Consider the following 57,400-nt stretch of genomic DNA (forward strand, 5'->3'; position numbering starts at 1 on the left):
TTCAGAAAGTTTCAGAAAGAAAATTAGAGAAAGTAATACGAAAGCAAACATTCCTCGAAGATCAAATGCCAAATCTAGCAATGATGATATGGACTGGTATATGTATAAAATCAGACATTTAGTTGAACATGCATTTTGTAGATTAAAACAATTTAGAGGAATTGCCACAAGATACGATAAGCTAAAACGTAACTATCAAAGCGCTGTTGCTTTAGCTTGTATATTTATATGGTTGCCTCTTTAGCTCAATTTATCGGCTGTAAATGTCAACACACCCTAGTTAAGTCATAAAAAAAGCCTCTTATCGAGGCTTTTTTTATTGTCTTACTTGCTCAACCGACGCTGACGATACACACCCAAACCTATCAATGCCAACAGTCCAAATACTCCCATAGAGCCACCACCGCTAGAAGAAGCGTTGGTATTCTTCGCAGTATTCTTAAGGGTCAGAGTTGCATTGCTTGATGCAATGCCATCACTATCGACAACGCTATATTCAACAGGATAGTCGAATTGACTAAAGCCATTTTTTACAGAGAAGGTGATTTTGCCACCGTAGCAAGTTTCCTTTAAATAACTTGCGGGACAACTACCACTATACTCGGCTTCAAAGTTCAAACCTGCTGGGATTTTTGTAAAACGAATTGGAATAATTTGGCCTTCTTCATTTTGATGCCACACCGATTTACCCGCTGGCATTGATGCAACTGGACCATCACCATCATCATTAGCATTTTCTAATAAATTATTGACGGTAACTGACAAATTATTTGAAGGACTAATCGTATATTGCGCAGCTTTGGCCACTGGGGTCATATTTTTAAATGCCACACGTACTACACCAGAGGATTCCGCCTGACTCCCTGTCTTTTGTTTTAGCGTATATTTACAAAAACCGTATTCGGTAGGCGCTGTTGTTGCCCCACTGGTGCGATATATAACGATTTGTTTTATTCCAGCATCCCAATCACAGTGCAGGTCATGTGGTGGATTACCCACAATACTTGCTTCGCCTGTACTAGACACCGTAATTTCACTACCAATGCCGATTGGTGAAGTCGTCACGGTATAGTTGTCAGCATTTAAGGCAATTTGTCGTGTTTCAGCACTTCCGTTCACAGACTCTTCTTGAGGTAATGATGCTGGGAATGGATCAAAATAAACCGCACGATATTTGAGGTTATTTTTTAATGCACTGAATGCCGCTTCGTATTTTGTTAAATCATCCTGATTGGCAACTTTGTATTCTGCATAATCTGGATCGTCGATATCCTTTTTCAAAGCATCAATTGTATTTTGATACTTATCTTGCAGAGCTGTTAAAGACTCATTGGTAATATCTGCCATATCTGCTGCGGTTAAATTCATTAACTCAACCGAACCAATATCACATGTGTTTCTTTGCGTAGGTGATAACTGTAAAGTACCATCTGTGATCCGCAAAATGCCCCGTTGATCCGCATCACTACAGCCGTCTAAGCCCAGATTGATCAAGTCAAAACCACTGCCGATTGCTTTCGGGTAATACAAAGGTAAATACAAATTATAAGCAGATTTTGTTTGTAGGGCGCTTAATAAAGTCCCCATAGCATAACTACTTACATCATGGTTTTGCAGAAAGCTTTCCGTACTATTCAGCACACTTTCTGGTAAATCACACTGTGCGGCTGCCAGTTCAAATGCATTATTACTTGCCACAAATTTTTGACCATTATCAGGTACTGCATTATTCAGATAACGACAAGATTTTCCACCAGTATTGTAGGCCAATACATTGAAATACCAAGCCTTTGTACCATTATTATCATAATAATAGGTACTAGCCGCATTGTTCTCGACTATTGTATTACTGGTTAAAACGAAGCTAGAAAAAGCACTTAAACGATCCGTTCCCTGAGAAATGGCACGGATAATACTACCCGTACTTGGATTTGCTTGGTTTTTTGCAATCGTATTTGCTGTCAGTTCAACCTTGGCATTTCCACAGAAGTCCATCACACTATTGCTCGTCGATGAACCATTTTGAATAATACTGCTTTGCTGGAACACAATTTCAGGCTGGGTATCCCCCAAGTTCCCGATACAATCCATAGCGACAACACTACCTTTAGGTGCGATGTTGCCCTGAACTAAACTGCTCACCAATAATGTTTTTTTCGACATATTATGCGCAACGGAGTAGATCGCACCGCCAGCAACTTTGGCCTGAGAGTTTTCTATTGCACCATTATTTAAGGTAAATGCTCCCCCTAAATACAAGGCACCACCACGGTCTTCTGCCATCCCGCCAGTAAGGCGTACATTATTGACGATAAAGTTGGCTTCTGAGCGTGAAGTATTAAAAATACGCGATTTGCCTTGGGCATTAATCGTCGTTCTAATATCCTCATAGGCAGGAAATTTCTGCGTCAGTAAATTTTTTGAATCATAGTTAAAGCGAATTTTCCCCTCAATCACGATCTGATTGAGCGGAACTAACTCACCTTTAGTCAGAAGATATTCACCTGCTTCAAGTTGAATATAATCGGTCTGCCCATTATTTGGATTACCGACATTACATCCACCAAAAGATTTGTTTTTACGTGCAGTTTCAATCGCTTCACGTAAAGAACATTGATTGAGATTTTCACCATTTTCATCATCAAAGGTCGTAACTTTGATGATGTTACTTGTCGCTGCCATAGATGACATAGCCGCAAGGACCATGACCGCCAGCAATCCTTTTTTATAATTTTTCATGTGCTGTCCTTAATTCTATCCAGACTATTTTTTAAAGCGACGAAATCCAACTAAGCCAAGCAGCGCAAAAATACTCGCCCAGCCTAGAGCACCACCCGAAGTTTTAACGGTTTTACTTTCCATTTCATTGTTTGGTTCTTGGAAAATACGCACTTCTGCAGCTAAATAATTTTTTGCCGAAGTATTAAAACGGGTTGACGACGTCACCACACGCAATTCAAAAATATCTGCGCCATGCCAATTTCCATTTGGCGTGTATTCAAAATCACCATTCAAATTCAGTGTAAATTTACCTTTAGATTCGGTGCTTTGTACAATTATTGGGCAACCATCTTGCCATGGCTCACCCGTTGGATTTGCCATACCCATCACTTTTGAACATTCTTCTTTTGGAATTAAATCACTGTCACCTAATGCATCTAAAATATTAAACTTGGCTACTTCACCTGTACGAATGTCTTTACCTAATCGAGGCATGCTCACAGGAACCACAATTTCTATAGCCCCACGATCACACCAAACATCATCCAAATTACGATTTTTTCCACGCTGATCAGAAGACTCGCAATACACATGATGCTCATTGCCATCTGCTGTGGTCTTCCCCTTATTTAATATCGGGCTTGAGAAAATCGTTTCGTAATCTAATAAAATACGAGGACGTAAATAACCAATAAATGCGTTATTTGCTGTGGTAAATGGACAGAAAAGTGCATTACGATCTTCTGTTAAGGTTTTACAGCTACCTTCATCTTCACCCGCAATTAAACTCGTCCCAGACCATACATCATTTAAATTTGCAGCAGGCCCAACAGGACAACTCGCAGCCACTAAGTTGTTATAAAAAACAGATTGGTCTGTTCCTGAGTTCACGACTTTACAATCTTGAGCGGTACCACTGAGCGCATTACCAATCACCACACTATTGGCTAAATAAGCATGCTCAGAGGTACTATTTAGTTCGATACCGCCACTGTTCTTCAGTACTGTAATATTATTGAGTGCTAAACCATCACGTAAGTTGACAGCAAAACCTTTGTTTTTGAAAAAGGTGCTATTGGCAATGATATTTTGAGGGTTACTGAACACCAACTTACTGATGTCTGCGAGCCCATTTTGATTGTAAACAATCGCTCGACCAGAAGTGCTTTCATTATTTTTGAACAAAGATGTATAGATTTCATAAGCCGGTGCTTCTGAGTAAATTGCACCCCCATCTACCGCTTTGTTGTTTTGAAAAATCGTGGTTCGTATATATAGACGGCTTGCTACAGCTGCGCCATCTTCTGAAAATCCTACATTGTAGATTGCACCACCAAGTCGTGCATAGCCATCTTCAAACTTTACATTTTCAAGTGTAAGTTTTTCATTATTAAAAATGATGCCGCCTTTATCAGCACATTGATCTTGCTTACATCCTTTAAATGAAATTTCTTTAAAATTGATAGCAAATAGTTCTTTTTCGCCATCATTAATATTAAAAATTTGATCCTTACCCGTCATTTCAATGACGGCATTATTAAGACCGAGTACGACATCTTCATTGACGTTACTGTCATACGCCGTTTTCAGATTCAGTTCTGCTTTAATATCAATTTTTTTAGTGAGTTTATAAACTTCATTTTTTTTCAGAGAAATTGAGGCATAGGCGTCTTTACCCCCGCAACCATTATATCCGGCTTCTGGCATACCATTATTGATATATTCTATGGCTTCACGAAGTGAACATTCCTTGTCATCCTTTACAACATCTTCAGTGGTTGTAACGATAATTTCTGCGCTAAATGCATGACCTGCCATGAGAAGCATGCCAATGCCTATGCTCTGTTTGAGCATATCCATCTCCTTAAATATTTTTTATCTTTTTATTCTTAAGTTGCACAATCCTTGCAACATTAAAATATTTTTATGTACTTTGTCACAGCTTGAGTAATTACTCAAGAATTTTTATTGCTTACCGATATTCATCAATTAGGGCAAAAATCTGTCTTAAATTGGCATGACTCAATTTGACTTTTTCACCTTTTAACATCTGAATCAGTTGTTCTAAAGAGCGAAGTAAAATAGACGCCTGATGCGGCCCATGTGCCAACAAATAATCCACAATTTGTTGATCCATATGGATGCCACGTCGCGCTAAAACAGAGTTCACGAGCGCTTGACGGTCTGCGTATAAGCTACCATTCGGCACTTTCACACTAACTGCTTGAGTTAATCGGGACTGTAAGTCTGGCAGTTCAAGTTTGAGTTCAATTGGTGCCAGTCGAGATGAAAAGACCAATTGACCACCTTCTTCGTTATTATAGTTAATCAGGTGAAAAACGGCTTTTTGCCAATGTGGAACTCCACTGATGGCTTCAATATCATCTAAAGCCACCAAGTCATAGCGATCTAGCGAAGTAATCGCTTCAGTGGGCGCATCGAGCAATTCAAGCAATGAAACTTGAATTGCTGATTTGCCGATTTCTAAATATGAATCACATATTGCAGAGAGTAAATGGCTTTTTCCTGTGCCAGCTCCGCCATAGATATAGAAACGATTCATTAATCCTGCATGTAATTGACGTACACCATCGATTACATGTCCCCAACTCGGCCCAGAAAAATCACTAATTCGGGCATCGAGCTGAGGTTCTATATCTAACTGCAATTGACGCATATCTATATTTTGGCCTTATCAATCTTTATGTTCTGATCGTTCAATGTTACTCGAAATTTCAGGATCTTGCAGCGAATTTGCAGACTGATTTTTGAGCTCGATATCGACAGCAATTTGATCGGTTTCTACGCTTAATGTGCCAATTTCAGCATCATTCACCACGAGTACATCATTTCGGTATAAATTACTTTTCTCATAATTTTCACGCGCATGACGTAATAACACCACAATAATCGCTGCGACTGGTAATGCAATGAGCATTCCGAGCAGTCCTGCCAATTGTGCGCCTGCAAGTACTGCAAAAACCACGGCTACTGGAGACAAACCAATTTTGTCACCCAGTAAGAACGGCTGTAGGATATAGCCTTCTATCGCCTGTCCCACCATGAAGACAACTAAAACTAAGGCTAAATGCACCCAATCCAAACCGAATTGGAACAAGCAAGCCACAATTGCCGAAATAATACCAACCGCAAAACCCAAATACGGAATAATACTGGCTAGACCCGCAATCATCCCAATGATGATACCAACCTCAATACCGACTAATTGAAGTCCAACCGCATATACAACGCCCAATAAGAACATCACCAAGAACTGGCCTTTTACAAATGCGCCAAGAACTTCATGACATTCGCCTACGATGGTTAATGTGCTTTTTTCGTATTTGCGTGGAATAAGACGACGCATGTTTTCTAACATACGTTCCCAGTCTAATAGGAAATAGAAAGCTATGATTGGAATTAAGACAATCGTGCCACCAATCTGTATGAAATTCAGACCCGATTGTGCCACTTTTAACAACATGGCTTGGATACTGTCTGCACTATAGTTGGTTTGAATATACTCCATGATCGCTGCTGACATTTGCTCTGTATCAATTTCCATCGGTACAAGATTAAATGTCTCTGATAACCACGGCAGGAATGTATAGTTGACCCAATGAATATTGCTTGGAATATTGTTTTTCGCATACATCAACTGTTCCCATACCAGTGGTACGAGGAACCACATTGCAAGGAATATAGCGACACCAATTCCAATAAAGACCAAACTGATAGATAACCAGCGCGGCAAGCCAATATTATGTAATTTATCGACTAAAGGGCTAAATAAATATGCAATTAGAAATGCGCCGATAAAAGGAACAACTACAGGCTTTAATAAGTATAAAACCCATATGATCAATGCTATCCCAGCAAGAATAAATATTCGGCGCAAGGTGCGATCACCCATATAAAGTCACCTTTTTTCAATGTAATCGTTATAGAAAGGAAAATATTTTAATAAAGATAACATTTTAGTGCGAAATAGCATAAGAGTTTTGCATATTCAGGTTATAATCCCCGCGCGAATGCGGAGACTTCATTATGAGCAACTCAACTTCTACCCCAAACACTGGTTTAAGCTACAAAGATGCAGGTGTCGACATTGAAGCGGGCGACGCGTTAGTCGATCGTATCAAATCTGTCGCGAAACGTACTGCACGTCCTGAAGTGATGGGCGGCCTAGGCGGCTTCGGCGCTCTTTGTAAAATTCCTAAAGGTTATGAAGAACCTGTTCTCGTATCTGGCACAGATGGTGTTGGTACAAAATTACGTTTAGCATTGAATTTGAACCGTCATGACACAATTGGTCAAGACTTGGTTGCAATGTGCGTAAACGATCTTCTTGTATGTGGTGCTGAACCACTGTTCTTCCTTGACTACTATGCAACTGGCCACCTCAACGTTGACGTTGCAGCAAATGTTGTGACTGGTATCGGTGCGGGTTGTGAACTTGCAGGTTGTGCATTGGTTGGCGGTGAAACTGCTGAAATGCCAGGTATGTATGAAGGCGAAGACTATGACCTTGCAGGTTTCTGCGTAGGTGTCGTTGAGCAAAGTAAAATTATTGATGGCTCTAAAGTTAAAGCGGGTGACGTTTTAGTTGGTGTTGCATCTTCTGGCGCACACTCAAACGGTTACTCACTTCTTCGTAAAATTTTAGATGTGAAAAACGTTGACCTTACTCAAATCGTTGATGGTCGTCCACTTGCAGATACAGCAATGGAACCAACTCGTATTTATGTAAAACCAATTCTTCAGTTATTGAAAGAAGTTGATGTACACGCAATGGCACACATCACTGGTGGTGGTTTACCGGGTAACTTACCTCGCGTACTGCCAAATGGTGCTCAAGCGGTAGTAAATGAAGCATCTTGGGAATGGCCAGAATTGTTCAAACTACTTCAAAAAGAAGGTGCTGTTGAACAATTTGAAATGTACCGCACATTTAACTGTGGGGTGGGTATGGTTCTCGTAGTTGATGCAGCAGATGCTGACAAAACTGTTGAATTACTCAACAGCCTTGGCGAAAAAGCATTCACAATGGGTCACATTGCAGACAATGCTGAATCTGTTGAAGGCGCTGACGAAAAAATCCGTGTAGTTTTCGCATAAGCAACGTTCATGATTAAAATTGCTGTACTTGTTTCAGGCAGCGGATCTAACCTGCAAGCCCTGATCGATGCCAATCTATCAGGTCAAATCGTTGGGGTAATTTCCAATAAACCTGATGCTTTTGCACTGCAACGTGCAGAAAAAGCAAAGATTGCAACTGCAGTCATTGAACACAAACAATATCCAAGTCGTGAAGCTTTTGATGATGTGATGCATCAACAACTGCTCGACTGGGATGTTGACTTGGTGATTTTGGCAGGCTTTATGCGCATTTTAAGCCCAAAATTTGTCAAAGCATGGGAAGGGAAAATGATTAACATCCACCCTTCTTTGTTACCAAATTATAAAGGCATGCATACTCATCAACGTGTGTTAAACACTGGTGATGTCTTCCATGGCTGTACAGTTCATTACGTGACTGCAGAGCTAGATGCCGGCCAAGCGCTTGCTCAAGGTGTGCTTAAAGTCAATGTGCATGATCATGCTGAAAGTCTGGCAGATCGGGTTCACGTGCTTGAGCATGTGATTTATCCTCAAGTCGCAGAATGGATCTGTAATGGTACGATCCAACATACTGCTGATGGGGTGTTATATCGCAATCAACCGATGCAAGCACCTGTTCAATTCTGCAAGTTTTAAAATCAGTTTTTATCTATTTTAAAAAGAAATAAAAAACGCATCCTCGGATGCGTTTTTTTATTTGAGTACATTCAATCATTCATGTTTGGCATGAACCGCTAACATTTGTTTGATTAACTCAACCGTTTCTACTGGTTTTTCTAAGGGAAACATATGACTGCCGCTAACCACTTTAAATGGAATCGCAAATTTTTTCTCGACCATTTGGGGAAAGTGACGTGCCAAAAATGGCCCCTGCTCTGCAATTAACTGCTGTACAGGTACTTGCGGTTGAGCATGAGGTAACCACCACAGTGAAGGATTGGTTCGAAAAATATGAACCTCATCATCACGTGAAATCGTCAACTCCACCCCACCACGCAGTTTATCGTCCATCAAGGCATAATCAATATAAGCTTGATAACAGTCTGGATCGAAATCTTTATAAAAACCTTTCGGCCTTAAAAGCTCTGCTGCTTGTTCACGACTGTCCCAATGATCACGACGACGCTTCGACAACCCAGCAGGCGACATTTTATCGACGACTTTGAGTTTGAGGAGTTTGGCGATGTGCAAAGCAAAAGACTCTTTCCCCATGATCATAGGCGGATCAATCATTAACACTTGTTCAAACAATTCTGGGCGTTGTAAAGCAGCCTGAAATGTTAAAACCGAACCTAATGAGTGACCTAATCCAATGACCTTACGACCATTGGCCTGACGTACAATACTGTCAATGACTTGCTGTGTTAAGCTTTTCCAATGGTTATCGATTGGGTAACGCTTATCTGGCCCAAGTAACGGCACATAGATCACATCATATTCATCACTCAATAAATCAAATAATTTTTGATAAACCTGTGATGGCACGCCATTGGCGTGCGCAAAATGAATTAACGGTTTCATTGTAACTTCGTGCTGTTTTCAGATTGAACCTGTTGTGACAATGCGCTTGCCAAACCGTGACCAAACGAACTTCCCATACGACCTAATACAGAATCAAATGGACTATTTTCAATGGTGTAGTTCACAGCTTTTTCAGTTTTCAACTCACGTTTCAGGCTATTTAAACTACCTGTACGGTCAGCAATACCCAGCTTCACAGCCTGATCACCTGTCCAAAATAAACCTGAGAAAATAGCCGGATCATTCGATTTTAATTTCTTACCGCGACCTTCTTTCACGGCATTAATAAAATGCGCATGAACGTTATCGAGTACACCTTGAACATGTGCTTTTTGTGCAGCATCGACAGGTTGAGTCATGGATAAAATCGCTTTGTTCTCACCCGAAGTCATGGTGCGATCTTCTACACCAAACTTTTGCATCAAACCACTAACGCCATAGTTCGGCATGATCACGCCAATTGAACCCACTAAACTTGAAGGATTGACAATAATTTCATCTGCGGCAGAAGCAATATAGTACGCACCTGAAGCGCCTGTATCACCAATAATGGCATACAGTTTTTTATCGGTATGGGCTTTTTTCAAGTACTGAATTTCTTGCCAGATTTCATCAGACTGAACAGGTGAACCACCCGGTGAATTAATATTTAAAACAACCGCTTTGCTTTGTTTATTTTCATAAGCTTTTTTCAAAGCTTTGATGGTATTTGCGCTGTTTACACTTTGCTTGTCCGCTGCAATGGTCCCAATGATATCAACCACGGCAATATGTGAACCCGCTGTTGCTGCAGGATCTGATGATGACATGCTGCAACTTTTCGCCATCGCAATGATAATAAATAGCAAATAAGCAAAGGTTAAAAATTTAAAAAATATACCCCATCTACGTGCTCTACGTTGTTCCTCAACGGAAGAAAGCACGGCTTTTTCTAATATTTTCCATTCATTTCCAGTTGGCTGCTGGATATTGTTTGAAGAACTTTGCTGTTTTTCTTCAGGTTTTGGTGGCCATTCGGACATAAAAAAACCCATTTGATCGTTAATTTGTAGTCATTATATACACGCTAATCGCTATAACTGTCTAATCAATTCATTTTCCCCTATAATTATTTTAAATTTTCTTTCATTTCTTTCAGACTTAAATAAGATGACCGACCAAAATTCACAGGACACCACATATCACCTGTTAAAATTTATCAGCCGTCAACCTATTCAAATTTCTAGATTAATTGCAAAAGGTTTGGCTGGGTTAGTCAATGTTTTAAAAATCTCTAAAACCTACTCTACGATTCAACGCAATCTTAAAATTGCATTGCCTGAATTATCAGAGTCAGCTCGCATTCAACTCACTAAACAAGCGATTCGAAACGAACTTTGTTCTTATTTTGAATTTTTTAACATTTGGGGTGCAAGTACAGAAAAAAATATTCAACGAATTCATCACGTACATGGCGCTGAATATTTACATGAAGCGCTCGCCCTACAAAAAGGCGTTGTACTCGTGGTACCACATTTTGGTACTTGGGAAATCATGAATGCATGGGTTGCGCAGTACACTCAAATGACCATCATGTACAAGCCGGTAAAAAGTGAATCTGCCAACAATTTTGTCCGTGCTGCTCGAAGCCGTGAGCAAGCAATATTGGTTCCTACGGATGAATCAGGTGTACGTCAAATTTTCAAAGCCTTAAAACAAGGTGGGACGACGGTGATTTTGCCAGACCATACCCCCAATGCCGGCGGTGAAATGATTCCATACTTTGGTATTCCACTAAAAACCAGCAACTTAAGTGCAAAACTAATTCAAAAAACCAAAGCACGTGCGCTCTTACTGTACGCCATTCGTAATGATAATCATGGTTTTGATATGCATATCGAACCTATCGATGACAATATTTATCAAGGCAATGCAGATGATGGCTCAATGGTTATTTTTAAAGCAGTGGAAGATTTAATTCATCGTTATCCAGAACATTATCACTGGAGCTATAAACGCTTTAAAGCCAATCCAAAATTGAGAAATCTATACAATATTAGTGATGAGGAAGCCGCTCAACGCATTCGTGATATTCGTGAGGAATATCAAAGACAGCAAAAAATTAAAAATGTGACAGAATGACATTTTCAAGCAATACACTTGAAGCAGTTTTCTATTCAGATTCTTTAGATAGCCTGCGATATAGATCGAGCCATTTATACTTTGTACGCTCTTCAATTAGTTCAATTTGTTGTTTATTTTGCTTGAAATGAATACTTCCACTTTGTGCAGTTTGCAAGAGTGGAATGTCTAATTGTTTGAGACGTGTTTGGGTCATCTTTGCAGGATGTCCATAACGATTAAAGCGACCTGCGGAAGCAATCGCCAACTTGGGCTTAAAATGGTTTAAAAACGCATAGGATGAACTGTGCCGACTACCATGGTGTCCAAGCACCAAGACATCGACTTTTAGGTCTGGATAATCACTTAACATTTGATATTCCGTCTCCCAACCCGCATCCCCCATCAATAGAAAATGTCGTGGGCCATTGACGCCTTTGACCGTGACATATAGAACACAAGAACGTTCATTGGCATTCCATTGAGCATTTGTCAGATCTTCAGGCTTTGGCGAGAGTATTTCAAAATATACTTGCTGATCCCAATTCCACTGCTGACCACGCTGACATAAGCGCTGTGGAGCTTGGTTTATGGTTTGTACCCGCTCATTACTTGAAAGCTGTCCAATATCAAGCTGTTGCTCCAATGAGAAAAAGCCACCACTATGGTCTTGATCTAAATGAGTCAATAACACCCGATCTAGTCGATGGACACCTTGCACACTCAAAAATGGCCGGATGATATTTTGCCCAACACTAAATTTATTTTCATCATAGTTTCCACCGAAGTCCACCATCATATGATGATCTACAGATCGGATGTAGATCGCCTGCCCTTGCCCCACATCTAAAATTGAAAGCTGAAAATTTGCTGAATTTCTCCATGGGATAAACAGAGCAAAAAAGGCAATGACCGCCCAATATTTTGGCAAGATTCCTTCAGGTAAAAATAAGATTACTATAACGAGTATCAACAGTACGATCTGAGTTGACGTCAATGCGACATCTTGCATTTGTGGTGCAAAGAGTCGATCTAAGCCATAGAGAAATACATGCAACACTTCTAAACACAGATCATTGAATAAAAAGACCAAATGCGCCAAAGGTGTAGAAATATAAGAAAGTGCCCCTCCGATGATATCTAAAGGAACCACCACAGCCCCTAACCACGGGATGGCGAATAAATTACTTAATGGGCTAATCCAAGTCACTTGCTTGAAAAAAATCACCATCAATGGAAATAAGGCGACAAAGATTTTCCATTGTGATTCCACCATCAACCACATTGAATGCTTTAACTTTTGCCAAAAACTGACTTCCGCTTGAGCCAGTAAATGCATCCTTAAGGTTTGATATATCCGCAGTAAAATAAAGCATGCGCCATAAGACAACCAAAATGCCGCGGATAAAATACTAAAGGGATCCACGAGCAATAAAATTGCGGCACTAAAAACCAGCAGTTGAAAAGGCTGAATGGTTTGCCGTAACAAAAGCATGCTACTTGCGACAAGGCAGATCGTCAGCGTTCTTAGTGCTGGTATTTCAAAACCGGTAAATGCACAATATAAAAGGACACAGAAGATAAAGGGCACGACCAATACATATTGTTTAGGCCATTTGAGATAAATTTTGGGACAATATTTACGGATACCCAACTGCATCGCCCAACAGAGCATGCTGGCAAAAACCAGTACATGCGGACCAGAGATCGCTAGTAAATGACTCATGCCAAAGCGTTGAAATAATTCACTGGTGCCTTCAGTGAGTAAACTTTTATCACCAGTAAGCAGTGCTAGCAGCAAGCCATGATTTCGTAGTGGTTGTTGATATATAAACGCTCTTAAATATAAACGCTGCTGTTCGACTTTTATTTTGAACTGATGCAACACACCTTGATGTCGTTGATACTGATGACCATAGCCCATTGCAGTCATATGTTGGGATGGTATCAATTCGACTGACTTCACCTTTAAACTGGCATGTATATTTTGCTGTATGCTCCACCGTTCTTGATCAAATGCACCTTCGGTCACATAACTCTGTGTAGGCCGTAACTCACCATACATGCGATAGTATTGCCCGGGAACTAGCTGGATCGTCTGGTCATTATTTTGCAAAATCGAATTGGGTAAATACGCCATAAAATATTGAATCTGCTGATTCACATTTAGCACTTCGACTTTTTGATGTATCGCTTGGTCTTTGAGTTGGCTAATTTGTGGGATATACACAATAAACTCGCCTTGTCTGCTCTGATGCTCAACCAATGCCAAACGCTGATCGAGTTGAGTATTGGCGAAACTAAAACCGAGAATTGAACCTATGCAAAGATTTGTACTGAGCTGTAAGATTTTCGAAAAGATACTTTTTAGTTTTGGTGAAATGTAGAGCTGTAGCACTAGCCAAATCAGGACAATAAAAAGCAACTGAGCTGTCGAGAGTTGTGGATTCCAAAACATGAAACCCATAAAAGAAATACCTAAAATCCAGCCAATACAAAAACTTTGTAACATGAGTCGTCATTATTTTTATTATGTGCTGGCAATAATAAAGCCCACCGAGGTGAGCTTCAATCAAACAATCTTAATCCACTAATTTTTTACAAAATCAATTTAGCGCTTAGTCATCTACCCATAAACCATCTTGCATATGCAAAATCGCATCAGCAGATTGAGCTAAATATTCATCATGGGTCACAATTAGCATTGCCATGTTAAATTCTTTACGTAACTCAGACAGCAACTCAAAAATCTTCACCGCGGTTTTGCGGTCTAAGTTCCCTGTTGGCTCATCAGCCATCATCAACTTAGGTTTTGCTACCAATGCACGAGCCAAAGCCACACGTTGACGTTCACCGCCTGAAAGCTCACCGGGTTTGTGCGTCATGCGGTGGGAAAGTCCAACGCGTTCCAAAAGATATTCAGCTTGCTGCTTCACTTCTTTGAAGTTACTCGACTTCCGTAACATTAATGGCATCGCCACATTTTCAAACGCGGTAAATTCAGGCAACAAGTGATGGAATTGATACACAAAACCTAAATGCTCATTGCGGATATAACCACGCTCTGCTTCACCTAAAGTGTCAAAGCGTTGACCATTAATCAACACTTGACCCGATGTTGGACGATCCAAGCCACCCAATACATGCAATAACGTACTTTTACCAGAGCCACTTGAACCAACAATAGAAACAAACTCACCTGCTTTGACTTGTAATGAAAGTCCGCGAATTACATCGACTGTAGACTTACCATCAGTAAAAGATTTGGTAATGTTTTGGGCATCTAAAACTAAATTACTCATAGCGTAGAGCCTCTGCAGGTTGAACTTTAGCTGCACGTAAAGCCGGATAAATGGTCGCGATAAAGCTCAGGCCCAATGATAAGGACACAATCACCACAACATCTTGCCATCTTAAATAAGACGGTAAATAGTTGATGAAGTAAGCATCAAACATATTTAAGCCTAATGTTGTATTCAACCAACCGACTAAATTACTAATACTAGATGCAGCGATAATCCCTAAAATCGCCCCTGACACCGTACCAATCACCCCAATCACTGTACCTTGCACCATGAAGATCCGTGTGATTGTAGCCGGTGAAGCGCCTAGTGTACGCAAAATGGCAATATCGGATTTTTTATCAGTGACCACCATCACCAATGAAGACACGATATTAAATGCTGCAACCAATACAATCAGGAACAGCAATAAACTTACCATTGCCTTTTCCATTTGAATCGCACTAAATAGGTTGCCGTGTGTATATGTCCAGTCAGAAGCATAGAAGTTTGCAGGTAAATCACGCACAATTTCTTGAGACACTTGTGGCGCTGCAAAAATATCATCCAACTTCATACGGATGCCTTGAGCACCATCTGGCAGTCTTAATAAAGTCGCTGCATCGTTCAGAGCCACATAGCCCATCATCGAATCAACTTCTGCACCAATACTGAAAATACCCACAATTTTAAATCGTTTAAAACGCGGAACGACCCCAGCCGGAGAAGGTGTTGCTTCAGGAAGCACCAAGGTCACACTGTCATTCAAACCTAAACCCAAGGCATCTGTCATTTGCTTGCCAAGGACAATACCAAATTCACCTTTTTTCAGGTTATCGATACTGCCTTCCACCATATGGTCTTGGATAATTGATACCTTTTTTTCATACTGCGGTTCAATCCCACTGACCATAATGCCAGACACTTGACCTTGTGCCGTCAACATTCCCTGTAATTGGGTGAATGGTGCGACCCCTTGAACATGCTCATGCTGCTCAATTTTTTTTGCAAGTTCAGGCCAATTTGTTAAAATTTGTGTTGAAGAAACAGTGGCTTGAGGTATCATTCCCAAGACACGAGTTTTCAGCTCACGATCGAAACCATTCATCACAGATAAAACTGTAATAAGGACTGCCACACCAAGCGTGAGGCCGATCATGGATACCAGAGCAATAAAAGAAATAAAGTGGTTACTGCGCCGAGCGCGAGTGTATCTCAACCCTATATACAGCGAGATTGGTTTAAACATAACCATCTAGTCCGAGGTAATATATATTATGGAAAACTTACAGCATCAAAGCGTTCAAACTGAACGCCGTGTAATGTCGCGTATCGATGCTGCTTTGCGCATCAACTATCAGATTATCTCTGATGATGTTGCACTGAATGATCCTTACGATCCTAATTTTGTATTGCCGCGCTATTTTCTACTACTTGCTGAATTAGATCAATTTGATCATGCACTCAACTACGAATTAGAACAATTAGCTGAGAAAGATCAACAAATTGCTCGAATCTTATCCTTATTTAACCAAAAGTTAAACCTTATTACGGGTTCTTTATACGACGCAATTGTACAAAGCATGTTACCAGTGCCTGAGCATGTGAATTTTTCAGAGACTGGTTTGAGCTTTTTTAGCGAACGCGCGATTAAAGAAGGTACTTATATCCATGTGACCTTAAGCCACCCTGAAAATTTCTTCCATATTGCGGCAACTGCGCAAGTGGTTTATAGCCGTGAAGAAGAAAGCAACTTATACCGTACGGGTGCCTATTTTATCACACTGCTCCCTCAAGACCGCGTCAAACTTGCAGAGTGTATCGCACTGACCCAAAACAAAGAGTGATTTTTAATCAATGTTTTAATTTGTGGGCGAGCTGTCTGTTCGCCCGAAAATCTTTATAAAAATAAACAAACAAGCCTGATAATAGAATCACAGCACCAAGTAAAACCATCAATGATAATTTTTCATCATTTAACAGTGCCCCGAATAACATCGCGAGCATCGGTGTGAGGACTGTTGTTAAAGATAAAGTTGTCGCCTTAATGTTTTGTACCAGTTTGAAATAACAAAACATCGCAATCAATGAAGCCATAATCACTGCATAAAATAAGCCAATGAGTGCTTTGGTCGAAGGCATCTGTGTAGGTGCATACTGCCAAATAAAAGGTAGCATTGCAGCAGAAAATAGTGCTGAGATAAGAATCGAACCCGTGGCTTGAGACATGGGCTGCAATGGCGCATTGACTTTTTTCACCCAAAAAATCGACATACAGTAGACGAATACGCTCATTAACATTAAGACGATGCCAACAGGCTGTACGTGCTGATCACTGCCGCCCAAGCAAATAATGGCTAAACCACAGACGGCAATCAACATCCCAATCCATTGCAAGCGATGCAGATAGGTATGAAAGAAGAAACGACCAATCAGACCCGTCATAATTGGCGCTAAACCAAACATCAGGGCAATAATACCTGAGCTGAGATAGGCCGTTGCCATATAGGTAAAAATTTGAGAACCAATAAAACTAAATGCCCCCGCCAAATAACTGTGCAGCGAGGTTTTATCCATCGGCAGTTTATGTTTAAAAATAAACAATAATGCGACAGCCAAGGGTAATGCGATAAAAAAGCGTAATGTCAGTGCCCAAAACGCATTGATATCACTGACACTCCAAACGATGGCAAGTGGTGTGGTCGACCAAATAAATACCAACAACGCATAGGTCGTCGCTAGATTTGTTTTAGATGGCATGGTTTTACTTCTGCGCCGTTTTACGTTTTTGCTTTTGAATGGTTTGATCTAAGCTACTAGAAAATTCGCGCTTATCTCGTTCTGAAATCGGTGCTGGACCACCAGTTTGCACACCTGCGCCCCGTAATGTATCCATAAAGTCGCGTAAATGTAGACGAGCTTTGACATTTGCTGTGGTATAAATCTCACCGCGTGGATGTATCGCTATACCGCCCCGCTCAATCACTTCAGCAGCAAGCGGAATATCCTGTGTCATCACGATGTCGTGCTCTTTCATGCGCTGAATAATTTCTTTATCCGCTGCATCTGCCCCGCTCATGACTTGAATTGAGTTAATCCGCACCGAAGGCGTTATCCCAACATTTTGATTGGCGACAAAAGTGACTTCTAACTGGTAACGATCAGAAGCACGAATAATTACATCACGTAAAATGCGTGGTAACGCATCTGCATCCACCCATAATTTAAATGGCAGCACTGATTTTCCATTCACTTTTAAACATGGCCCATAGTAACAAATCTACATGACAATTTGGGGATCTGCATCCGCTGAATGGATCTACATTTCTCTAATCATGAGAATCGAAAAGCTGCAAAATGAGCCAAAGTTGAGCCTATTTTCCAATGCTTTAACATTTAAATCCTACTGAAAACATTTTTTATGCATGATTTCATGATAAATATGACGTCGGTGACTTGAAAATTTCAAATAACCCTCGATTTATTAATTATGAAACCAACCCAATATCAATTGTGCATATGAAAAAACAAAATAGCCCTGAAATTATCACTATTGAAGATCAAACTTTTGGTAGTCATGTTGAACATTGGAATTTGCTCACCGGCAACCCGACAACGGATGTACCAGTTTGGCTGGGTCAGGCATTGGATGCACCCATTATGCCGATGGGCTTATGTGCACAAGAATCTGATATGGATCAAAGTACATGGCTGATTCAAGGTCCATCTCAAGCGTCGATACAACTTTGCCAAGTGATTGCGGTAGAAAATAATAAACCTAAAGCCGTTAAAACTGCATTTCCAAGTTTTGATAGCCCATATAAAACCAAAGCCACCATTGAACGTATTATTACCTGTAAATCCAATACGCAAGCTGTGCTTTGCCTCGACTTAGGCGCAAATACCAGTGTGTATGCTTTTGATAGTTTATATAGCGTCAATCACGACCAATATGAAAAAGATGTAACCTACAGTGTGCAACTCAATGCTTGGGCCTATGAACTCGAAGCTGTCGCAGAACATGAACAGCTCGTCGTTGACGATCCTGCATCGATTAAACATCATCGTGCTTTAAACGATATCTTGGCAGCAAACAACGGTGTTGCCCCTGCAGACTTACACGAACAAATTAAAGCATGGCAACCAAAGTCTAAAGATGACAAAGCACCAGTCACAGTCGATTTTTCTAAAATGGTTGCATACCTATATGGTGAAAATCTTGGCCAAGAAGACGAAGCTTGGTTCCAAGGGCATATTGTTGGCAAAACTGCCATGCAATTTAAAGAGCAAGACTATACGCTGTATGATGTGACCTTAATCCACGAAGAAAACCAAGAAGCGGTGATTGTTCGTGTTGCAACACGAAATCCGGCGCATAAAGATTTCAATGTTGGGCAATATATTCGTGGCAATCTGTGGATACAAGCCAATATTTACGCGAAATCTGCCTAATTGGAATTCAAATCTAAGAAGAAAAAAACCACCAAAATATGGTGGTTTTTTTATTACTTAAATTAGTATTTAACGTCAAACACTAAACTTCTTTCATAAATCAATACTTAATTCACAAAAATATTCCCTCTCCTTTTCAAGGATGAGCATAATTACGCGCAAGAAGGAGAGGATTTATATGAAAAATTTCCCTCATCTTAGAGGAAGAAGGGCTTTCAGTATTAATCTTGCTACGAATTAATGATCATTTTTTTGACTTATGAAAGCTATCTACTAGCGTGGACTAATTTCATCGAGTACACGCATGATTTCAGCTTTGGTTTTAAAGAAGCGACTAAATAAACTCGAAACTGAACCAATCATCGTGATGTGCCCAACACGTGGGATTTGAATCAACTGACTGTGGTTGCCTGAGGCTTTTAATCGACGATCTAAATCTTCACTATTGCTATAGCCAACGATATTGTCTTTATCCGCAGTAAATAGATAATGCTTCACTTGATTGTGCTCAACAAAATAATACGGCATCACTTGTTGATACGGTACATTTTGATCAAAGGCATCTGCACAAATCGGATCACCTTTATAATCAAAATGATATGGCCCTGCCAATCCCACAATTGCACGAATATTCTCTTTCACTTGTAGCTGATAAGGCGTCGGATGATACAGTGCAGACATGACATTAAATGCCCCTGCCGAATGTCCCATTAACACCACATTTTCCACTTCAATCTGCAACTTATGCTGAGACTGCGTCAAATAGTTTAATGCAAGGCTAAGATCATCAATTGAAGCCGGAAAAATATATTCAGGTGCGAGATGGTAATTAATGACAGCAACATCGAAGCCTTCTTTGGCAAAAGCTTCACCAATGAATCCATAGTCCTTTTTGTCACCATGCATCCACGCTCCACCATGTACAAACACGATGAGTGGACGTTGCTGACGAGGTGCTGACGTGCGATACAAATCTAGGCGATGGCGCACTTTTAGACCATAAGGGATATTGTTTTGAACATGATATCCTTGTTTGGGTGTCAGTCGATTTAATGCATAACTGCCAAAATCATATAACCGAAAATTTCGATATAAAGATTTAGCCAAATCCATTTTTTGCTGAAGCCGCAGAGACCATTGATTCATATTTTACAGCATCATTTCCGACATTTTATTGAGCATTTGGATCGACAGCATCCGGATCTATCGCTACAGGCGTTTGTACTTCAGGTTGCACATTACCTACAGCAGGTGTGGTGTAACTTGAGTTAATTGAACGTGCCTGTGGATTTGGGTTCTGATCAATATTATCGATTAAAGTGATAATTCGCGTTACATTACCCACTTGTTGCAAGATTTGATTTAAGTCTGTGATTTCCGCACTGTTTAAACGGCCCATCACATAAAGAACAGCATCTTCAGTATGAATGTGTACTTTGCTGTCAGATACCACAGGCGCTTTCATAATCAAACCACGGGTATTCGCAGTGACCGCAGTATCTTGCATGATGGTGCTATAGCTGATCTGATTACCCACTGTAATATAGTTATGTACAGTTTTGACATCACTCATTGAACGGACATTTTCTTCTGCCAATTCTTTTAAATGATTATCTGGCACTTGCCCAGTCAATAAGACATTGCCATGAAAACTTTCAATATTGACACGTGACTGTTTAAAACGAGTATCTAATTTATATAAGTTAATTTTTGCTGTTCGAACAATGGAAGAGTCAATAAAAACTTGTCCCAATGAGCGTGCGCCGCTTTCAGTTCCTACAGGTGCTGATCCTGTTCCATTCGAAATAAAACTCGCACAGCCAGATAAACTTGCGACACAAAGCATCGTTATTCCAATACGCTTAACCACTCAGCACGACTCCTCAAATTTCCACACGTATTTTTCTATGCGTTTACACAGTTTGTTTTATCAAAGATTAATCAACTCTTGATCAAAAGTAAAAGCATTTTCAATCCATTGCTGATGATACGGGTATTTAGAAAAGTCTTGCTGTAGTGTTTTTGCAAAGTGCTGATAAAAATCAAAACAAATTGCATCAAAGCGACAATAATAATTTTGAAAATGTGACTGTTCATTTAAAAAATGCAACGCAGTCGTCATCATCTTACGTTGTTTGTGAATAGAAATGCTTTCAACGGCTTGAGCATAACGGGTATTCGAACGGGCTTTAACTTCGATAAACACCAATTCTTGACCACGTGTGACGATCAAATCAATTTCACCATAACGACTATGATAATTCTGTTGCACCTGTACATAGCCTTGCTGCTCAACCAAACGCAGCGCTTGCCGTTCTGCCCACTGCCCCAGATTCATCTGTCCCAAATTCATCTGCTCTAAGTTTAGCTGCATCGTTTCATCCCTAAAGTGAGATCGCCACGATGCCTTTTTTACTTCGCTCATAGCAGTGAGGAACACGCTGAATATTATTTTGACTAATTTTGATTAGCCCTGTTCGCCCCTGAAACTCAATGCTTTTTAATTTCGGTTCTTGCAAATATTGTTTTGCGATATGCCATGTGTCTCCGCCAAAAGCTAAAAGACGTTGATATGGCATATCTACTGGGTTTTCCTCATAAGCTCGGATCAGGTCAGGCCAACGCGCGTCATGCAATGCAGGTGCATCACAAAATTTCAGCCCTACAGGAATGGGCTTTGTGGCTTCAATCGCATTGGCAACGGTATATAGTTTTGCTTTAGGTAGTTTTGTTTGACTGTTTATCCATTCATTATTGCCTAACAACAACACCCCTTGATTTTTGTCCAGCTTCGTTGGGAGTTGTTCAACCACTTGTATCGGCACTGAACTTTGACTAATTAAGGACATGAGCAATAATTCATGTTCTGCCTCAGTTGCAGGCTGACGTAACACTAACACTTGCGCTAGTTTGTCTTTTTCGAAGACTTTTTGGAGTGCTAAAGCATCATCACGTTTTGATAGACTGTACTGCCAGACGTTTGGAATTTGGCTCGTCGTTTCATTTAAAGCCAACACGCGGACTTTAGGCTTTGCTTTTACAAGTGCTTCTACATCTTGACGTGCTAAAGGACCAATCACCAATTGAGTTTTTTTATTGACCTGTTGCTTCAATATCGCTGCAATTTGCTTTTGATTTGAATCTACAAACTTAATGGGCACTTTGTAGTCTGACGATTGATATGCGCTATTGAAACCTTGCTTAATACTGGATGCGGCTCGCGCCATAGGGCCAGATTCAGGTAGAATGACCAAGACGTCTGCCTGTGCAGCAGTAAACAGACTGCTTAAAAGGCAAAGACCCAAAATTTTGTTCTTATTATCCAACATGGAGAAACCTATGAGTGCTCAGTTATTTGTTGTTGCAACTCCAATCGGGCACTTAGATGATATTAGTTATCGTGCAATTGAGGTATTGAAGTCGGTTAAAATTATTGCCGCCGAGGATACACGAACTTCCGCACAATTACTTAAACATTTTAGTATCAATACACCTTTAACCGCCTGCCACGACCATAACGAAAGTAACAAAATAGACCAGCTGATTGAACGCCTCGAAAAGGGTGAAAATATGGCGCTAATCAGTGATGCAGGCACGCCATTGATCAGTGATCCTGGCTTTAAATTGGTTCGAGCTGCACAAGAAAAAAATATTCGTGTCATTCCTGTGCCAGGTGCCTGTGCTGCCATTGCTGCTCTCAGTGCTGTCGGCCTACCCAGTGACCGTTTTAGTTTCGAAGGCTTTTTACCTTCTAAACAGTCACAACGTCTTTTAGCATTGGAAAAACTGAAAGACGAAACTCAAACCATGATTATTTATGAAGCGCCGCACCGTATTGTGGATTGCCTAAAAGATATGTCGAATGTCTTTGGTGCAGATCGTCCTGTGGGCTTTGCACGTGAAATTACCAAAACATTTGAAACTATTAAAAAAATGTCTTTGGGTGAATTGGTTCATTTTGTCGAATCTGATCACAATCAGCAAAAAGGCGAAATCGTTTTGGTGATTGGTGGTGCGACCGAAGAAAAAGACCTAGAGCAAGAAAAGTTAGACAAATTGCTAACACGTTTACTTCAAGATTTGTCCGTTAAAGCTGCCTCTCAATTGGCTGCAGATTTAACTGGGATTAAAAAGAAAGTGGCCTATCAACGTGCTTTAGAGTTAACCCAAGCGAACGATTAAGCTTAATTTTTTCTTTTAATTTAAACCGCTTATGGAACCTACGGGTTCCATAAGCTATTCCTTACAATAATTTAAATAGAATGAAAAAAGTTGCTTATAACATGTCCATAAATCTGTCTGTCAAAAAACCGCTGGTGTTCATTCTCTTTAATCTGGTTTGGCTCACGGCCCTTGTACATATTATTTTTACTGGCATTCAACCCTATCCGCACTATATTAGTGGCGAGCAAATGACGGCCGATCATAGCGCGATTGCGATGGTCTGTGGATATTGTTCCCTCTATTTTGTAGTCGGTAATTTACTGAAACTGAGCCAATTTTGGGATAGGCATCGCTATTGGGCTTATGTCGTTTTGAGTGCGGTATTACTTTTTCAATCTTTTGTCGCTGCTGTGGCGGCCATGCATGCACCGCCGTATATTGCTGCATTTATTATTAATTGTATGTTTTTGCTTTTACTGCATTTTGTGTTCTATCCTATTTACGCGATCAGTCGTAAATATATGAAGCCAAAGACGGCTTGAAGCGATTTCACATCTTATTAACGACTTAACTTCTTGAGCAAACATGCTACAGAGTTAAGAACTGAATGACATGCATCCTCGCACAAGCGAATGAAGCAAAAAAAAACACCACATGACGTGGTGTTTTTTCATTTTTAATCTTTTGCCGATTCGTCTGGAGGGACTTCGGTAATACGACCACCACGCGCTAAGAACGCAGCAACTTCATCTTCAAGCGCCTGACGTTGTTTTAGTTTTGCAGTCACTGTTAATGTTTCAGCTTCAGAGGTGTCACCATCAGAGGCAGAATCAGCTGCGTCACCTGCACCTTTTTCAGCTGCTTGTGCTTCATCTTCATCAACTACTGAATCTTCTGGATCATCATAATCGTTCATATCAGTCATTGTGTTCTCCCCGCGAATGACTTCTGTTTGCCAGCGAATGGCTGGTTTTAAATTAACAGAAATTTAGCAATCTCTGAGCATTTCGACTAGTACCCACAATCAAAAAATCGTATCTTTTTTAATCAAAATCGTAACCTTGTTTATACGACTGTCTAAAAAATATCTGACTTTGACCTAAGCTGCGTAGATTGTATCTTTTAAAATACTCAGACCATTGGCTTGAGCCATAAATGCATCTTTAAGAACAGTCTGATTTTCCACTTGTTTTAAACCAAAGTTTCGCGCCCACACCACAGGAGAAAAAGTTGTAGTTTCTAACCAACCAATTGCGGACATACTATGCATCATGGCATCGTTTTGCCCTTTACGGCGGTGCTCATAGCGCTTCAAACTTTGTTCATGTGCCCACACACCCCGTTTTTTATCGGTCAAAAGCACATCGCAAAGTACTGCTGCATCTAAACAGCCAATATTCACGCCTTGTCCTGCAAGCGGATGAATCACATGGGCCGCATCTCCAATCAGCGCCAGACCATCATGAACGTATTGCTGTGCAGCTCGTGCCTTCAATGGAAATTTAGCACGTGGCGTTGCTTCTAAGACCTCGCCGAGCATGTGATGGCTTTCTCGAGTGAGCAACGCAGTAAATTCCACATCGGATAAAGCGACATATTCATCGGCATAATCATCTGGTAAGGTCCACACAATGGATTGCCAATAACCGCTTTCTTCTTTTTTCAGACTCGCCATCGGCAAAAATGCCAAAGGCCCAGTTTCTAAGAAAATTTGACGCGCTACATGCTGATGCGGTTGGGCGGTTTTAATTGCACAGCTCACACCCGCCTGTTTATAGTCCAAGACATCTAGATCGATGAAAGCTTGTTCTCGGACAAATGAGTTTGCACCATCTGCTCCAACCACCAGTTTTGTTTTGAGCTGGGTACCATCTGCGAGGTGAATGATCCATACACCAACGCCACGCTCAACTCGACTTACCTTGACTTGGGTTCGGTAGTCTTCGAGTTGTTCTAGCATTTTTTCTTGAATAGCTAAATTCAAAACACTTGGTTCAACCATTGAACCTAAAGCTTGCTCAACTGATGGCGTTTGCTCTGTAGCATGGCCAAAATTGATTTCGCCATAGCCATTTTTATTCCACACCTGCATGCCTGTATAAGGCTGCTGACGAGCAAGCTTTTCCCAAACACCCACGGTCTTGAGTAAATGAATAGTGGCTTGACTGAGCGCCAAAACTCGAGGATTCGCAATACTTTTGGTTTTTTCTGCATCCAATATAGGTGCCGCATCCAATACCGTAGCCTGCACACCGCCCTGCGCCAATAACAATGCCGTTAAACCACCGACCAAGCCACCGCCGACAATCACAGCATCCAGTACATCTGTTTGATTGAAACTCATGCTTTTAGCCCCATTGCATAATTCGCGACCAAAGGCTTGATCCCCGGAATGGTGTCAAAGGCAACTAATCCTGTATTGCGAATGAGTTTTAAAATTGGATTCTGGTTGCTAAAACCACGTACAACTGAATCACAGAATTTAATCACCCGCTGCTGATCGGTCAGGCGCGATTTTTCATAATCCAGCAACATAGCTGCATCACCCAAATCTGCACCTTGGGTACTTTGCTCTGTTAAATAACGGTGCAGTACATAGGCATCACGCATACATAAGTTAAAACCCTGACCCGCCACTGGATGAATGGTATGTGCAGCATTGCCCATCAGCACTACACGGCCGACAGCTTGTTTTTCTGCAAGCACTTGGGATAATGGGAAGCTGAAACGTTTACCCGTTTTTTGGAATTTACCTGCACGGTCGCCATAGGTTTCTTGTAAGGCATCTAAGAAGTGCTGATCATTTTCATCACCCATCCACTCGCCTTCAGTTCCTTTAGGAACAGGCCAAACCACTGAGCGGCGGTATTCACCCGGAAGTGGCAATAGCGCTAACGGGCCAAGTGGACTAAAGCGCTCGAAACCGACATGAGCATGCGGTTTAGAGGTTTGCACCGTAGTGACAATCGCCACTTGGTCATAGTCATGTTCTGATGCGCCAACGCCTAGGGCTTTGCGGCAGAATGAATCACGGCCATCTGCGGCAATCACGATTTTAGATTGTAGTTTGAGCTGTTCTTCAGCACGCTGTGCTTCTATATATGCAAAGTCTGCATCTTGCGTCAGTGAAGTCACTTGTACGCCATCAATTAATTCGATTAATGGTTGTTTTTTGACTTCTGTGAGCAACACACGACCGAGCCATGCATTTTCAATGACTTGTCCAAAGCTTTCGACTTTTTCTTGTTCTGCTTTTAGTCGTGCCTTACCAAAACTGCCTTGCTCTGTAATATTCACCTCTAAAATAGGCGTGGCATGTTCTTGCAAAGCATCCCACAGACCAAGTTCTTGATAAATCTGCACCGTACGGCGTGACAAGGCGCTGTTTCGCGCATCAAAACTAGAGTGATAAGGCGCAAGGTTTGCATCATCATAATTTGGGTATTTAATGGCTTCTAAAAGTTTTACGCCAATTTTGGCTTTGGCCAACATGAGTGCCAGACTTAAACCGACCATACCACCACCGACAATGATGACTTCTTGCTGCATGCTTACTTCCTTTTTTATCAAGTATTCGAATTTAGGAAATTCACTCGAAATACATATAATCTGTAATGGATTTTATCTTACATCAAGGGCATGATTTTTTATAATGAAATACAAATTTGTTGCGGGTATTTGCACTGAATAAATACAAAATAAATCATCTCTCGCCGTAAATATTCATCTCAAAAAATAGCGAATCACTTAAAATCACAATAAAAATGACTGAGCCGATTAAATTTCCGGCTCAACCACAGATCATTTTAATTTCAAGCATCAGCTTCCTCATTCAAATGATTCACATCGCCCTTCATAAAAAGTGCCTTGTTATTCTGCCTAACTGATGTTACGCAGTAACATCAGTAATTTAAATAAGGTGCTTAGGAAGTTAAGCATTAAAATACTGGATTAATTTCTGTAATCGAATTTCTGCATCTTGATTAAAAGCATTCGCCGCTTGGTGATACCAGCGCTTTGCTATCTTTAAGTCTAGATTTACACCATTACCCAGCTCATACATTAAACCAATTTTATAGGGGGCAATTGCACAGCCTTGTTTTGCCGATTGCTTGTACAAGTTCATAGCTAGATTATAATCTTGATCAAGAATTTCGCCCTTTTCATATATTTCAGCAAGGGCCGTTCTTGCGTTTATATTTCCCTTTTCCACTGACTGATTCAGTAGATCTAAAGCAATATGAACCTCTGTTTTACATGGTTTTTTGAACAACAGCGCTGCTAACTTCAGCATCGCCGCATCATCCCCTTGATCAACCGCTTTTTGATACCATCCTTGTGCTGTTAAATCATTTTTTTCGACGCCGCATTCCATTTCATACATTTCACCCAATTTAATTTGGGCTGCAATATCCCCTCTTGATGCTAAACTTAAATAATCATCATAAGTACGCTGATTGTTATACTTAAACTTTATTTTCTTTACTGGATTATAATCACTATCAAAGATTTCAAAACCGACATAGATTTTAAAGAGTTCAATCAATAACAGCCGAACCAATTGAGTATGATAAATTAAATGATCCTTTTCGCTAAAATAATAATATTGATAATAGCTTTCCAAATCTTCATTGATCTCTTCTTTTAAACTGTTTAAATCAGTCATCCATTTTTTTTGAATTTTGCCATTTTCAACATATTCGTATAAATATCTTGTTGAAAAGTTTAACCATTCTTTTTCAAAATCTTGTATTTGCCTATCCATGTAAAGTTCATCTTCTTCCGCTTGAATGACACATCTAATTTCTGCACCCTCTTTATAAAACGCATAGCTATAGCTTGAATTTGTGTCTGCAAAATCAAAGAATATCATCCATTTAATCGGTAACCCACTGCTCAGCAAGCTGCTCCATTTTTCAGGTTCAGTAAAAGCAAAATGCGCTAATCCGGCACTATTGATACAAACAACATGATCCGTCAGCCACTCTATATCTAATGCAGATTTTGAGTTTTCTTCAAAATAAACCAGCCAATCATTTACCAGTCTTTCTATATCCTGTTGATTGCCATTAAAGGGAATAACCACCCCAGCTTTTCTAACGCCCATAATTATGATTAAAATAAAAAATTTATACGATTAATTTTAAAAGACTTATATCTAATTTTTGTAAAAACTTAACATCAGAAAATCAACTACATTGCTAATTAACATTGTCTGTATGATTCGTATTTATATGACTGCTTATAGATAAAAAAAAGCCGATCATCTGACCGGCTTTTTTAAATACTGTATAAACTTAAGCGGCTTTCGCTTTCGCCATCAGCGCTTCAATCTCTTCTACAGATTTCACCACTGCAGCGGTTAAAACACGTGGACCATTTTGAGTTGCTACAACATCATCTTCAATACGGATACCAATACCACGCCATTTTTCATCAACAGTTTCATCATCTGGCGCAATATAAAGCCCCGGCTCAACAGTCACGACCATACCTTCTTCATAGGCACGCCATTCACCGTCTTGTTTATATGAACCAACGTCATGCACGTCCATACCGAGCCAGTGGCCTGTGCCATGCATATAGAACTGACGATAACCTTCTTTTGCGATGATTTCGTCAATATCTCCCTGCATGATGCCCAAATCAAGCAAACCTTGAACTAAAATACGCACTGCAACGTTATGCGGTTCTTTATACGAGTTGCCGATACGCACAGCATCAATCGCCGCAATTTGCGAATCGAGCACGACATTATAAAGTGCTTTTTGTTCAGGGCTGAATTTACCGTTAACAGGGAAAGTACGGGTAATGTCTGAGGCATACAGTTGATATTCACACGCTGCATCAATCAGTACCAAATCACCATCTTTCAATTCTTTGTCATTTTCCACATAGTGCAAAATACAGCCATTTTCACCACCACCAACGATGCTGTTATAGGACGGTACACAGCCATTTATACCAAAGACATAATTCAGTTCTGCTTCTAGTGCATATTCCATCATGCCCGGTTTGACTGTTTGCATGGCGCGGGTATGCGCTTTTGCTGAAATATCCGAAGCAATCTGCATCAATTCGAGTTCATTATCAGACTTATGCAAACGCATTTCATCGATAATGCGGTCCAGTTGAATGACTTGTGCAGGCGCACTTGCACCCTTACGTGATTCACCGCTTGCAGCTGCAATCCACTGCGCCACACGAGCATCAAAATTTGCTTGCTGCCCGATACGGTAAAATAATTTATCTTTATTTTGTAATTTTTCTAAAATTTCTTCGTCTAATAAATCGATAGCAAAGGCTTCATCCGCGTCATAGTCATCAATCGCGCCATCAATACCCGCACGGTAACCATTCCAAATTTCCATTTCACGGTCACGTTCACGGCAGAACAAACTATAGCTATAACCTTCTTCTTCGCTATCAAAGGTTTCAATCACTGCAACCGCTTCAGGTTCAGCAAAACCTGTTAAATAAAAGAAACTACTATCAGCACGGAATTTATAGTCGGCATCACGGTTTCGCATGGCTTCTTTGCTCGTGGCAATAATTGCGATGCTGCGTAAGCCCATTTCACCTGCAAGGATGTCACGACGTTCCTGAAAATCTGCTTGAGTTAATTTCTTCATTGATATGCTTCTTATACGCTTGGACTATGATTGATTTAATAGGATGATGAACTCCAAATATAGAGCCCATCATCTATTAATTATTGATGCAAAAAGAATGCCTTAACTTGGACGGTGTGGTGTGAACATTTCAACCACATTGCCCGCTTGAGCCGATGAATTTTTAGCACTCAGCTGTAACAACGGTGTTTCTGAAACATCTACTTTGGTACGTCCCATAGATAGGCTTACTGGGATTAAACGAACAAATTCGTATAATTCCTGATAGCTTTCTTCACCTTCTTCATCATCATCTGAATCTTCAAATTCTACTGAAGCGACATCCTGTAAATGCTCAATCAATTCTTGTTCATTGGTACGCAGATGTCCTGCCGCCAAACCAAAACCAAGAACCACACCTGCACACCAGTCTGCCAAGGCTTGCACACGCTCACCAAGTAAGTGATCATCATCTGGTAATAAAGGAAGATAGTCGAGTTCATCATCTGAAAGAGAATGAGCTACATCTTCTGCTTCTTCAGTTAACAATGCCAATGCATCTTCATCTAATTCAGCAACATCAAGCGTTGCTAAAATTTGTTGCCACTCTTCACGACTCGGGGGTTGTGACACACAAACTATACCAGTGAGTAAACCATGTAACTCACTTGGGCTTGAAATTTCTTCAATTTTAGAAAAATTGTGGGACCAATCTGACCAACCTGAAATATCGTCTTGCATTCGCTTATCCAATCTCTATACTTCGTATATATTACCTTTGTTTGCAAGACTGTGCGACTACGTTATGTTAGAAGAATTACAGCGTCTCCAAGCGCATATTAGCGTTTTAAAAACGCGACTGGCGCAATTTGAAAGCGAAAATGGTGCCTTACATGATGAGAAAAACTCATCAAATGAGCAGCATCATGCTCAAATTGTACATAAGAACGGCATTATCACCTCGAAACAAGAAGAAATTGAAACACTGAATGAGCAATTAACTGATTCACGTGCTCAACTTCAACAGCTCAATACTGATGCAACTGCTTTGGCTGACCGATACAGCCGCCTCGAAAAAAGCTGTACTGATCTAAAAAATCGTTTTCAGGAAATTTTGGCAGAGCGTAATGAGTTACGTATCGTCAAAGAAAAAATGCAAAATGAACAACGTCATGCTCAGCAAGAAATTCAAGGTTTAAAGCAAGAACGTGAACGTCTGCTACAAAAAAATGAACATGCCAAGGCCAAAGTTGAAGCGATTATTCAACGTTTAGCAATTTTAGGTACTGCTCAAGATCAACATGCACAAGAAATTCAACAATTGGCACATCCGACTGAAAGTAATGAGGAAGTTTGATCATGAGTGAACAAATTGCAGTTGATTTAAAAGTTCTAGGTCATAGTTTCCGTTTAGCAACGACTTCTGACCAACAAGCAGATTTAGAACGTGCAGCGCAGCTGCTGAATGACAAATACGATGAATTTCGTCGTAAAGCGCCACGTATGGAACCAAGCAAGTTGATCATTATGGTCGCACTTGAGTTAATGCAAGAAGTCCTGTCGATGAATAAGAGTTTGCAAGAATATGCAAACTGCGAACTTTTGTTGCAAAATATTTTGGAACAAGTGGAAGAATTGACTGATTAATCGGTGGTTTAGTGATTATACTTTGCCCGATTGCTTCATTTTAAACACTTTGTCAGCGTTTGGTGATTTGCCAATAACGCTGAATTCGTTATACTGAGTACATCTCTGAGGTGTTCGCCAGCTAGGTCTAATCCCCTGCCGATACTTAAACTTATGGATGTATTCTGTATATTCTGAGCGTATGCCCTCCTCGTGTGGGAAACCCAGCGAGTGTACGTCGCGTCCACCTTGAACTCATCGGGTTCAGGGTCACGACATTTGCAGCGGCATCTTCGGAGTGTTTATCTTCCAAGTCATTAAATGAATTTTCAGCATTCAACTCAATTCAAAAATATTCTAAAAAATTCACTATTCTATTTCTGCGCTATTCGACTCCTGTTCTTTTCTTAAAAACTGATGTTACGCACATAAAAGTAATTTCGTATTTTTAAAATAATTTTAAGCCTATTCGACGGAGTCTTACATCTAAGGATTAAATAAAGAGATTAGCCTTCGGCTGGAGATACTTTTGTTTCGGCAAAAGTACCCAAAACCATTGTCATCCGCAAAACTCGTTCACTACCGTCAAATTATTCAAAGCATCACAAAAACATTTTTGATTAGAAGTAGTCCTGTCTTAAACACTTGCGGATGACGTTACCGCGTATCGTTGTTTTATTTGAAGCAAATTGCGCTTTGATGTTACTGCGTAACATCAGTTAAAAATTTTTATTCAAGTTTGTTCACCTTCAAAAGCTGATTTAATCCGCCTTATTCAATTTTTGAGTTGTTCCAATTTAGCTTGCTGCCCATCTAAAAATCGATCCATTTCGGGAAGTATTTGGCGTAAATATTGAATAGATGAAATAGCTTCATCCACGTTCACGACGCCTTTTTCAACCAATCTGTATTGCTGCTCGAGTAAAGCGAGTACTTGATTTTGATTCGGCTGCTGCCCCTGACTCATCTGTGTGTTTATTTGCTGAAATTGTTGAAATACCTGTTCACGTTGCTGTAATAACTGGGTGTGCGTTTCATTATCTTGTCTTTCTTGTTTGGGTTTGGAACTTGAATGCTGTAAAACATTTTCCGTGGTTTGATCTGAATGTGTTTCGGACACTTTTTGTTGATCTAAAGGTAGCTGTTCATGAACCTCCTGCTGCCGTGGTTTTAAAAACTGAATCATCAACCATAAAATTAAACTAAACGTCAAACCTAAAACAATCCATTTTTTATTCATGATGCAGTCTCTAGACACCTTCTGATATTTAAAAAATTCAGAGCCGATTTGACTCTGAATTTACCTTTTTATTTAATTTTATCTAAATTATTAGTTGCCCCATCCTGCTGGCGCATAACCCAAACGAACACGCTGTGGGTGATTGCCAACTGGAACTGTGATGACTTTTTCACCTGTCGCGAAATCAATCACTGTTACTGCATCTGTCGCACTTTCAGAAATTACACAGCGTTTTCCATCTGGGCTTTGCGTTGCCCAATACGGTTTACCTGCAGCAATCAATTTCGCCGCGGTCAAAGTTTTACGATCTACTATAGTGGCATAATCATCCATGGTTCCTGCGACACACAGTTTTTCACCATCACCACTGATTGAAAGCCCATGATGGCGTGAGTCATTCACCCATTTGGTGCGATCTGAGGGAATCGTTGTACTTCCCGGAAGCTGTGCAATGCGCGTGACTTTGTCTTGATTGAGATCATATTCGACCAGACCATTAAAAAATGAGACCTGAGCATAGATTTTGGATTCATCTTTACTAAATACAATCGGTCGAACTGAGTTAGACAGATCTTTTCGTCCCACGGCATCTAAAGCAGGTCTAAAATCGATTTTTTTAAGGACTTTATAATTTTGAGCATCTGCGATCGTGATATAGCGTTTGCCTTTAGTAAAATCTTGCCAAGATGCATCCATGGCTGTTTCGACATTTCCAATGGCTGAATTTAGAATTTTAGTACCGTTGGCAAAATAGATATTTTCATGTGGTTTATCGCCCGTCGCAAAACGTCCTAATTCTTTGCCCGTGTTGATATCGAGTACATGTACAACATTCCCTGAAGATGCTGAAACAGCAACTTGTTGCCCATCGGGTGAAACCGCCATATGGTCTGCTCGAAATCCTTCAACGGGTGTGCGCCAATTGATTTTCCCCGTTGCAATGTTAATCGAGACTACATCTGCATAACTTGGGCGTGATGCAACCACCGATTTGCCATCTGGTGTGGAATACATGTCATCGACCAATTGATCATTTCCCTCTCCTGCCGTATTACGAATATAGCTATAAGCGATTAATTTTACTGGGTTGATGTAAATTTCAGTGAGGCGTTGTTTTTTGTCGGGCACCATATTGATGACACCAACTTTCTGATAGTTTTTTGCAGGATTGATCACTGTAACCGTACCATCCCAATTATTGCCGACAAAAAAGACTTGCTGGCTATTGGGTGGAACGGGTGCAGTGGTTGTCGCTGCGAAAATAAGTGGCGACACCGTAACTGTCATACAAAGAAGTGTCCTGATCCAGAGATTTTTTTCCATTTTTATTGTCCATTCATTTGTTTTTATGCATACCTTTTGACCAAAGCCATCAGATAAGTGTCGCTTTTTTAGCGCAAAGAAAGCTTATTAAATATACAAGTGTAGATATAGCGTATTTGTTTTAATTCCGATGAGTTGTTGATTAAAGGCGCACAAACCTGCCACTAAAGGCTTCTTCAATAATGTAATACTCTATCTCTGCTCCATTCCACCACTTTTCTTTGCTTCAAATATTTCATTCAAATCTTTTCAATTTCAAAAGCTTATTTAAGAGTTGTCCCAGTTTGGCTTGCTATCTATCCAAAAAAACAATCCAGAATACATTTGCAAGACTCAAGCAGAACTATGAAAAATCAGTTGCCTTAGCTTACATATTTATTTGGCTGTCATTATGAAATATCAACAGAACCTAAATTCAACACGATTTTAAGGCCATAAAAAAACCCAGCTTTCGCTGGGCTTTTTTTCGAATCAGTTCAATGCTTAGTGAGCAGCGAATTGGTTCATTGTGTTTTTCGCATCGTCACCCGCTTTAAGCGCGTTGTCACCAGCGAAGATTTCTTTGTGGTCGTCACCGATGTCAGAACCAGCCATTGCTTGGTGTTTAACACAAGAAATCGTACCGCGGATTTCTTTACGTTGAACGCCAGCTACATAAGCAAGCATACCTTGGTCGCCGAAGTAACCTTGAGCAAGCTCGTGAGTAGAAAGAGCAGCTGTATGGTAAGTCGGAAGTGTGATCAAGTGATGGAACACGCCCGCTTCACGAGAAGCATCAGCTTGGAACGTACGAACTTTTTCGTCAGCTTCAGCAGCTAATTCAGAGTTATCGTATTCAGCGCTCATTAGTTTAGCACGGTCGTAAGCAGAAACGTCTTTACCTTCAGCAACCCAACGGTCGTAAGCTTGTTGACGGAAGTTTAGAGTCCAGTTGAATGAAGGCGAGTTGTTATAAACAAGTTTCGCATTTGGAACTGTTTCTTTAACACGGTTAACCATGTGAGCGATTTCTTCAACGTTTGGAGTCGCAGTTTCGATCCAAAGAAGGTCAGCACCATTTTGAAGGCTAGATACACAGTCAAGTACAACGCGGTCAATTTGCGTGTCTGGACGGAACTGGTACAAGCCAGAAGCAAGACGTTTTGGACGGTGAAGTTTACCGTTACGCTTGATTAGGATTTCGTCTTCTTGAGCTTCTGAAATGTCAATTTCAGTTGTGTCTAAGTAGCTGATGTATTGAGAAGCGATGTCGCCTGGCTCTTTAACCACTGGGATTTTTTGAGTCAAGTCAGCGCCTTCAGAGTCAGTACGAGCAACGATGATACCGTCATCAAGACCCATTTCTAAGAATGCATAGCGAAGAGCGTGGATTTTCGCGATGAAGTCTTCGTGTGGAACTGTAACTTTACCAGCTTGGTGACCACATTGTTTAGCGTCAGATACTTGGTTTTCGATTTGAAGTGCACAAGCACCCGCTTCGATCATTTTCTTAGCTAGTAAGTAAGTCGCTTCTTCGTTACCGAAACCAGCGTCGATGTCAGCAATAATTGGCACAACGTGAGTTTGGAAACCGTCGATTTGAGCAGTGATTTCAGCAGCTTTAGCAGTATCACCAGCTTCGTTTGCTTTTTTAAGCGCACGGAACAAGTCGTTTAATTCTTTCGCGTCAGCTTGACGTAGGAAAGTGTAGATTTCTTCGATCAATGCAGGTACTGAAGTTTTTTCGTGCATAGATTGGTCAGGAAGTGGACCGAATTCTGAACGAAGAGCTGCAACCATCCAACCTGAAAGGTAGATATAGCGACGTTCAGTTGTACCGAAGTATTTTTTGTTCGCAATCATTTTTTGTTGTGCGATGAAACCGTGCCAGCAACCTAATGATTGAGTGTATTTGCTAGAATCAGCATCATAAGCAGCCATATCACGACGCATAATAGCAGCTGTATATTTCGCAATGTCTAAACCAGTTTTGAAACGGTTTTGCATTTGCATACGTGCAGCATCTTCTGGGCTAATATCGCGCCAAGTGCTTCCGAATTTTGCTTTTAATTCACGGATTGCATCAATCGCTGTTAAGTATGTAGACATGATATGTTCCTGTAATAATATTAGGATTTTTCTGCAACGTAAGGCTAAAATCATACCCTCGAATGATTGTTCAGATTTAGAACATTTCGTTGCGATAGACACAGAGTAGATTGACTAAAAAAATTAATCCAATATTCTGCATTAATTTTCAGTATTTATTTAAAAAATATGTAGATTAAAGTCGTATTATAATAATTAACCAATATTTTTAAGTATTTGTATTTAAATTATTTTATTAATAAATTTGGCTGATTTTTTTGTCTATTTTACAAACACTCTGATGAATTATTCTTCATTAGACTTAAGTCGACTGAGCATTCACTTTTAAAAAAAACAGCATTTTTTACGCCTTTTTTGCCCAAACTTACCAAACTAAATGCATGATTATTCCGTCCTCAAATGATCATGTAAATGAGATATTTCATCTTACTTTTGAGTTTTATGAACATCACTTCGCATAATCAAAATTGCTCCGTATTTTTATTATATTTATTTAAAAATATCATTCTAAACAGGTAATAAGTGTTTAAGAAATATGTGCTGTCGCTTCAGCAAATTTGTCTTAAAACTGCCGAATTTTAGTACAATAGTACACGTCATTTTTTCATCCATTTTTTACACAAGCCTTAGTAGTTATGGCATAATCAGATAAATTTCATGATTTTATTGTCGGTATTTATTTTATGAATCTGGAGCGGGTCGATCTCAATCTATTAATTTATCTTGATGTACTACTTCGTGAAAAAAATGTGACTCGTGCTGCCGAGCAACTGGGTGTAACTCAGCCTGCGATGAGTAATATTTTACGTCGTTTACGCAACTTATTTAATGATCCACTTCTTATTCGTTCTTCAGAAGGTATGACACCTACAGAACGTGCGCTTGAATTACAGCCACGTATCCGTGATGCTCTCTCTGACCTTTCGATGATTTTGGAACCCCGTACCGAGTTCCGACCTTACACTTCAAATCGTGTCTTCCGCATCATGACGTCAGATTATGCTGAAGCAACACTAGTGCCGCGCCTAGTAAAAGCTTTGCGCTCAGAAGCACCCAATGTGGTTCTGGATTTTTTAACGCCTAGTGATGTGTCTTATCGAGATATGGAACAAGGTAAAGTCGACTTGGCGATTAACCGCTTTAATGAAATTCCGCAAAGTTTCCACCAAGTTTTGGTCTGGCGTGACAGTTTTTCATGCCTTTTAAATGCCAAGCACCCTGCTGCAAATAATTTAAACCTGAAAAGCTATCTAGATGCACAACACATTTGGGTATCTAAAACAGGTATGGGTGTCGGTTTTGGTGTCAATCCTGAAAAACAAGCGGGTCTAGGTTGGATTGATCAAGCCTTAGAACGTATTGGCCAAAAACGTAAAATTTCAGTTTTCACCCGTCATTATCAAATGCCAGGCTTATTGGCCTCGAATGTTGACTTGGTTGCGACTCTGCCAAGCCGTATTGCTCGCCTTCAAGCCAAAAGTCAAAACCTGTTACTTCGCGATCCACCATTCTATATTCCTGAATTTGAATTAAAAATGGCGTGGTGTCCTTTACTTCATCATCACCCTGCTCATCGCTGGTTGCGTCAACTTATTTTGTATGTTGCACGTCAAATGATTGAAGAAGAAAACCGCGAATACTTAATGAATAACTCTCAGTTTTCACAGTATCAGTAATTAGTTCTTTAATTCCTTATTAATTCAAACGTATACTGTCACTATATAGGTAGTAGTTAAGACTACTACCTTGCCCATTTTTGTGTTAGAAATACAGAAAAATAGAATGAATCACAAACAGGTGTATTCGTGAGCCTTTTCCAAAATATTGTCATTATTATTCTCCTGATCGTCGGTGCGGGTTTTCTATCCTTAACAGAAATTGCCCTTGCGGGTGCACGAAAAGTAAAGCTTAAAATTTTGGCTGAATCTGGAGATTCACGTGCACAACGTGTGCTTGACTTACAAGCCAACTCAGCAGACTTTTTCGCCGCATCACAAATTGGCTTAAATGCCGTGGCAATTCTTGGCGGTATTTTGGGTGAAGGTGCATTTCGTCCTTATTTCATAACCTTAGTGACCCGTTTTTATCAGGGCCCGTGGACTGAAACCATAGGATTCACCCTGTCGTTTACTTTAGTCACCTCCTTATTCATTCTATTTGCTGATTTGATGCCAAAACGTTTGGCGATGATCGCACCTGAAAAAATCGCCGTTGCTGTTGTAGACCCGATTCAAATCTTCATTAAAGTGTGTAAACCAATGGCATGGGTGATTAATGCCATTGCCAATTTGTTGTTTCGTTTATTCAAAGTGAATACAACACGTGATGACAATATTACCTTTGACGATATTTCAGCCGTGATGGATGCCGGTGCTCAAGCTGGTGTACTACAAAAGCAAGAACACCACTTTATTGAAAACGTATTTGAACTGGAAGAACGTAATGTCCCTTCAAGTATGACTACACGTGAAAATGTGGTGTACTTTACCCTAAAAGAATCAGAAGCCAGTATTCGTCAAAAACTCGCAGAATTTCCGTATTCGAAGTTTTTGGTCTGTAGTGAAAATATTGATGACGTGATTGGTTATGTAGATGCCAAAGATATTTTGGTTCGTATCTTGAACAATCAGTCACTTTTACAACTCAACGAAAATACCATTCGTAATGTCCTCACGATTCCAGATACTTTAACACTGTCCGAATTACTCGATCGTTTCCGTTCAACCAAAGAAAAATTTGCCGTAGTAATTAACGAATATGCGTTGGTTGTCGGCGTTATTACCCTCTCCGACATTATGATTACCGTGATGGGCGACTGGGTAACACCGATTGAAGCAGAACAACAAATTATTAAACGTGATGCGGATTCTTGGCTTATCGATGGCAGTACACCAATCGAAGATTTAAAGCATGCCCTCGCTTTAGATGAAATGCCCGATGAAGAAAACTATGAAACCCTTGCGGGCTTTATGATGTTTAAACTGCGTAAAATTCCACGTCCAGCGGACTTTGTCACCTATCATGGCTACAAATTTGAAGTTGTGGATGTAGACCACTTTAAAATTGACCAATTATTAGTGACCCGCTTACAACAGGCTGAAACTGAACTAGATACACCAGAAGAATCGGATTAATTCGATTCTTTTTTTTCTAAAACAATAAAATATAAATACGATGGAATACGAAGATGTCTTTTTCACTTAAAGCGATTTTGACTTGCTTTAGTTTTTATACTGGGGCTTATCTGATCTATTATTTTTTTAAAGCTCATCCACAACCTTTATTTCTATTGCTCGGTGTTACACTGATCGCCACTGCGTGGTTTTTAACGCCTTATCCTTATGAACGTGGCAGACAACAATATGACGAAACCATGCGTTTTGGTCTGTTTTTTTATAATCCCTTAATATTTTGGTTCCGATTTTTTAGTTGGCCGATTCGGACGCTACTGTCTATTTTTGCATAAGCGTACTTGTTGTGATCAAACTGTATCTGCACAGCACTTACAGTTCTCTACTGATGTTGAATATATGTAAACAGACCACATTTTTTGAATAAAAATTAAAATAAATCGAAAAATCTCCCTTCCTTAATACCTTCATTATTAATGACTATTTTTCATTAAAATAGTGATGTATTTCACATTTTCTCACCTTTGTTTTGACTGATGAAATTTATCTTTATGCTCTGCCCTTGGATTTAAAAACAGCTTTATATTTCAAAGGAATGAACCATGTTAACCGTACTCGGTTTGGGCATGATCTTGTGCTTTATGTATTTGATCATGTCGAAACGCTTAAGCCCACTTGTTGCACTGACTTTAATTCCCCTACTTTTTGCCTTGATTGCGTGGTTACTTGGTTTTTATTTTGACAGCTTGTCACACATACAAATAAATGAAATTGGCGACATGATGATTGAAGGTGTAAAAAACTTGCACCGACTGGCATCATGCTGCTTTTTGCGATTCTGTATTTTGCCATCATGATTGATACAGGTTTGTTCGACCCTTAGGTGAAATTTATTTTAAAAATGGTCAAAGGTGATCCCTTAAAAGTTGTCCTTGGAACCATTACCCTGACGTTAATTGTCTCTTTGGATGGAGATGGTTCTACAACATATATGATCTGTGTTGCTGCCATGCTGCCACTCTATAAGCGCTTAGGTATGAGCCCATTGATTATGGCATGTTTGATTATGCTCTCTAGCGGCATTATGAACCTTACGCCATGGGGTGGGCCTACAGCCCGCGCCGCCAGCGCACTTCATGTCGACCCAAGTGATGTATTTGTCCCGATGGTTTTACCGATGTTATTTGCCATCGGCTGGTTGTACTTCTTAGGAACGATGTATGGTCGCATGGAAAGAAAGCGTCTAGGAATTGTCCAATTGGATATCAGCCATGGTGAAAACATTCAAATCTCAGATAATCCAGAAGCCAACCGCGCAGATCTACGTTGGTTTAATGCACTGTTAACCGTCGTTCTGATGATTTGTCTGGTTTTTAGTATTTTACCTATGCCTATTTTATTCATGGTGGCTTTATGTATTGCGCTAGTCGTCAACTACAAAAATGTCGACTTGCAGAAAAAGTTAATCGCACATCATGCAGGTAGTGCTTTAAACGTGGTCGGCATCATTTTTGCTGCAGGTATTTTTACCGGAATTTTAGCTGGAACAGGCATGGTAGAAGCCATGTCCAAACAACTTGTGGCAATTATCCCTGAAAGTATGGGTCCCTATTTAGCACCGATTACCGCTGTCATCAGTATGCCGATGACTTTCTTTATGTCGAATGATGCTTTCTATTTTGGGGTTTTGCCAATTCTTTCAGATGCAGCAGCTCATTATGGAATTGCACCTGTAGAAATGGCACGTGCCTCCATCGTAGGGCAACCTGTACACCTACTCTCTCCACTTGTCCCTTCGACCTATTTACTCTGTGGACTTGCGGGTATCGAGTTTGGACAACATCAGAAATTTACCATTATCTGGGCTGTAATCACGTGTTTTGTCATGTTAGCAGCAGGTCTGATCTTTGGAATGTTTCCGTTTTATTCGAGTTTAACTTAAAAAGTTAAAGATAAAAAAAGCACCATCAGGTGCTTTTTTTATGCTTAACAATAATGAACTAGCCAGTGTTTTACACTCACAGGTTCATTTGTAATAATTAATGCTTTGAAATTAATGCTTCTAGAACTGCTTCATAATGAATGCGAATATCATCTTCTAAAATTTTATAAACATTGTCGAATTGCACCATTGGCCAGCCTTCTTTCCAAAATGGAAAAATGTTATGGAGGTCATGAGTCACCGTTGCGTCTTCACGTACAATTGCTTGTGCAACTTGCGACAATACTTGTGCAGTTTCAGCACCATCAATCGCTAAATAATCGATACCACGAACTTTCAAAATACGGATACGGTCTTTTTTGTAGCGGATTTTTTTACTTTGGCCTTCATTTAAGCCTAAAGCTAAAGTCACAGCTTCAACAAATTTATCTTCAAATGCTTGATTTAATTTCACCAAAGCTTGTTTGTGTGCTTCTTGACGACCAGCTTTTCCCCCACTACGAATCACTTCATTTGCTTCAGTATTTAAAACATCTGATTTCATCGACTGAAGAATGTCTAGAATTTCGATATCGCTTAATGTTTCAGGAGAATGATCAGTCATAAACTGCCTATAAAAACTTAATATTCAATAAGTATGTATTTTCGCATAAAAGCAGCGTGAAAACTGCGACCTTCGCTATAGAAATTGCGTTTTCTCTTATAATGTTCAGATATACAACATGATTTAGAAAAAAAATTCTGTCAAAAATATCGAAATCAACTATATTACTTTCACGCTTTAATATTAACGTCACAATATGGCTCAAAAAAAACCGGCTGCACTTTACCTTCAACAACTGAAACAGCAATATCCAGCAGCCTTTAAACATAATTATTTATTTTATAGCCAACTGAAAACTCAAGGCATTTTAGACGAACTCAAAGAGCTTATTCCTTGGGTTTTGGCGGCGATGATTTTTATTTCTTTGAGCATGAGTATTGGTCATGCAGTGCAACTGTATTTTCCTGATATGAGTGAGTTTCGAGCTCATGGTATTGCTGTACTGAGTATTATGCTGTTTTTCATGCTGGTTGTGCCCTTAGTCATCAAGCAAATCAAACACAGTTCAATGTCCCTGTATCAAAGTTTGAAGAATACGCCGTTCAGACTTGCGATCGTGATTTTATTACAATTACTCAATATCGCCTTTTTACAAAGCACCTTCGTTCAATCTGTATTGTTCTTTTTCGCCATGAGTTTCGGCTTTGTGCGTTTTTATAAAGAAAATCTATTCAAAGGTGGAAGTAACACGCAAGAATACTATTTTCTACAAGAGACACGTCGTATTGCTTATTGGTCGTATAAACAAATGCTTAAAGCAAAATTACGTTTGACACTCAGTAATCCAAATCAAGCAAACTACAAGTGGTTATCTGAGCGCTTTACCCAGTTCCAAAATTTGCACATACAAATGCTACATCAGGAAAATCAGCTGTGTAAAAAGCTAAAGCACCAAAATGTTGAACATTATCTTGATGAGTTAATGAAATAAGTCGACTTTGGTGTAGTGAAAAAAACTTTAATTCACTGCTCAAAAAGTCATTCAATACATCGCTATTTTTGAATATTTTCAACTTATATGCATGAATTGATTGATTTTAAAACAAACACCATCAAATACACTTGCCAAGCTTCATTTCGTCCTCTATTATTGCGCACATGCCCGAGTGGTGAAATCGGTAGACACAGGGGATTTAAAATCCCCCGCCCACAAAGCGTGCCAGTTCGAGTCTGGCCTCGGGCACCATTCTTATACTTCTAAGATTGGTGCAATAAAAGATCCAGCAATTTGCTGGTTTTTTTATGCCTAAAATTTATAAATCTATTATTATTCAATGCCAATACCTTCAGATTTTGATCTCCCTGCACTACAGCTCAAACATCCCGATGCCTTTTATCAACGGTTGCTGTTTGCGCATTTTAAAATCATCAATCTCACGCCCACTGCACCCGTTTTAATCTTTAGCTTTTGCCTGATACTTTTAATCTCTCTTGGCAGCGCAGCACTTGGGCATATACTTTCAACGGCACATTCAATTCACGACCCCAAAATGGCGTTCAATCTTGGTGTATTGATTATTCTTCCTTTAATCTATTGCTATGTCTGGTATGCACATTATCAAGCACGTTTTAGCAGCAAGTCCGCAGTTCAACGCCTGCAAACACAACTGTATCTCCTTGGCGGATTAACACTTATCCTCGCTATAAACTTTAAGTATCTACAAACAGATGCATTAAACCTCATCAGTCTCTGCGGACTTTTTTTTAGTCTGTTTTTATGTGTATTTACTGAATTATTTTATAAACCTGAAAGCAGCGCCATTGAACGGGTAAAACTACAAAAGCTTCGCCAACTGGCATTTTGGTCTTATCAACAATCCTTAAAACAAAAAGTGCATCAAACGTATTTCTACACACTACACATACAAGCCATGCAAGAAGAACAGAAACTTTCAGCATCGATCAAATCATCCTTTAAAGATTTTTTAGACAATGCTCAATGACTTTTTAAAACTCTAGTCACAAAAAAGCCCTGTCACTACAGGGCTTTTTTTAAAGTTCAATTACCATTCTCGGTTAGCAACCAACTCTTCCATTTCAATATCCATATAGCCTTCATCTTGCAGCACCATCATCATGGCTTCTGCAATATAATCTGCAGCCGTATCATCCAAAGACGAATCTAAATCTTCAAATTGAGGTTTCATCTTATTGAGCTGTGCAACCGTTTCATTGGCAAAATGGTAGATATCAGTTGAACTTAAATCTGCTTTTGCAATTTTCTTCGCAAATTGAACAACCAATAACTTCACCTCTGCAACCAACACATCTGGGTAATATTCATCATCAAACATGGGTAGCAGTAAATCTGCAAACATACGAAACTCTATCACAAAACATTCAGGGCGCTTATATAACACAAATACTACAATTCACCAAATTTATTGGGATTCAGTATTTTCAAATCAGTCTGCATTCTGCATGGCTTGCCAAACACGTATCGCATCTACCGTCGCTTTGACGTCATGTGCGCGAACCATACATGCACCTTGTTGAATGCTGAGTAGATGCGCTGCAACCGAGCCTACAGCGCGATTTTGTGCATCTGCACCGCCAAGTGCTTCACCGATAAAACGCTTACGTGATAATGCAGACAGGATCGGATAGCCCATGTCATTCAATTGATAGAATTGCTGTAAAAGCTTTAAGTTTTGCTGCGCATTTTTAGCAAAACCAAAACCCGGATCAATCATAATATTTTCTGCACGCACGCCTGCGTCCAATGCATTTTGCACGCGTTGCTTTAATTCATCAATGACATCAGCCACAACATCTTGATACTGATCTAGATTATTCATCGTGGTGGGTTCGCCGCGCATATGCATAATGATCACTGGAATATCCAGTTTTGCAGCGGTTTCTAAGGCATTCGGCCGAGTTAATGCACGTACATCATTCCAGATATGCGCACCTGCCTGAACCGCTGCCTCAATCACCTCAGGCTGTGAGGTATCGATAGAAATCACTACATTGTGTTTAGTTAAGGCTTCAACGACGGGTACGACCCGTCGAATTTCTTCTTCAACCTCAACAACAGATGCACCCGGACGTGTTGACTCACCACCGACATCAATCACTGTCGCGCCATCCACTATCATTTGTAAGGCATGTGCTATAGCTTGGTCTTTACCATTGTGTTTGCCACCATCACTGAAAGAGTCCGGTGTGACATTTAAAATCCCCATCACATGTGGCTCTGACAAATCTAATTGCAAATTACCACAGTTTAAAATTTTATTAGGCAAAGACACCAACTTCATAGTACACATCCCAGATTTTGCTGCGCTTATTTTAACGCTAAGTTTGCTCAGCATTTCGTTCACATGCATTTATTTTCATATAAAAAAACCACCCGAAGGTGGTTTTAAAATTTTATGCTTTTGGCAATGACGGTAATGGTGGTGGAACATCTGGACCATCCGTTGGTGTGACATCAATCACTGGATTTTCAGCGATGTACACTTTTGGTGGTTGAGGTTCACGACCTTCCATAATGTCACGGATTTGATCACGATCAATGGTTTCCCATTCAAGCAATGCTTTCACCATGGCATGTGCAATATCTTTGTTATTTTCAAGAATATCGCGAGCAACTTTATATTGCTCATCTAAAATACGGCGAACTTCACGGTCAACTTCAAGCTGAGTTGCTTCAGAAATCACACGACTTCCTAAACCACCCATGAATGACTGCTGTGAGTCATCTTCGTAAACCATGACGCCCATTTTATCGGACATACCGTATTTAGTAACCATTGCTCGTGCCATTTTCGTTGCACGTTCAAAGTCATTTGAAGCACCAGTCGACATTTGGTTAATGAAGACTTCTTCTGCAATACGACCACCAAACAAAATTGAAAGTTCATTCAACATTTTGTCTTTGTAATGGCTGGTTTGGTCATGTTCAGGCAACTGCCAAGTCACACCCAGTGCCCAACCACGCGGCATGATTGTCACTTTATGCACAGGGTCTGTACCCGGCAATATTTCAGCAACAATTGCATGACCTGCTTCATGATAAGCCGTCGCACGACGTTCTTCTTCACGAATCACCATCGATTTACGTTCAGGACCCATGTAAAGCTTGTCTTTCGCATCTTCAAAGTCATACATATCGACCGTGTTCTTGTTACGACGTGCAGCAAACAGTGCCGCTTCGTTTACAAGGTTAGCCAACTGAGCACCCGAGAAGCCAGGTGTACCACGTGCCAAGACTTTAACATCTACACCAGTCACAGAAGGTAATTTTTTCAAATGTACATTCAGGATTTGCTCACGACCTTTAATATCCGGTAGAGATACCATCACTTGACGGTCAAAACGACCTGGACGAAGTAAAGCTTTATCCAATACGTCAGCACGGTTTGTTGCAGCAATGACGATAATACCTTCGTTGCCTTCAAAACCATCCATTTCAACCAACATTTGGTTTAATGTTTGCTCACGCTCATCATTACCACCACCTGTACCTGAACCACGGTGACGACCAACGGCATCGATCTCATCGATGAAAATGATACATGGTGCATGACGCTTCGCTTGTTCAAACATATCACGGACACGAGACGCACCCACACCCACGAACATTTCAACAAAGTCAGAACCCGAAATACTAAAGAACGGTACTTTCGCTTCACCCGCAATCGCTTTAGCAAGTAAAGTTTTACCCGTACCCGGAGGACCAACCATGAGCACGCCTTTCGGAATGCTTGCACCAAGTCGTTTGAACTTAGATGGATCTTTTAGGAAGTCAACGATTTCAACAACTTCTTGTTTAGCTTCATCACAGCCCGCAACATCAGTAAATGTCACTTTGATTTGGTCTTCAGACAGCATTTTTGCTTTTGACTTACCAAAACTCATTGGGCCATTCTTACCACCAGCTCCACCACCCATATTGCGCATAAAGAACATGAATAACAGAATGATTAAAAGAACAGGGAAACTTGCAATCAGAAGTTGCATCAAAATACTTTGACGCTGTGGCGCTGTACCTTCAACAACAACATTGTTCTTGATCAGGTTCGGCATAAGTTCAGGATCTTGAACCGCAGGACGGATACTTTCAAACTCCGAACCGTTTGATTTTTCGCCACGAATTCTTTCGCCATCAATGGTGACTTGTTTAATCTGACCCGCATTTACGGCTGCCACGAACTCAGAATAGTTCATCGCGGTCGGTTGATTGCGGTCGCTGACGTTGCTGAAGATTAAAACCAGCACGCCTAGGATAACCAGCCACAACACGGCATTCTTAAAAAGATCGCTCAAAGCTTTATTCCCATTTCTATCTAATTCGTTCAATCCCACTTACATGGGTGACTCTAATACTTACGCTGCAGAGTAGCTTCGCAATAATTTAAAAACGTACAAAATGCACAATTTTTAACGAGTTGGCAAGTAAACTTTACTTGAAAGCTTTCTTACGTCCCTGCCCGATTAAAAACACTTCTTTAGATCGAGCACGTGAAGCCGCCGGTTTTGCTGTTTTCAACACATCAAATGTGTCTACAACTTGCTTACGGTATTCATCAAATCCAATACCTTGGAACACTTTAACAACAAACTGCCCATTTGGTCCAAGAACCTTTTGAGCAAAGTCGATTGCTAATTCACAAAGATAGATCTGACGCGGTTGATCTACAGCCTTATTACCTGATGTATTGGGGGCCATATCTGAAATTACAACGTCTACAGTACGTCCATCTAAAATTTTTAACAATTCATCGAACACTTCTTGTTCACGAAAGTCACCTTGCAAGAAGGTCACATCCGGTAAAGCATCCATTGGTAAAATATCAGAAGCAATAACCAAACCTTTGTCACCAACAAGTTTTCCGGCAATTTGCGACCAACTGCCTGGTGCAGCACCTAAGTCGACAACGGTCATGCCCGGCTTGATCAATTTGTATTTTTCTTGAATTTCAAGCAATTTATAAGCGGCACGCGCACGATATCCTTCCTTTTGTGCTTTTTTCACAAAGGGGTCATCAAGATGCTCACGCATCCAGTCACGACTACTTTTGGATAATTTCTGGTTAGTAATGCGGGTAGCCATAACTCTCTAAATAAAAAAAACTTCTCAGTCTTGATTGTACGTGAAATTCAGCACTTTTGCAGTAGACATGTGTATCTAAAAAGCATCTTAAATCATGTTTTTTTCAATAATCTTCATCGAGAAAATGCCGATTAAATACAGCGCTTCAACTTTGATTTTGCTATACTAGGTCGTTTTTAAAATTAGGTTATATTTATGGCGGCTTTATCTATTCAAGAACGTAAACGCTTACGTCAAATTGGTCACACCCTAAACCCAGTTGTAATGGTTGCGGACAAAGGCTTATCAGAAAGCGTTGTTGAAGAATTAAACCGTGCGTTAAACGACCATGAGTTAATTAAAGTGAAAGTTGTGGCAGAAGACCGTGAAGCTCGTGCTGCAATGATTACTGAGATTGCGACTGTTTCAGGTTCTGAAGTTGTTCAAACGATTGGTAAGATTGCTTTGATTTACCGCAAAGCGGCAAAACAAAATGCAAAACTGTCTAACCTTGTTCGCTACGCACACCTGTCTAACTAAACATTTATGGCAAGTTTCGAACTCAGCGCTTTTGATCGTCGCTTTCAGGCTGTATCAGTCGTTGGTGCTATCGAACAACAAAGCCCATATACTTTGAATGTGGGTTATTGGATTCGAGACCCAAACCAACTGATTCAATGGCCAGAACTGGTATCAGCTCACCCACGAATCGATTTTTTGTGGGAACAGACCTGCTTAGAAGTTTTTATTGGTGTCCACAACGAAGACTTTTATCGTGAAATCAACCTCTCCCCTTCACAAGCTTGGCAGGCTTACCAGTTTGAAGAATATCGCTATCCAGAAGATATGCCGCCACAAGCTGCTTACGATATTGAACTGAATCAGTTGAAACGGACGCACTATGGCTTAAATGTCAGTCTTGATCTGACAGAATTTATGCTGAAGTACAAACTTAAATGGGAAGATCTCTATATTGGTCTAACTGCAGTACTGAAAACCTCTCAAGGTGAACAGTACTATGCCATGCAGCATAGTAGTCCAAATGCTGACTTTCACAACAAACGTGATTGGCTACATCAGTTCTAAATTTTTAATGTTTTGATCTTCAATAAAAAGCAAAAGTACGATCTTTTGCTTTTTTATTGCCTGTCTATTTTTAAATAGGTGCTTTGGACTTAAATGTACCATTCACAATAAGGGAGCCATTAATGACTCCCTTTTGCATATTTAGCGTTAAATTGAAGTTTAATTCGCTCTCACCGAATCCAGCTCCCTGGAATGACTAGATTTAGCTCAAGCGTTTTAAAATTCATGTCATTCACAATTAACTTTTAAGATCTGTGGTTTGATCCGTAACTTCAGCTTTCACTGGTGAAACTTTTTTCCACGCTTCCAAAGTATGTTCCTTAGAACGCTTAAATGTTTCTGTTAGATGATCTTTGTGCTTTCCTGAAATTTGGGTCACATCTTCTTTCAGCTCTTTTCCAAGTTTTGAAAGATCATCAATAACCGTATTAAACTCAGTTTTCACAAACTCTTTGAGTTCACTAAAATCTTTTTGCGATGAACCAAACTGAACTTTTAACTGATCAAGTTTATTCAATACATCTTGCTTCAACTGACGCAATTGATCTTGCACACTGGCATTCAACTGCTTTGCCTCTGCTCCGATCTTTTCTTTGCTTTCAGTGACCGCTTCTGTGGCTTGAACACTCGCCTCTTTTGCAACTTGTTCAAGCTTTTCAGCACCTTCGATAACGACTTCTTTCAGGGAGGATTTAGTCGCTGTTTGTTTTTGTTGTGTTGCCATGACTTTGTACCTATATTTTTTGCTGACCGACCCACATTAGCGCTTTTTGATAAATTTTAATTTATGATTTGTCTGACAATAATTAATTGCTTACATTTTTCTAAGATTTTGCAAAACCAAACTTTATTCTAAAATGCAAGCGCTTTATCTGCTTTATTCCTGATATTTACGATGGACTTTCAGTGGCTTTCTGCGTATAATGCCGTGTTAAGTTCAAGCGAGCAGATGTAAGGAGGGTAGGTTTTTAAGCAGCCTTCCTTTTTTTTCGTCTTCTCGCTTTTTTACAGCCTAAATTTCAGGAGCTTTGGTTTGAGCACCCCAGCAATTTTAGCCCTTGCCGACGGAACTATCTTTAAAGGTACTTCTATTGGCGCATCGGGTAGTACGACTGGTGAAGTCGTTTTTAATACAGCAATGACTGGCTATCAAGAAATTTTGACTGACCCTAGTTATGCACAACAACTTGTGACACTAACTTACCCACATATCGGTAACACAGGTTGTAATGATGAAGACGCTGAGTCAGGTCGAATTCATAAAGTATGGGCTAACGGATTGATCATTCGTGACCTACCTTTATTGCATAGCAACTTCCGTGCTGAGCAATCACTTGGTGATTACCTTGAACAACACAATGTTGTTGCTATTGCAGACATCGATACACGTAAATTAACGCGTATTCTGCGAGCAAAAGGTGCACAAAATGGTTGTATCCTTGCTGGCGAAAACATTACAGAAGAAGAAGCTTTAGCTAAAGCACGCGCTTTTGGTGGTTTAAATGGTTTAGACCTTGCAAAAGAATGCTGTGACCCTGAAGGCTTTGAATGGACTGAAGGTTCTTGGACATTAGGTAAAGGTTTCTCTCAGCCTGAAGCTAAATTCCATGTTGTTGCATACGATTACGGTGTCAAAACCAACATCTTACGTATGCTCGCAGACCGCGGTTGTAAATTGACTGTCGTGCCTGCGCAAACTCCTGCTGCTGACGTACTTGCTCTTAATCCAGATGGCGTGTTCTTGTCGAACGGCCCCGGCGATCCAGCTGCATGTGACTACGCAATTGAAGCTGTAAAAATAATTGTAGAAGACGCACGCAATGTACCTGTATTCGGTATTTGCTTAGGTCACCAAATTCTTGCACTTGCTTCAGGTGCAAAAACTGTGAAAATGCCTCACGGCCACCACGGTGCCAACCACCCTGTTCAAAACATGGAAACTGGTATTGTGATGATTACTTCGCAAAACCATGGCTTCGCAGTAGATGCAGAAACATTACCTGCAAACTTGAAAGCTACGCACAAATCACTGTTCGACCAAACCCTACAAGGGATTCACCGTACAGATAAACCTGCGTTCAGTTTCCAAGGTCACCCCGAAGCAAGCCCTGGTCCACATGACTGCGCACCATTGTTCGATCATTTCATCGAACTTATCGAAGCATCTAAGAAGTAATTAAGGAAGCATCATGGCTAAACGTACAGACATTAAAAGCATCTTAATTATTGGTGCTGGTCCGATTGTCATCGGTCAAGCATGTGAGTTTGACTACTCAGGTGCTCAAGCATGTAAAGCACTTCGTGAAGAAGGCTACCGTGTTATTTTGGTGAACTCTAACCCAGCAACCATTATGACTGACCCTGCTATGGCAGATGCCACTTACATCGAGCCAATCACTTGGCAAACTGTAGCTGCAATCATTGAGAAAGAACGCCCAGACGCAGTTCTTCCTACAATGGGTGGTCAAACAGCATTGAACTGTGCCCTTGCACTCGATGCCAACGGTATTTTAGAAAAATACAATGTTGAATTGATTGGCGCGACGAAAGAAGCGATCGAAAAAGCGGAAGACCGTAAACTTTTCGATATCGCAATGCGTAAAATCGGTTTGGAATGCCCTCGCGCTGACGTTGCAGAAAGCATGGAACACGCACTTGAAATTCAAGCGCGTTTCGGCTTCCCTGTAATTATCCGTCCATCATTCACCATGGGTGGTTCAGGTGGTGGTATCGCGTACAACCGTGAAGAGTTCATTGAAATCTGTGAACGCGGTTTCGATCTTTCTCCAACCAAACAATTATTGATCGATGAATCTTTAATTGGTTGGAAAGAGTACGAAATGGAAGTTGTTCGTGACAAAAACGACAACTGTATCATTGTATGTACCATTGAAAACTTTGACCCAATGGGCGTACACACTGGTGACTCAATCACTGTTGCTCCTGCGCAAACATTGACAGACAAAGAATTCCAACTTCTACGTAATGCATCTTTAGCTGTACTTCGTGAAATTGGTGTTGAAACTGGCGGTTCTAACGTTCAGTTCGGTATCAACCCGAAAGACGGCCGTATGGTTGTAATCGAGATGAACCCACGTGTTTCTCGTTCATCTGCACTTGCGTCTAAAGCAACGGGTTTCCCAATTGCAAAAATCGCGGCGAAATTAGCTGTAGGTTATACCCTTGATGAGTTGAAAAACGACATCACTGGCGGTACAACCCCTGCATCTTTCGAACCAGCAATTGACTATGTTGTAACAAAGATTCCTCGTTTCAACTTCGAGAAATTCCCGCAAGCGGACGCAACTTTGACGACTCAGATGAAATCTGTCGGTGAGGTAATGGCAATTGGCCGTAACTTCCAAGAGTCTGTGTCTAAAGCGCTTCGTGGTCTTGAAGTTGGCGCATGTGGTTTTGATGAAAAAATCGCTGTGGGCACTGAAGGCGCACGTGAGAAAATTCTTGTTGAATTGAAAGTTCCAGGTCCAGAGCGTATTTGGTATGTAGGCGATGCATTCCGTCACGGTTTCACCCTTGATGAAGTATTTGAAGCAACCAAAATTGACCGTTGGTTCTTGATTCAAATCGAAGATATCATCAAAACTGAAAACCAAATCAAAACTTTAGGTTTTGGTGATTTGAATGCGGACAACATCCGTTCGTTCAAACGCAAAGGTTTATCTGACCTTCGCATTGCGGACTTGATGGGCATTTCACAAAAACAATTCCGTAAACACCGTTGGAACTTGGGCGTAACTCCAGTTTACAAACGTGTAGATACATGTGCTGCAGAATTCGAATCTGACACAGCTTACATGTACTCAACTTACGATGAAGAATGTGAAGCGAACCCATCGAACCGTGACAAAATCATGGTCATTGGTGGCGGTCCTAACCGTATTGGTCAAGGTATCGAATTCGATTACTGCTGTGTACACGCGGCTCTTGCAATGCGTGATGACGGTTATGAAACCATCATGGTGAACTGTAACCCTGAAACGGTTTCTACAGATTACGACACATCAGATCGTTTGTACTTCGAACCAATTACTTTGGAAGATGTACTTGAAATCGTTCGTATCGAGAAGCCAAAAGGCATTATCGTTCAGTACGGTGGTCAAACTCCGCTTAAATTGGCTCGTGCTTTAGAAGAAGCTGGTGCACCAATCATCGGTACATCACCAGACGCAATTGACCGTGCAGAAGACCGTGAACGTTTCCAACAAATGATTCAACGTCTGCAACTTCGTCAACCAAACAACAGCATTGTAAAATCTGCTGAAGAAGGTATGGCAGAAGCTGCTAAAGTTGGCTACCCACTTGTAGTACGTCCTTCGTATGTACTTGGTGGTCGTGCGATGGAAATCGTATACAACGATGACGAATTGAAACGCTACCTACGTGATGCAGTTCAAGCATCGAATGAAGCGCCAGTACTTCTTGACCACTTCCTAGACGATGCGATTGAAGTTGACGTGGACTGCGTATCTGACGGTAAAGACGTTGTGATCGGCGGTATCATGCAGCACATCGAACAAGCGGGTATTCACTCAGGTGACTCAGCATGTTCTATTCCTCCGTACTCTTTATCTAAAGAAGTTCAGGACGAAATGCGCCGCCAAACCATCGCTATGGCGAAAGAGCTTGGCGTAATTGGTTTGATGAACGTACAGTTTGCGGTTAAAGGTACTGACGTATACATCTTAGAAGTGAACCCACGTGCATCACGTACAGTTCCATTCGTATCTAAGTGTATCGGCGAATCTTTAGCAAAAGTTGCTGCACGTTGTATGGCAGGTCAATCTCTAGAATCTCAAGGATTCACTACAGAGATTATTCCTGAACACTTCTCTGTAAAAGAAGCGGTGTTCCCATTCAACAAATTCCCTGGTGTTGACCCAATTCTTGGCCCTGAGATGAAATCTACAGGCGAAGTGATGGGTGTAGGTAAAACATTTGGTGAAGCGTTCTATAAAGCTGTGTTAGGCTCTAATGACCGTTTACCAGGCCTACCAACGGAAGGCGAAGTAAAACATGCATTCTTATCTGTTCGTCACTCTGACAAGCCTCGTGCTGTTGGTATTGCGAAACAGTTGACAGATCTTGGCTTCAAAGTGATCGCTACTGGCGGTACTTATGATGTGATTAAAGATGCTGGTATTGAATGTGAACGTGTGAACAAAGTGACTGAAGGCCGTCCTAATATCGTAGACCGCTTGAAAAATGGCGAAGTTCACCTCATTATCAATACAACTGAAGGCAAACAGGCTCAAGAAGATTCATTCTCGATCCGCCGCTCTGCATTACAAGGTAAAGTGTATTACACAACTACCCTTAACGGTGCTGATGCAGTATGCCAAGCTTTAGCAATCAAATTGCCAATGGATGTATACCGCTTACAAGACCTTACTAAAGGTTAATTAAGTTACCGAGAAGTCCCGCCACCTCTCGGTGGCGGGCTTTTTTTCATTTCTAGGTCAGTAAAAATTTTACTGATTTTTTCTTTTTACAAACATGAGGGACAACAATGCAACGTTATCCTATGACTCCCGAAGGCAAAATTGCCCTAGAGAAAGAATTACAGCAACTTAAAAGTGTTGATCGTCCACGTATTACTGCAGCAATTGCTGAAGCGCGTGAACATGGGGATTTGAAAGAAAACGCTGAATACCATGCTGCTCGCGAGCAACAAGGTTTCTGTGAAGGCCGTATCCAAGATATCGAAGGTAAATTGGGTGCTTGCCAAGTGATTGATGTTAAATCACTTGAGCAAAATGGCCGTGTGGTTTTCGGTGTGACTGTGACCATTGAGAACTTAGATACTGAAGAACAAAAGACTTATAAAATCGTTGGTGATGACGAAGCAGATTTTAAAATCAACAAAATCTCTGTGAACTCTCCAATTGCTCGTGGTCTTTTGGGTAAAAATGAAGGCGACGATGTAAAAATCAACACACCACAAGGTGAAGTTGAGTACGAAGTTTCTAAAGTTGAATATCTTTAATTCATTAAGATAGCAATTTTAAGCCCCTCTTTTGAGGGGTTTTTTATAATCAGACAAATAATTATTATACCCCTGCTCTATCCTTCTTTTAATAATCCTGATGCAAAAAGTTGAAAGGCATGTAATGCTTCTGACAACACCTGCTCAGGATTCTTGCTAGAAGCCACCCAAAGCGCCGCATTCATGGCTGCTCCATTTAAAAATATGGCTGCCGCTTCAGAATTCACTGCTTTAATTCGGTCTGCTGCCAATAACTGTTCTACGCATTCACGTGTAGACTTCAAGCATTTGTTTTGACTCGGCCAATGCGCAGGATCACCCAATACCGCAGGTCCGTCGCGTAATACAATTCGCTGAAACTCAGGATTCAAGGCATTTTCAATATAGGTTTTCCCCTCAAGCATCAACCCCTCCCAAAGATCTTCGGGTTGCTCCAGATACTTCTGGGCAGATAAAGCCATTTCTGAATCAATTTGATTAACCACAGCAGCAAATAAGCCCTTTTTATCGCCAAAATGATGGTACAGCGCACCACGGGTCAGCCCTGCTTCTGCCGTGAGTTTATCCATTGAGGTGTCTGCATAGCCATACTCAGCAAACGTACGGCGTGCCACTTCAATCAGTTTCTTGCGGGTTGCCGCCATTTTTTTTTCACGAACAGACATTGCTTTGATTACCTCATCATCACAAAAATTTTAATTGACATACCAGGCGTATGTCAATTATGTTGACATACGATACGTATGTCAAAAATAAAGCTGCTTTCCCCCCCACTTTTAAAACCAGATATTGAATGAGAATAAACATGACTAGAATTGCAATATTTCCCCAAGATCGCCATGCCTTGTATGAACAGCATGGTTACTCTGCTGCTATTAAATCGGAAAATTTACTCTTTGTATCAGGCCAGGTCGGTAGCCGTGAAGATGGCAGTCCTGAACCTGATTTTGAGAAACAGGTAAAACTAGCATTCCAGAATCTTAGCCATACTCTGGCTGCGGCAGGCTGTACTTTCGATGAAATTGTCGATGTCACCACCTTCCATACAAACCCTGAACAGCAATTTGAAGTCATCATGAAAGTTAAAAATGAGGTGTTTACACAAAAGCCTTATCCAAACTGGACAGCAATAGGTGTTAATTGGCTTGCAGGTTTTGATTTTGAAATTAAAGTCATTGCTCGGATCCCAAACCTCCCTACAAACACTTCGGTCTAGCGATTGATTTTTAATAGGGATGAACGACGCATGACATCAGTTCAATTGGTTATAATGGTTTACCCTTTTTAAGTTGTACTGTTTATGTCTGAAAAATTGATTAATTCACCTGTCAATCATTGGTGTGAGTTTGAGTTCATCTCTAAAACAGTGAAGAACCCTAATATTCACATCAAAGGTAATTATTCATATTATTCTGCATATTGGGATCAAGGTTTTGAGCGCTGTGTGGTGCGTTATTTGCACGATAAACCTGCAACAGCTGAAAAGCCGATAGACCAGTTACATATCGGTAATTTTGTCTGTTTTGGCGCAGAATGCGTGATTATGATGGGCGGTAACCAACTCCACCGCACAGACTGGATTTCGGCATTTCCGTTTGATACACGGAGTTTTGTCCCTGCGGGTGACACAATCATTGGTGATGGCTGCTGGATCGGCTCACGTGCGATGATTATGCAAGGTGTTACACTCGGTGAAGGTGCTGTAGTAGCTACTGGTGCGGTGGTGACTAAAGATGTGCCACCTTATGCTGTTGTCGGCGGAGTCCCTGCTAAAGTAATTAAATATCGCTTTCCTGAAGAAGATATCAAAAAACTACTTTCCCTTAAGCTCTATGACTTAGATGAAAAGCAGTTTTTAAATATGCGGGAACAGTTGCAGACTGATGATGTAGAACTATTGATAAATTATTTTAAGATTGATTAATCCTCTAGCCATACACTGTTTTCGATATAGTTAAAGTATTGCTGCTGGAATAAATGATATTGCATTTCTTCTGACGGCTTAAATGCATATTTATTTAAAAACTTAGTATATTCTATTTCATAAGTATTATGCTGATAGCGGGTACGTAAGTCTTCCATCGCACTTACGTGTTCAAGATAATCATTAATTATCAATAACTCAACATTAAACTCTTTCTCAACTATTTCTTTAAAGTTTTCTATATTAAAATGAGCCATATTTAGACCAGAAACATTTTCATTACCTTGCTTCATTTTCATTAGATCTCTTTCATAAATCAAAAAACGATCTTCTTTTTGGTTAATATTTGCACTCCGGATTTCTTAGCATTCGTGCATAATCTGCGGATGAAATACATCGATTCAAACAAGCTTTCTGATCCTCA

The 57,400-nt window shown here is 40.4% G+C and carries 54 protein-coding genes, 1 tRNA gene, 1 other RNA gene and 2 pseudogenes; 26 read left to right on the plus strand and 32 right to left on the minus strand.

Annotated features, from left to right (window positions below):
* Positions 1–244: transposase (locus tag FTT77_RS14660; protein WP_180109475.1), on the plus strand; the 244-nt coding region annotated here is incomplete at its 5' end.
* An 80-nt stretch (positions 245–324) separates the two neighbouring features.
* On the opposite strand, the gene FTT77_RS14665 is transcribed toward FTT77_RS14660, so the two are convergent.
* From FTT77_RS14665 to cxpE, 4 genes are all read right to left on the minus strand, one after another.
* The gene (locus tag FTT77_RS14665) at positions 325–2,739 is read right to left on the minus strand and encodes a CSLREA domain-containing protein (protein WP_180109476.1); all 2,415 of its coding nucleotides are present in this window, start codon (positions 2,737–2,739) and stop codon (positions 325–327) included.
* A gap of 24 nt (positions 2,740–2,763) precedes the next feature.
* Complete coding sequence (gene rbtA, locus FTT77_RS14670) at positions 2,764–4,575, minus strand: rhombotarget A (protein ID WP_180109477.1); 1,812 nt, start codon at positions 4,573–4,575, stop codon at positions 2,764–2,766.
* Between the two features lie 118 nt (positions 4,576–4,693).
* On the minus strand, positions 4,694–5,398 hold the full coding sequence (gene hda, locus FTT77_RS14675) for a DnaA regulatory inactivator Hda (protein ID WP_078190380.1): 705 nt from the start codon (positions 5,396–5,398) through the stop codon (positions 4,694–4,696).
* A gap of 18 nt (positions 5,399–5,416) precedes the next feature.
* A complete protein-coding gene (gene cxpE / locus FTT77_RS14680; RefSeq protein WP_180040181.1) occupies positions 5,417–6,634 on the minus strand; it encodes a chloramphenicol efflux transporter CxpE in 1,218 nt (405 codons plus the stop codon).
* A gap of 134 nt (positions 6,635–6,768) precedes the next feature.
* On the opposite strand from cxpE, the gene purM reads away from it, so the two are divergent.
* Positions 6,769–7,839, plus strand: coding sequence for a phosphoribosylformylglycinamidine cyclo-ligase (gene purM / locus FTT77_RS14685; protein ID WP_180065015.1), 1,071 nt, complete (start codon positions 6,769–6,771; stop codon positions 7,837–7,839).
* A gap of 9 nt (positions 7,840–7,848) precedes the next feature.
* On the plus strand, positions 7,849–8,478 hold the full coding sequence (gene purN, locus FTT77_RS14690) for a phosphoribosylglycinamide formyltransferase (protein WP_180021923.1): 630 nt from the start codon (positions 7,849–7,851) through the stop codon (positions 8,476–8,478).
* Positions 8,479–8,553: 75 nt separating this feature from the next.
* Here the strand turns inward: purN and FTT77_RS14695 are convergent, their stop codons facing one another.
* Both FTT77_RS14695 and sppA read right to left on the minus strand, forming a co-directional pair.
* Positions 8,554–9,363, minus strand: a complete 810-nt coding sequence (locus FTT77_RS14695) for an alpha/beta fold hydrolase (protein WP_180109478.1) — start codon at positions 9,361–9,363, stop codon at positions 8,554–8,556.
* Positions 9,360–10,385 (minus strand): signal peptide peptidase SppA, encoded by a 1,026-nt coding sequence (gene sppA / locus FTT77_RS14700; RefSeq protein ID WP_180109479.1) that lies wholly within the window; start codon positions 10,383–10,385, stop codon positions 9,360–9,362. Before sppA ends, FTT77_RS14695 begins: the two co-directional genes overlap by 4 nt.
* Before the next feature lie 127 nt (positions 10,386–10,512).
* On the opposite strand from sppA, the gene FTT77_RS14705 reads away from it, so the two are divergent.
* Complete coding sequence (locus FTT77_RS14705; protein WP_180008950.1) at positions 10,513–11,484, plus strand: lysophospholipid acyltransferase family protein; 972 nt, start codon at positions 10,513–10,515, stop codon at positions 11,482–11,484.
* 31 nt (positions 11,485–11,515) lie between these two features.
* Here the strand turns inward: FTT77_RS14705 and FTT77_RS14710 are convergent, their stop codons facing one another.
* From FTT77_RS14710 to FTT77_RS14720, 3 genes are all read right to left on the minus strand, one after another.
* The gene (locus FTT77_RS14710; RefSeq protein ID WP_180109480.1) at positions 11,516–13,975 is read right to left on the minus strand and encodes a DNA internalization-related competence protein ComEC/Rec2; all 2,460 of its coding nucleotides are present in this window, start codon (positions 13,973–13,975) and stop codon (positions 11,516–11,518) included.
* Positions 13,976–14,081: 106 nt separating this feature from the next.
* Entirely contained in the window at positions 14,082–14,765 is a 684-nt protein-coding gene (gene lolD, locus FTT77_RS14715) for a lipoprotein-releasing ABC transporter ATP-binding protein LolD (RefSeq protein WP_111883937.1), read from the minus strand.
* Entirely contained in the window at positions 14,758–15,993 is a 1,236-nt protein-coding gene (locus FTT77_RS14720) for a lipoprotein-releasing ABC transporter permease subunit (protein WP_180023318.1), read from the minus strand. Before FTT77_RS14720 ends, lolD begins: the two co-directional genes overlap by 8 nt.
* A gap of 28 nt (positions 15,994–16,021) precedes the next feature.
* Between FTT77_RS14720 and FTT77_RS14725 the strand changes: the two genes are divergently transcribed.
* Positions 16,022–16,591, plus strand: coding sequence for a PilZ domain-containing protein (locus FTT77_RS14725; RefSeq protein WP_078192054.1), 570 nt, complete (start codon positions 16,022–16,024; stop codon positions 16,589–16,591).
* Between the two features lie 7 nt (positions 16,592–16,598).
* Here the strand turns inward: FTT77_RS14725 and FTT77_RS14730 are convergent, their stop codons facing one another.
* Complete coding sequence (locus FTT77_RS14730; protein WP_180109481.1) at positions 16,599–17,504, minus strand: DMT family transporter; 906 nt, start codon at positions 17,502–17,504, stop codon at positions 16,599–16,601.
* 4 nt (positions 17,505–17,508) lie between these two features.
* A complete protein-coding gene (locus tag FTT77_RS14735; protein ID WP_372491130.1) occupies positions 17,509–17,997 on the minus strand; it encodes a YaiI/YqxD family protein in 489 nt (162 codons plus the stop codon).
* 266 nt (positions 17,998–18,263) lie between these two features.
* On the opposite strand from FTT77_RS14735, the gene FTT77_RS14740 reads away from it, so the two are divergent.
* On the plus strand, positions 18,264–19,196 hold the full coding sequence (locus FTT77_RS14740; protein WP_180109482.1) for a hypothetical protein: 933 nt from the start codon (positions 18,264–18,266) through the stop codon (positions 19,194–19,196).
* Positions 19,197–19,469: 273 nt separating this feature from the next.
* Here FTT77_RS14740 and FTT77_RS14745 read toward each other — a convergent pair whose 3' ends face one another.
* From FTT77_RS14745 to FTT77_RS14760, 4 genes are read right to left on the minus strand one after another with little or no spacing between them, the layout of a single operon-like run.
* Positions 19,470–20,342 (minus strand): alpha/beta hydrolase, encoded by an 873-nt coding sequence (locus tag FTT77_RS14745; RefSeq protein WP_180109483.1) that lies wholly within the window; start codon positions 20,340–20,342, stop codon positions 19,470–19,472.
* A 25-nt stretch (positions 20,343–20,367) separates the two neighbouring features.
* Positions 20,368–21,066 carry a BON domain-containing protein gene (locus FTT77_RS14750; RefSeq protein ID WP_180109484.1) on the minus strand — a complete coding sequence of 233 codons (699 nt, stop codon included), beginning with the start codon at positions 21,064–21,066 and terminating at the stop codon, positions 20,368–20,370.
* Positions 21,067–21,126: 60 nt separating this feature from the next.
* Positions 21,127–21,534, minus strand: a complete 408-nt coding sequence (locus tag FTT77_RS14755; RefSeq protein ID WP_180026975.1) for a YraN family protein — start codon at positions 21,532–21,534, stop codon at positions 21,127–21,129.
* Between the two features lie 46 nt (positions 21,535–21,580).
* Positions 21,581–22,525, minus strand: coding sequence for a penicillin-binding protein activator (locus FTT77_RS14760; protein WP_180004163.1), 945 nt, complete (start codon positions 22,523–22,525; stop codon positions 21,581–21,583).
* 10 nt (positions 22,526–22,535) lie between these two features.
* On the opposite strand from FTT77_RS14760, the gene rsmI reads away from it, so the two are divergent.
* Together rsmI and FTT77_RS14770 are read left to right on the plus strand one after the other, a co-directional pair.
* Entirely contained in the window at positions 22,536–23,378 is an 843-nt protein-coding gene (rsmI, locus tag FTT77_RS14765) for a 16S rRNA (cytidine(1402)-2'-O)-methyltransferase (RefSeq protein ID WP_078189168.1), read from the plus strand.
* A 101-nt stretch (positions 23,379–23,479) separates the two neighbouring features.
* On the plus strand, positions 23,480–23,902 hold the full coding sequence (locus tag FTT77_RS14770; protein WP_180008940.1) for a hypothetical protein: 423 nt from the start codon (positions 23,480–23,482) through the stop codon (positions 23,900–23,902).
* A 134-nt stretch (positions 23,903–24,036) separates the two neighbouring features.
* Here the strand turns inward: FTT77_RS14770 and FTT77_RS14775 are convergent, their stop codons facing one another.
* The 6 genes from FTT77_RS14775 to FTT77_RS14800 form a co-directional block, all read right to left on the minus strand.
* Complete coding sequence (locus FTT77_RS14775; protein WP_078189169.1) at positions 24,037–24,285, minus strand: hypothetical protein; 249 nt, start codon at positions 24,283–24,285, stop codon at positions 24,037–24,039.
* A 174-nt stretch (positions 24,286–24,459) separates the two neighbouring features.
* Positions 24,460–25,704, minus strand: coding sequence for an FAD-dependent monooxygenase (locus tag FTT77_RS14780; RefSeq protein ID WP_180008938.1), 1,245 nt, complete (start codon positions 25,702–25,704; stop codon positions 24,460–24,462).
* The gene (gene ubiH, locus FTT77_RS14785; RefSeq protein ID WP_180008936.1) at positions 25,701–26,909 is read right to left on the minus strand and encodes a 2-octaprenyl-6-methoxyphenyl hydroxylase; all 1,209 of its coding nucleotides are present in this window, start codon (positions 26,907–26,909) and stop codon (positions 25,701–25,703) included. Before ubiH ends, FTT77_RS14780 begins: the two co-directional genes overlap by 4 nt.
* A gap of 382 nt (positions 26,910–27,291) precedes the next feature.
* Positions 27,292–28,467: a tetratricopeptide repeat protein gene (locus tag FTT77_RS14790; RefSeq protein WP_180109485.1), complete on the minus strand. Its 1,176-nt coding sequence runs from the start codon at positions 28,465–28,467 to the stop codon at positions 27,292–27,294.
* 190 nt (positions 28,468–28,657) lie between these two features.
* Positions 28,658–29,992, minus strand: a complete 1,335-nt coding sequence (gene pepP, locus FTT77_RS14795) for a Xaa-Pro aminopeptidase (RefSeq protein WP_180109486.1) — start codon at positions 29,990–29,992, stop codon at positions 28,658–28,660.
* A 102-nt stretch (positions 29,993–30,094) separates the two neighbouring features.
* The gene (locus FTT77_RS14800) at positions 30,095–30,712 is read right to left on the minus strand and encodes a UPF0149 family protein (RefSeq protein WP_168378081.1); all 618 of its coding nucleotides are present in this window, start codon (positions 30,710–30,712) and stop codon (positions 30,095–30,097) included.
* Positions 30,713–30,776: 64 nt separating this feature from the next.
* Here FTT77_RS14800 and FTT77_RS14805 point away from each other — a divergent pair, with 64 nt between their 5' ends.
* From FTT77_RS14805 to ssrS, 3 genes are all read left to right on the plus strand, one after another.
* Positions 30,777–31,328, plus strand: a complete 552-nt coding sequence (locus FTT77_RS14805; protein WP_180008929.1) for a hypothetical protein — start codon at positions 30,777–30,779, stop codon at positions 31,326–31,328.
* Between the two features lie 2 nt (positions 31,329–31,330).
* Positions 31,331–31,618, plus strand: a complete 288-nt coding sequence (locus FTT77_RS14810) for a cell division protein ZapA (RefSeq protein ID WP_168378082.1) — start codon at positions 31,331–31,333, stop codon at positions 31,616–31,618.
* Positions 31,619–31,717: 99 nt separating this feature from the next.
* Positions 31,718–31,900: non-coding RNA, 6S RNA (gene ssrS, locus FTT77_RS14815), on the plus strand.
* Positions 31,901–32,372: 472 nt separating this feature from the next.
* Here ssrS and FTT77_RS14820 read toward each other — a convergent pair.
* Positions 32,373–32,837 carry a hypothetical protein gene (locus tag FTT77_RS14820; RefSeq protein ID WP_168378083.1) on the minus strand — a complete coding sequence of 155 codons (465 nt, stop codon included), beginning with the start codon at positions 32,835–32,837 and terminating at the stop codon, positions 32,373–32,375.
* A gap of 90 nt (positions 32,838–32,927) precedes the next feature.
* Positions 32,928–34,124, minus strand: a complete 1,197-nt coding sequence (locus FTT77_RS14825; RefSeq protein WP_257224684.1) for a YncE family protein — start codon at positions 34,122–34,124, stop codon at positions 32,928–32,930.
* A 329-nt stretch (positions 34,125–34,453) separates the two neighbouring features.
* Here FTT77_RS14825 and FTT77_RS17630 point away from each other — a divergent pair.
* Positions 34,454–34,555: pseudogene (locus FTT77_RS17630) on the plus strand (IS5/IS1182 family transposase); the annotation flags it as partial.
* Between the two features lie 88 nt (positions 34,556–34,643).
* Here the strand turns inward: FTT77_RS17630 and FTT77_RS14830 are convergent.
* Positions 34,644–36,248 carry an isocitrate lyase gene (locus tag FTT77_RS14830; protein WP_168378085.1) on the minus strand — a complete coding sequence of 535 codons (1,605 nt, stop codon included), beginning with the start codon at positions 36,246–36,248 and terminating at the stop codon, positions 34,644–34,646.
* Between the two features lie 683 nt (positions 36,249–36,931).
* On the opposite strand from FTT77_RS14830, the gene FTT77_RS14835 reads away from it, so the two are divergent.
* The 4 genes and pseudogenes from FTT77_RS14835 to FTT77_RS14850 all read left to right on the plus strand — a co-directional run bounded on the left by FTT77_RS14835 (position 36,932) and on the right by FTT77_RS14850 (position 41,321).
* On the plus strand, positions 36,932–37,924 hold the full coding sequence (locus tag FTT77_RS14835; RefSeq protein WP_078191331.1) for a LysR family transcriptional regulator: 993 nt from the start codon (positions 36,932–36,934) through the stop codon (positions 37,922–37,924).
* A gap of 129 nt (positions 37,925–38,053) precedes the next feature.
* The gene (locus tag FTT77_RS14840; protein WP_078191332.1) at positions 38,054–39,382 is read left to right on the plus strand and encodes a hemolysin family protein; all 1,329 of its coding nucleotides are present in this window, start codon (positions 38,054–38,056) and stop codon (positions 39,380–39,382) included.
* 53 nt (positions 39,383–39,435) lie between these two features.
* Positions 39,436–39,714 (plus strand): hypothetical protein, encoded by a 279-nt coding sequence (locus FTT77_RS14845; RefSeq protein ID WP_180026970.1) that lies wholly within the window; start codon positions 39,436–39,438, stop codon positions 39,712–39,714.
* A gap of 267 nt (positions 39,715–39,981) precedes the next feature.
* Positions 39,982–41,321: pseudogene (locus FTT77_RS14850) on the plus strand (CitMHS family transporter).
* Positions 41,322–41,418: 97 nt separating this feature from the next.
* On the opposite strand, the gene FTT77_RS14855 reads toward FTT77_RS14850, so the two are convergent.
* Positions 41,419–41,925 (minus strand): hypothetical protein, encoded by a 507-nt coding sequence (locus FTT77_RS14855; RefSeq protein ID WP_078191335.1) that lies wholly within the window; start codon positions 41,923–41,925, stop codon positions 41,419–41,421.
* A 196-nt stretch (positions 41,926–42,121) separates the two neighbouring features.
* Between FTT77_RS14855 and FTT77_RS14860 the strand changes: the two genes are divergently transcribed.
* The 3 genes from FTT77_RS14860 (at position 42,122) to FTT77_RS14870 (ending at position 43,868) form a co-directional block, all read left to right on the plus strand.
* Positions 42,122–42,856, plus strand: a complete 735-nt coding sequence (locus FTT77_RS14860) for a hypothetical protein (protein ID WP_180109487.1) — start codon at positions 42,122–42,124, stop codon at positions 42,854–42,856.
* 169 nt (positions 42,857–43,025) lie between these two features.
* A tRNA-Leu gene (locus FTT77_RS14865) sits at positions 43,026–43,111 on the plus strand.
* A gap of 88 nt (positions 43,112–43,199) precedes the next feature.
* Positions 43,200–43,868, plus strand: coding sequence for a hypothetical protein (locus FTT77_RS14870; protein WP_180109488.1), 669 nt, complete (start codon positions 43,200–43,202; stop codon positions 43,866–43,868).
* 60 nt (positions 43,869–43,928) lie between these two features.
* On the opposite strand, the gene FTT77_RS14875 is transcribed toward FTT77_RS14870, so the two are convergent.
* The 4 genes from FTT77_RS14875 to rlmE all read right to left on the minus strand — a co-directional run bounded on the left by FTT77_RS14875 (position 43,929) and on the right by rlmE (position 47,983).
* Entirely contained in the window at positions 43,929–44,243 is a 315-nt protein-coding gene (locus FTT77_RS14875) for a DUF5713 family protein (protein WP_180109489.1), read from the minus strand.
* 87 nt (positions 44,244–44,330) lie between these two features.
* Positions 44,331–45,185, minus strand: a complete 855-nt coding sequence (gene folP / locus FTT77_RS14880; RefSeq protein WP_218954098.1) for a dihydropteroate synthase — start codon at positions 45,183–45,185, stop codon at positions 44,331–44,333.
* A 112-nt stretch (positions 45,186–45,297) separates the two neighbouring features.
* Complete coding sequence (gene ftsH, locus FTT77_RS14885) at positions 45,298–47,196, minus strand: ATP-dependent zinc metalloprotease FtsH (protein WP_218954100.1); 1,899 nt, start codon at positions 47,194–47,196, stop codon at positions 45,298–45,300.
* A 136-nt stretch (positions 47,197–47,332) separates the two neighbouring features.
* Entirely contained in the window at positions 47,333–47,983 is a 651-nt protein-coding gene (rlmE, locus tag FTT77_RS14890; protein WP_078191339.1) for a 23S rRNA (uridine(2552)-2'-O)-methyltransferase RlmE, read from the minus strand.
* Positions 47,984–48,178: 195 nt separating this feature from the next.
* Between rlmE and FTT77_RS14895 the strand changes: the two genes are divergently transcribed.
* The gene (locus FTT77_RS14895; RefSeq protein ID WP_078191340.1) at positions 48,179–48,502 is read left to right on the plus strand and encodes a YhbY family RNA-binding protein; all 324 of its coding nucleotides are present in this window, start codon (positions 48,179–48,181) and stop codon (positions 48,500–48,502) included.
* A 6-nt stretch (positions 48,503–48,508) separates the two neighbouring features.
* Positions 48,509–49,048, plus strand: a complete 540-nt coding sequence (locus FTT77_RS14900) for a DOMON-like domain-containing protein (RefSeq protein WP_180005425.1) — start codon at positions 48,509–48,511, stop codon at positions 49,046–49,048.
* Between the two features lie 238 nt (positions 49,049–49,286).
* Here FTT77_RS14900 and FTT77_RS14905 read toward each other — a convergent pair whose 3' ends face one another.
* Positions 49,287–49,772 (minus strand): hypothetical protein, encoded by a 486-nt coding sequence (locus FTT77_RS14905; RefSeq protein ID WP_180073594.1) that lies wholly within the window; start codon positions 49,770–49,772, stop codon positions 49,287–49,289.
* 309 nt (positions 49,773–50,081) lie between these two features.
* Between FTT77_RS14905 and carA the strand changes: the two genes are divergently transcribed.
* From carA to greA, 3 genes are all read left to right on the plus strand, one after another.
* Positions 50,082–51,224, plus strand: a complete 1,143-nt coding sequence (gene carA, locus FTT77_RS14910) for a glutamine-hydrolyzing carbamoyl-phosphate synthase small subunit (protein WP_180073595.1) — start codon at positions 50,082–50,084, stop codon at positions 51,222–51,224.
* A gap of 13 nt (positions 51,225–51,237) precedes the next feature.
* Complete coding sequence (gene carB / locus FTT77_RS14915) at positions 51,238–54,468, plus strand: carbamoyl-phosphate synthase large subunit (protein WP_168378094.1); 3,231 nt, start codon at positions 51,238–51,240, stop codon at positions 54,466–54,468.
* Between the two features lie 107 nt (positions 54,469–54,575).
* Positions 54,576–55,052, plus strand: coding sequence for a transcription elongation factor GreA (gene greA / locus FTT77_RS14920; RefSeq protein WP_078191345.1), 477 nt, complete (start codon positions 54,576–54,578; stop codon positions 55,050–55,052).
* Positions 55,053–55,129: 77 nt separating this feature from the next.
* Here greA and FTT77_RS14925 read toward each other — a convergent pair whose 3' ends face one another.
* A complete protein-coding gene (locus FTT77_RS14925; RefSeq protein ID WP_180021942.1) occupies positions 55,130–55,717 on the minus strand; it encodes a TetR/AcrR family transcriptional regulator in 588 nt (195 codons plus the stop codon).
* Positions 55,718–55,857: 140 nt separating this feature from the next.
* Between FTT77_RS14925 and FTT77_RS14930 the strand changes: the two genes are divergently transcribed.
* Positions 55,858–56,268, plus strand: a complete 411-nt coding sequence (locus tag FTT77_RS14930; protein ID WP_180005422.1) for a RidA family protein — start codon at positions 55,858–55,860, stop codon at positions 56,266–56,268.
* Positions 56,269–56,352: 84 nt separating this feature from the next.
* Positions 56,353–56,976, plus strand: a complete 624-nt coding sequence (locus FTT77_RS14935) for a CatB-related O-acetyltransferase (RefSeq protein ID WP_180009716.1) — start codon at positions 56,353–56,355, stop codon at positions 56,974–56,976.
* Here FTT77_RS14935 and FTT77_RS14940 read toward each other — a convergent pair.
* On the minus strand, positions 56,973–57,275 hold the full coding sequence (locus FTT77_RS14940) for a hypothetical protein (RefSeq protein WP_180009715.1): 303 nt from the start codon (positions 57,273–57,275) through the stop codon (positions 56,973–56,975). The two genes, FTT77_RS14935 and FTT77_RS14940, sit on opposite strands and share 4 nt — an antisense overlap.
* Positions 57,276–57,400: the final 125 nt, after the last annotated feature.

Origin of the sequence: Acinetobacter sp. YH01010 (assembly GCF_013420775.1) — a bacterium.
GTDB lineage: Bacteria > Pseudomonadota > Gammaproteobacteria > Pseudomonadales > Moraxellaceae > Acinetobacter > Acinetobacter amyesii.

Bases quoted from the DNA above. Each gene is read 5' to 3' on its own strand.
- purN (WP_180021923.1), top strand. From the start codon at position 7,849: ATGATTAAAATTGCTGTACTTGTTTCAGGCAGCGGATCTAACCTGCAA.
- FTT77_RS14940 (WP_180009715.1), bottom strand. From the start codon at position 57,275: ATGAAAATGAAGCAAGGTAATGAAAATGTTTCTGGTCTAAATATGGCT.
- FTT77_RS14800 (WP_168378081.1), bottom strand. From the start codon at position 30,712: ATGCAAGACGATATTTCAGGTTGGTCAGATTGGTCCCACAATTTTTCT.
- cxpE (WP_180040181.1), bottom strand. From the start codon at position 6,634: ATGGGTGATCGCACCTTGCGCCGAATATTTATTCTTGCTGGGATAGCA.
- purM (WP_180065015.1), top strand. From the start codon at position 6,769: ATGAGCAACTCAACTTCTACCCCAAACACTGGTTTAAGCTACAAAGAT.
- FTT77_RS14905 (WP_180073594.1), bottom strand. From the start codon at position 49,772: ATGGCAACACAACAAAAACAAACAGCGACTAAATCCTCCCTGAAAGAA.
- folP (WP_218954098.1), bottom strand. From the start codon at position 45,185: ATGAAGTTGGTGTCTTTGCCTAATAAAATTTTAAACTGTGGTAATTTG.
- sppA (WP_180109479.1), bottom strand. From the start codon at position 10,385: ATGTCCGAATGGCCACCAAAACCTGAAGAAAAACAGCAAAGTTCTTCA.
- rlmE (WP_078191339.1), bottom strand. From the start codon at position 47,983: ATGGCTACCCGCATTACTAACCAGAAATTATCCAAAAGTAGTCGTGAC.
- ubiH (WP_180008936.1), bottom strand. From the start codon at position 26,909: ATGCAGCAAGAAGTCATCATTGTCGGTGGTGGTATGGTCGGTTTAAGT.
- FTT77_RS14770 (WP_180008940.1), top strand. From the start codon at position 23,480: ATGTCCATAAATCTGTCTGTCAAAAAACCGCTGGTGTTCATTCTCTTT.
- FTT77_RS14725 (WP_078192054.1), top strand. From the start codon at position 16,022: ATGGAAAACTTACAGCATCAAAGCGTTCAAACTGAACGCCGTGTAATG.
- pepP (WP_180109486.1), bottom strand. From the start codon at position 29,992: ATGAAGAAATTAACTCAAGCAGATTTTCAGGAACGTCGTGACATCCTT.
- rbtA (WP_180109477.1), bottom strand. From the start codon at position 4,575: ATGCTCAAACAGAGCATAGGCATTGGCATGCTTCTCATGGCAGGTCAT.
- FTT77_RS14825 (WP_257224684.1), bottom strand. From the start codon at position 34,124: ATGACAGTTACGGTGTCGCCACTTATTTTCGCAGCGACAACCACTGCA.
- FTT77_RS14925 (WP_180021942.1), bottom strand. From the start codon at position 55,717: ATGTCTGTTCGTGAAAAAAAAATGGCGGCAACCCGCAAGAAACTGATT.
- FTT77_RS14705 (WP_180008950.1), top strand. From the start codon at position 10,513: ATGACCGACCAAAATTCACAGGACACCACATATCACCTGTTAAAATTT.
- FTT77_RS14790 (WP_180109485.1), bottom strand. From the start codon at position 28,467: ATGGGCGTTAGAAAAGCTGGGGTGGTTATTCCCTTTAATGGCAATCAA.
- FTT77_RS14760 (WP_180004163.1), bottom strand. From the start codon at position 22,525: ATGTTGGATAATAAGAACAAAATTTTGGGTCTTTGCCTTTTAAGCAGT.
- FTT77_RS14870 (WP_180109488.1), top strand. From the start codon at position 43,200: ATGCCAATACCTTCAGATTTTGATCTCCCTGCACTACAGCTCAAACAT.
- carB (WP_168378094.1), top strand. From the start codon at position 51,238: ATGGCTAAACGTACAGACATTAAAAGCATCTTAATTATTGGTGCTGGT.
- FTT77_RS14695 (WP_180109478.1), bottom strand. From the start codon at position 9,363: ATGAAACCGTTAATTCATTTTGCGCACGCCAATGGCGTGCCATCACAG.
- FTT77_RS14665 (WP_180109476.1), bottom strand. From the start codon at position 2,739: ATGAAAAATTATAAAAAAGGATTGCTGGCGGTCATGGTCCTTGCGGCT.
- FTT77_RS14720 (WP_180023318.1), bottom strand. From the start codon at position 15,993: ATGTTTAAACCAATCTCGCTGTATATAGGGTTGAGATACACTCGCGCT.
- FTT77_RS14780 (WP_180008938.1), bottom strand. From the start codon at position 25,704: ATGAGTTTCAATCAAACAGATGTACTGGATGCTGTGATTGTCGGCGGT.
- FTT77_RS14830 (WP_168378085.1), bottom strand. From the start codon at position 36,248: ATGTCTACATACTTAACAGCGATTGATGCAATCCGTGAATTAAAAGCA.
- greA (WP_078191345.1), top strand. From the start codon at position 54,576: ATGCAACGTTATCCTATGACTCCCGAAGGCAAAATTGCCCTAGAGAAA.
- lolD (WP_111883937.1), bottom strand. From the start codon at position 14,765: ATGAGTAATTTAGTTTTAGATGCCCAAAACATTACCAAATCTTTTACT.
- FTT77_RS14930 (WP_180005422.1), top strand. From the start codon at position 55,858: ATGACTAGAATTGCAATATTTCCCCAAGATCGCCATGCCTTGTATGAA.
- FTT77_RS14845 (WP_180026970.1), top strand. From the start codon at position 39,436: ATGTCTTTTTCACTTAAAGCGATTTTGACTTGCTTTAGTTTTTATACT.
- FTT77_RS14755 (WP_180026975.1), bottom strand. From the start codon at position 21,534: ATGAATCTGGGGCAGTGGGCAGAACGGCAAGCGCTGCGTTTGGTTGAG.
- FTT77_RS14740 (WP_180109482.1), top strand. From the start codon at position 18,264: ATGAAAAAACAAAATAGCCCTGAAATTATCACTATTGAAGATCAAACT.
- FTT77_RS14810 (WP_168378082.1), top strand. From the start codon at position 31,331: ATGAGTGAACAAATTGCAGTTGATTTAAAAGTTCTAGGTCATAGTTTC.
- FTT77_RS14860 (WP_180109487.1), top strand. From the start codon at position 42,122: ATGGCTCAAAAAAAACCGGCTGCACTTTACCTTCAACAACTGAAACAG.
- FTT77_RS14775 (WP_078189169.1), bottom strand. From the start codon at position 24,285: ATGACTGATATGAACGATTATGATGATCCAGAAGATTCAGTAGTTGAT.
- FTT77_RS14805 (WP_180008929.1), top strand. From the start codon at position 30,777: ATGTTAGAAGAATTACAGCGTCTCCAAGCGCATATTAGCGTTTTAAAA.
- FTT77_RS14895 (WP_078191340.1), top strand. From the start codon at position 48,179: ATGGCGGCTTTATCTATTCAAGAACGTAAACGCTTACGTCAAATTGGT.
- FTT77_RS14820 (WP_168378083.1), bottom strand. From the start codon at position 32,837: ATGAATAAAAAATGGATTGTTTTAGGTTTGACGTTTAGTTTAATTTTA.
- rsmI (WP_078189168.1), top strand. From the start codon at position 22,536: ATGAGTGCTCAGTTATTTGTTGTTGCAACTCCAATCGGGCACTTAGAT.
- FTT77_RS14855 (WP_078191335.1), bottom strand. From the start codon at position 41,925: ATGACTGATCATTCTCCTGAAACATTAAGCGATATCGAAATTCTAGAC.
- FTT77_RS14935 (WP_180009716.1), top strand. From the start codon at position 56,353: ATGTCTGAAAAATTGATTAATTCACCTGTCAATCATTGGTGTGAGTTT.
- FTT77_RS14730 (WP_180109481.1), bottom strand. From the start codon at position 17,504: ATGCCATCTAAAACAAATCTAGCGACGACCTATGCGTTGTTGGTATTT.
- FTT77_RS14835 (WP_078191331.1), top strand. From the start codon at position 36,932: ATGAATCTGGAGCGGGTCGATCTCAATCTATTAATTTATCTTGATGTA.
- FTT77_RS14745 (WP_180109483.1), bottom strand. From the start codon at position 20,342: ATGAATCAATGGTCTCTGCGGCTTCAGCAAAAAATGGATTTGGCTAAA.
- FTT77_RS14710 (WP_180109480.1), bottom strand. From the start codon at position 13,975: ATGTTACAAAGTTTTTGTATTGGCTGGATTTTAGGTATTTCTTTTATG.
- FTT77_RS14900 (WP_180005425.1), top strand. From the start codon at position 48,509: ATGGCAAGTTTCGAACTCAGCGCTTTTGATCGTCGCTTTCAGGCTGTA.
- FTT77_RS14875 (WP_180109489.1), bottom strand. From the start codon at position 44,243: ATGTTTGCAGATTTACTGCTACCCATGTTTGATGATGAATATTACCCA.
- hda (WP_078190380.1), bottom strand. From the start codon at position 5,398: ATGCGTCAATTGCAGTTAGATATAGAACCTCAGCTCGATGCCCGAATT.